Below are 42740 nucleotides of genomic sequence, written 5' to 3'. Positions count from 1 at the left end.
GGCGTCTTCGAGGGAGGCGATGAACTCGGCGAGGTGGCGGTCGGTGATGCGGCGAAGCTTGCCGATCTTGATGCTGCGGAGGCGGCCGGTACGGATCAGGAAGTAGACCTTGTCCCGTCCGATCTGGAGGATGTCGGCGACCTGTTCGACGGTGTATGCCTGCATGCTCACCTCCTTGTCCCGAGCGCTCTCGGGGGTCGTGTCGGGCGTGGCGATCACTCCTTTGGTGACGGTGGGTGATTGTCTACGTCTTCGTCTACGCCTCGTCTCCGTCCCTTACGTGCAGGCGCGCGTGGAGACGTAGACGTAGACAAGTCACGGAGCGTGTTCGGTGGCGGCGCGCCACCGGCCGCGCGAGACCTGGGTGACGCGGCGGTCGTCGGCGAGTTCGCGGAGCCGTTGGTAGATCCACGGGCGGCTCATGCCGGTGGCCTTGATCAGATGAGAGACGGGGATGCCCTCGTCGGGCGCGCCGCTCAGCATCTCCCACAGAACCGTTTCGGGCCCGTTCTCCGGCTCGCCGACGTCCGCGACGCTGGGCGGGTCGTCGGGGCCGTTGAGCGCGCGTAGGTGGACGCCCGCGTGCGCTTCCTCGATCGCCGTCTGGGACACCTCGTCCAGTGCGGGGCGGCGGGTGGCGTGCTGGTGGGCCGCGTCCGCTACGGCCTCGTCGGTGAGCAGGTAGGCGCGCGCACGGCGGGGCGTGTCGTGTTCGGGTGCGGAGAGCAGGAACTTGCCGGGTGCGTTGAGGGTGTGGGCGTGCCAGCCGGCGGCGAGCATGCCCTGACCAAGGATGAGGTCGACGTCCTTGCGTTCGCGGACGCGGAAGCTCACCCGGACGTCCATCTGGGAGCGGACGGCACCCTTGCCCATGGCCTTCTGTGTGGGTCGTTGGGTGGCGGCGATGAGCGTGACGGCGACGGCCCGTCCGCGTCGGGCGATCGAGTCGGTATCGCTGGTGGCGTCGGGCGCCTCGTCGGCGAGTTCGGCGTACTCATCGATGATGATGACCAGCGCGGGCAGTTCCGGCGTCGGCTCCCAGACGCGGCGGCCTCGTGCGGCGAGCCATGCCGCGCGTGCTTCCAACACGGCATCGGCGTCACGGAGGAGGGCACGCGCCTGTTCGGGTGTGGTGGCGAGGCGATCGATGCACGATGCCCACGGCTGCAGTTCCATGCCGCGTTTGAGGTCCACCGCCCAGATCACGACGTCACGGCACGCGGTCAGGTTGCCCATGAGGACGTTCAACCCGCCGCTCTTGCCCGAACCGGCGACACCTCCGAACAGGCCATGCCGACGCAGGAAGAGGACGCGTGCGCTGGTGGCGTCTTCGAACGGGCCGAGGTCGATCGGTTCGTTGATCGAGGTGACGGAGGGTCCCGGCCAGGGGATGGCGTCGGCGTGCGGGTCGGTGTCGAGCACGCGCAGCTCGAAGCGGTTGGCCTTGTCGTCGCGAGTGGGATGCACACGCACCGCGCCACGGAAGGTCCCGAGTGCCGATTCGATGGCGGGTACCTTCGCGATCACGTCTTGGATGGTCTGGCCGCGTGCGAGAGCGAAGCGGGCGCGCCATCCCCACACGTCCACCACGGCGGACTGCACGCGCGAACCTGAGAGCCCGACCGAGTGTGCGATCTCCGGCCACGCGGCGAGTTGACGCTCTACGCGGACTTTGGCGCGGCGTCGCCGGTGCACCCACCAGGGCACGGCCAGCACGAAGCCTCCGCCGACGAGGAGTTGAGGCAGAGGCGCGTACGTGAGGCCGAGACCGGTGGCGGCGGCGAGCCACATACCGCCCCCAAGGGCCACAGCGGCGGCATAGAACCGTTCGGCGCGCAGCGACAGGCCGACCCGTTCGCCGAACATCGCCAGCATCCACGCGGCAAGCGTCGCGACGACGAGGAGGTACGGCCACCACTGCGCGTGCGTCATGTGCAGGACCGCCCCGCCGATGGCGAGCGTGACGACGACGTAGACCGGAGCGAGTTCGGACCGGTACCGCCACAGGAACCGGCCGATGAGCACGGCGGCGATGTCGGGAAGCTGATCGTCCTTGTTGATGACGATCATCGGCTGGAGTCCCTGACGGCGCATCTTGCGGGCGTGCCGCCGCATCTTGGTCGCCTGGCTCATCGCCGCCCCCATGAGTCCGGCGGAAGGTGCCCCTGTGCGCTCAGCTCGTCGCGCAGGTAGTACAGCGGGTCGCGTTCGCCGTCCTGAGCCGCGGTGAGGGTGGCGCGTGCGGCGGCGAGGAGATTGGCGTGCGCACGTCGAACGGCGCTCAGTTCGGTGACGAGGTGGGGCGTGTCGTCGAGTGAGGCGTTGAGGCGAAGCCACAGCCTGCCGAGGTTGGGCATGGCCTGTGCCAGTGCGGCGATGATCTCGCGGGCGACGAGGTTGCGGGTTCGGACCTCCTGAGGATCGATGGCGGGACGCTGGGGAGTGTTGGGCACTATGCATCCCTCCCTTCGCAGAAGCGGCTACGGCTGAGAGCTGGTCAGGGCGTTGACGAGGACGGCCACCAGGCGGCGAATCTCGGGGGCGGCACTGGTGGCGGCGAGGAAGAACCCGCACAGCAGGCACAGGGCCGCGTGCCATACGCGCAGCCCCATGTACCGCCATGCGAGCCACACGGCGAGGCCGAGGATCGCCACCAGCGGAACCGAGACGGTCACGGACGCTTCACCTCCCCTCGTCGCGTCGGTCGCTCGCAGCGTGCGGGAACGGATCACAGCCACAGGTCGGGAACGCGAGAGCCTTGCTTGCGGCGCTTCCATCGAGCGCGGGCGCGGCACTTGCGGCACGCGCGGCCACCAGGGTCGACGCGCGCGCCGCAAGCGCAGGTGAACGCGGTGATGATGCGCGGCATCCGCACCGGCGTCACCGTCCCGCCTTGACGCGGACGGACGGGGCGGACGGGAGGTCGTCGCACGTCTGCGTGGACAGCAGCCGGCGGGACGCGGCACCGGTCACGGTCGGGCCGTTGCCGGGACGGCTGACGCGGCGTTCCTCGGCGTGGATGCCGAGGACCACCATGGCGAAGATGCCGCAGACGGCACCGGCCAGGAACACGGCGATGATCGAGGCCAGGACGAGAATCATGCGGATCACCCCTTTCCCGTGGGGCCCGTGTCCGGCGGGGGCGGCTCGGGCGGCGAACGCTTACGGGATCGAGAGTGCGCCTGACCAGCGGGACGAGATCACCACATGACTGGACCTGTTCATGACGTCCTCATAGGGTTGACCGCGTCCTAGGACGTCCCGGGATCCGGACGGGTGCATGCCGAACGAACGCCTACGTGCCGCTCTGCTCCAACAAGGCCTCACTGTGGCTGCTCTCGCCGAGCACATCGGCGTGGACCCCAAGACCGTTGAGCGATGGATCACCAAGGACCGCGTCCCCTACCGACGCCACCGTTACGCTGTGGCTTCGCGTCTCGGCGTGGACGAGACCTACCTGTGGCCGGACGCACTGACCAAGGAACAGGTCACCTCGGCGTCCGGTAGCGAGATCGTCACCATTTACCCGCACCGCTGGGCCGTCCCCAGGGACGCATGGGGACGACTCTTCGCCGACGCCACGTCCGAGATCGGCATCCTCGTCTACAGCGGCCTGTTCCTGGCCGAGGACGCAGGCGCGCAACGCGTCCTCGCCGACAAGGCACGCTCAGGCGTCCGCGTCCGCATCCTCCTCGGCAACCCGGACGCCCCACAGGTGGCCGAACGCGGCGCTGACGAGGGCATCGGCGAATCGATGGCGAGCAAGATCCGCAACGTGATCGTCCTCTACAAGCCGCTACGCGGCATCGACAACGTCGAGATCCGCCTGCACAGCACGGTTCTCTACAACTCGATCTACTTCGCCGACGACCAGGTACTCATCAACACGCACGTCTACGGCGTACCGGCGTCCAACGCGCCATGCTGGCACCTGCGCAAGGTCCCCGGCGGCGAGATCGTCAACACCTACCTTGAAAGCTTCGAACGCGTCTGGGACGGCGCCCGACCACTACAACCGGGAGAGTGAACCGATGGGCCGGCGGATCGACTACTACGACGACCCCAACGCCCCCAAGGCCAACAGCCTCGTCCCCTCCGTCAACGTCGTCGTCACCAACGACAACGGCGACATCCTCATGATCCGCCGCACCGACAACGACAACTGGGCACTCCCCGGCGGCGCCATCGACCTCGGCGAATCCGTCGCGCAAGCAGCAGTCCGCGAAACCAAGGAAGAGACGGGCGTGGACTGCGAGATCACCGGCCTCGTCGGCATCTACTCAGACCCCAAGCACGTCATCCACTACACCAGCAACGACGAGGTCCGCCAAGAGTTCTCCATCCTCCTCACGGCCCGCCCCACCGGCGGCACCCCACGCCCCAGCGACGAATCCCGCGAAGTCCTCTGGATCCCCGCCGACCAGGCCACCAACCGCCAGATGGACCGCTCAATGCGCCTCCGCATCGGCCACTACCTAGAGAACCGACAACGGCCAATCATCACCTGACCGGCGGTGATTGGCTGGTCCCCATGAGACTATTGGTCAGAACTCACAGCACTTGTCCCTCAGGACGGCGAGAGATGGGTCTCCGCAGCTCAGAGGGCACTTCGATCGCATGATTGACATTTGAACCACACCATTCTCCTCGATTGCATGGACTGTTAGTCGAATTTCATTCCTCCAGAGTGGAAGGACGATGGTTTCTTGCCTCATTGGATCTTTTGAACAATGCCCGACCAGCGGCCAGCATGGCATGAATCTCTCTGGCTGAAATAGGAATACAATCCTCGTCTCGACGTCGCACGATCGATATTACTCCGGCATCATATTTTCCCTTGAATATTCCGCCTTGGACTAGATAAGGCTTGCTCTCTTCATGCTGCGGCGGAATGTGAATGCACAGTATTTCACCGCCCGAGAATGGAACAGCTTCGATGCCAATAGACGAAATAGGTGGATGAATGTGTGCATCAAGAACTTGGCGGTAGGATTGGATTCGAGTATCCTTGGGCGGAATAGGCTTGATCTTTGTTATAGTGTCAACGCCCCCAATGCGCTTAGAGGTTGCGCCGATTACCAGCAGCCCACCGTCTTCCGAATTGGCAAATTTGGCAACATCTTGCGCTAGCTCAACTTTCCATATTTTCCCGTTGTTTTTCATATCATATGGGGCTGACTTGACTTCAAGGCAGTGAGATTCTGGCACGCCTATTAGATTGCCGACGAGGCCAGCGCGGATCATCTCTAGAACAAGCCGAGGCTCGTGGGTGGCGGTCCTGGGAAAGAATGCCGCATACGCAAGCTCACGTCGCATAATGAAGAGGTTGCCCAGTGAAGTGCTTGGTCCTACGGTAAGGTTCAGTTCCCAGGAGTTGGCAGGCGCTGAAGGTTCTCCGATACTTAGGATTGTCGCGGAGAATTTGGCTACGACGGGCGCGATCGTAGCCAGAAACTGATTAACGGAGATTTCGAACGGACAAGTGCAGGTGATTGCAAGTGATGATAGACCTTGACCAGCGACTCTAGCTATGATTAGTGCCGTAGGGTCCTCCCATGGCAAATGACCATCCGCCAGCCAAAGGTTGAGCGATGAGGTGATTGCATGACCGGTTGTTTCATCTAGATATGAAATTCTATTAGCTCTACCTTTGGCGAAAGAGTTCGCCGCATCACATATTGAACTAACGTCAACGTCGAATAGTTCACTTGCATCTACGTCGAGATCAAACTCGTTGAAACTAGTGGCACGGATTGTTCGATCTTCAAGGTGCAGAGACCACTCTTTGTCAGGCATGGACCTATCATGCACCCGAACGCTATCTAATGCCAGCGATTAAGGAAGACGCTGAGAAGATCAAAGGTCTGAGCTGGACGGTTCCGGACTTGCGTGAGGCGGGGCCTCGTAGCCTGGACCGGCGGGCGGGCTGGCGCTGCCGTCAGTCGCGCGCCGTCAATGCCTCTTGCACGCGATGTACGGCCCCGACTAGGTGCGGCGACGAGGTGGTTATCGCTCGGGTGACGAGGTGGCCGTCGCCGTAGCGGGAGAGGATCTCCGACAGCCGTTCCTCTACCGGCAGCTCGACGCCGTCGGGACTGGTGGTCATGTCGCAGTAGATCAGCGCTTCCGTCAGCTCCGGAGGCTCGCCACCGAACTCGCTCACCAACTCGTCGGCGAGTCCTCGTTCCCGTGCCTCCACCAACGCGCACGAGTGGTGCGCCACCAGGCGACAGAGGTGATCGTCGGCGTGGTGGACGTCCCGTAGGTAGCGAGCCCCATCCAGCGGGTGGAAGCCCGTCACGGCCAGGTCGGGCGCGTACCCGATGTCATGCAGCCACGCAGCGGCCTCAAGCAAGTCGGCATGCTCTCCTAGGATCGGAGCGAGACGGCGCGCCTGCCGTGCGACGCCTTGCGTGTGCTCCCACCGGCGCGGCAACGCGCTCTCCAGGTGCTGACGTGCGACTTCCTGTGCCCACATGGCCATGCTGCTCATGACTCCGACGCTATGTGCTAAGTCGCGGACGTCCATGGACCCCAATGGATCATCTAGGGACGTCTTGGCAGCACGACGCGTCCCCTGCCACGCACGCACTCCACCAAGCCTGCCGCTTCCAACTGCCGGAGAGCCTGCCGTGCGGTGAATCGAGACACCCCGTACCGCTCACAGATCCGCGCCTCACTCGGCAGAGCAGCACCCGGCACGAACGCGCCGCTCTCAATCTGGGCACGCAACTCGCCGGCGATGCGCTCATACTTCGGACGCGCGTCTTCCGACGCTGCCCCACGCACGAACCGGCCCACACCCGGCACGGCCACGATCAACCCCTCGTCTTCGAGCGTGCCCACCGCGCGCCGCACCGTGTTCCGCGTGACGCCGAACTCACGGCTTAACGCATGCTCACCCGGCAACCGCACCCCCGCCGGATACGTGCCGGTCTCCACACGTCTCCGCAGCACACCCGCGATGCTGCGGTAGGCGCCCCACAGCGACTCCCGCCGTGTCATCGCACGCCCCATCACGCACGCGCAGGGCCCAGAGCGGTTGCTCTGGGCCCCACGTCAGTTCTTCCGGGAGTCACCCGAAGTCCACGAACGCATTGAGGATGCGCCGTGCGAGCGACCGTCGATGCCTGCCGCCCCGCCCATGGACGACGAACGGCGCCGTGGGGAGGGGCGTGGCGGGGCGGCTCGGGTCGCCATAGGGGGAAGGGGCGTAGTCCCACCGCCCCGCCACGCCAGTCTGGGAGTGGTAACGGGGCCCCGACGACCGCGCGCGTGCCTGCCGACGTGTCCGGCGATGCCGACCAGTAGCCCGGCGCCCCATCAGCGAGGCACCTCCGCCTCGTCGCGCGGTGTGAGCCTGCCCTTGACCCACACGACCGCGTCCTCAAGGCGGTCGGCTTCGGCGATCGGCTCACGCGCCGCGTTGAAGAACCACAGGCGTCCGCCGTCCTTCGTACGCCGATGGCACTTGATCGTGTCGGACAGCACGGGGTTGTCGTCACAGCACCCCGGGGCGTTCGGGTTTCGCACGCGCAATCCCCTGTTGGTCAGCTTGACGTCGAAGCGGTGCGCGTCCAGGTGAGCGGCCAACGCGGCCAAGCGCGACTCTGATGCGCTCAAACCGAGGAAGGGAACGGGGCGGGTGTCGGACTCGCGCGGTTGGTCGATGGGCATGGCGCCTCCTCAACACGAGGTCACGATTGGGGGCTTGACGGCCGAAAGCCGCAGGGTGCGGCGTCTCTGGCCGTGTCCATGAGCCTCGTGCGGGGCGTGGGACCTCTCCACCGGCAACCAGGGACGTCTAGGGACGTCTTCTGTTAGCGTCGCTCGTACCTTGAATCTCCGGGAGGACGGGTGAACGACCTATTGCGACGTGCGCTCGAAGACGCCCAACTCACCGAGGACGACGTGGCCGCACGACTCGGCGTCGACCCCAAGACCGTCCGGCGCTGGCTCGCCGGCCGCGTCCCCTACCCCCGCCACCGAGCGAAGCTGTGCGGCCTTCTCAGCCGCGACGAGAGCGACCTATGGCCGCGACTCGCCGCGCCGCGTCCGCTGCCCGAACCACCCGGCGCCCAGATCCTCGCGACGTATCCGCACCGTTGGGCCGTCCCCCGCGCCGTCTGGCATCACCACTTCACCAGCGCCCGACGTGAGATCGGCATCCTCGCCTATGCGGGCCTCTTCCTCGCCGAGGACCAGGGCGTGATGCGCACGCTCGCCGACAAGTCACGCGACGGTGTCGCCGTCCGCATCCTCCTCGGCGCCCCGGACGGTCCGCGCATCTACCAACGTGGCACCGACGAGGGCGTGGGTGACTCTATCGCCGCCAAGATCCGCAACGCCCTCGTCCTCTACCAACCCCTACGCGAACTCGACAACGTCGAAGTCCGCCTGCACGACACGGTGCTCTACAACTCCATCTACCGCGCGGACGACGACCTACTGATCAACCCCCACGCCTACGGCATCCCCGCATCCCACGCCCCTGTTCTACACCTCCGCCATGTTGAGGACGGCGACATGGCCAACACCTACCTAAACAGCTTCAACCGCGTTTGGGAACGTACAGAATCGCTCCCGTAGATGACAGTTGATTCAAGTTCCAAAATGTCGACAATCATTACTCATTGGCACTCCGCTTCCTTATTGGGCGGATTCAGTCCCGTGTCAAGCTTCATGTCGATCATAGAGGGCGCCACCAACCTCGCCAGAATGTTTAGTCATGCACTGACATGAAAGCCGTTATTATGGTATTCATAATTGCCTCAATCCCCGTCCAGTCTCCCGATGGTGCACCACCGGACATGCGAGCTGATTTGATTTTTTCTTCGAAAGCCTTCTGCACTCGCTTCTTGTCGTGATCACTCAGCGCTCCATGATAACGACCAAGCTTGCTGTCATAATGCTGCCATTGTATGGGTGCAAGGTTTCCATCTATTGTTAGCACGTCTCGCCCCAAATATAGCTCCAGACTTCCGGCGCGGCCATTGACGTCAGCCAAAACTACTCCCTGGCCATATGGCCCTAGCGTGGGATACCGGGTAAGCAAATCTAGATAAGGATAGTGCAGGACTCTGCAAGTGTTCGGGAGAGTCTTGTCGCTTTTGACCTTGATCAAAGCGGAATGAGCCGCGGTGTCGTTGTCGGCGATAGCCAGAAACCTGTTAGCGACACCGGCGGCCGCAAAAGTGGCGACGGTCTTGGCGAGCGTGCTTACACTGCCCTCGGCTCGATGTGTCGTGAAGTCGATGAAGTTGACGAATTCCACTAGATGAGGATGGGTAATTTCCATAGCTGCTGACAGCAGTCGGGAGTCAGTTGGACCTTCCGTGAGTACGATCAGCGGTGCGTCTGCCGGGAGGCGCGCCAATTGCTCTGACCTTGCCTCTTGGACAATTGAACCCGAAGATTTGGCAAGGCGGTGGACTATATAGTTACTGACGTATAGTGAGACCAATGTGTCATCTGAGATCTGATCGAGGACAAATCGCAGATAAGACCGATTATTATTACGACTGATATATCTCTCACCCAGGTCGAGCGGGTGCAGACGCCGGAGAGGCGCTCCCGCATCATGCAACAGAGCTTCTATAGCAGATTCGATATCCTTCATATAAGTCTCGAACCGCTCGCGCCCCTCAACGACTGGAGTCCTGAGTCGTCGCGGATCTTTGGCGTATTCTTCCGCCTTTTCTCTAACATCGTTGTAAGCGCGAGCAGCTGTGAACCCATGAAGCTCAAGACGTTGCCTCATCCTGAGAGCAGTTGTTTGATAGGCCACCCATCCTTTGTTGGCTCTCACTGGGGCTGTCGTCGCACTCTCACACTCATCACAACGGTCGCCTTCTGTGAAGAGGGACGCCAACTCCCTGCTGTAGTCGAAGGCTTCCGTAAGAAGCGCAACATCGGCGATACACAAAGCACATAGAGGCGGACTCACAGAGAGATGATCTCAGCAGCACGGTGTGGGATGCCACACGATTCGACTTGTCGGTCTTGATTGCCTGTCCCAACCTGCGGAAGCGGGGCGACATGAGTGAGCCCGAGCCCGCACTGTGCGTCGGCTCGGGCTCACTTGGCCAGGAGGCTCAGGTGTGCGTCACAGTGGAGATGATCTGCCTCACCTTGCGGCGGTCGATGCCGCGTTTCTCAGCCAGGTACGCTGTGAGAGTGGCTTGCCTGGATCGTCGAGGCTCGCAGGGTAGTCGGCGAGAACAGCGTCTTCCGGGCTCTGCACCACGTCGGTACGGTTGCGCGCGTTGGGTTGTCGGAGTCGTCGTCTCCCGGTGCGTGCGCTGGTGACGTTGCGTTCCAGGTCAGCATCGTCAGCAGTTCGAACGCTCCGACGAGAGCCAGGGCAGGCCAAGCGCTGATGAGGGCGCCGAGCCCGGATGAGGCCGTCCACGGTGAACGGCACGAGGCGCGCCGTCAGGCCCGTCTCGCCGTGCGTGCGTACCAACTCGTACGCGTGGCGGTACGAGATCACCGCAGCGACGACGGCGACGATCCCCACGGCGAGTGCCGTTGTGATCCGGGTAAGGCGGTCAGCCATCGGCCAACTCCTCCCGCAGTGAGATCACGCACGGGTCGCTCTCGTCGGCTCCCGTCGCCACGAGTTCGGCGATCGTGAGGGCCGTGATGGCTTGGTTGTAGGTGAGTGGGGTTGGCCACGTGGTGGCGTGCCAGGTGCCGGCGGTGCGGGTGGCTTCGGCGATGACCTTGCCGTTGTGCTCGGCGGTCATGTGGGTGTCGGTGATCTTGATCACGGTGTGCCTCCCTCCTGCGGGAGGGGAGCCAGGGAGCCAATCCGGGGAGCCATCGCTTGTCGATCAAGATCGACGTGACTCGACTCACGCGGACGGTGCCCTGACTCCCTCCCCTGCGTTCGCGCAGGTGGGCGGCTCCTGGGGCGACTCCGCCGGACCGTGTCGAACGTGAGGCGGATCTACCGCTTGGAGACGACTCCTTAATCGACCTTTACCTGTCGGGGCGGCGTGGGGAGGGGTGGGCGCGGAAATCTGGTGGTCGACACCGGGGGAGGAAGCGCAGATGACGATGCCGGGCTACCAGACGTTCTCGCCGCCGACCGCGCCGTCCGGGCGTGGGGGCATGGCCGTCGCGTCGCTGGTGCTCGGGATCGCCGGGCTGCCCGCGCTGGTGCTGTGCGGGCTCGGGGTGCCGATGGCGCTGGTCGGGATGGTGCTCGGGATCATCGCGGCGGCCCGTGGGGGGCGGCGGGCGACGGCCGTGGCGGGCGTGGTGTGCTCGACGCTGACGCTGGCGATCGGCGGGGTGGCGGTCTTCTTCCTGCTGACCAAGGCCGCCGAGTGCGCCGACGAGGGCCGTTACCCCGACGACGTGGCCCGGCGGCAGTGCGTCGAGCGCGAGTTCCCGTTCGCCGAGCCGCGGCCCTGAGGGCTCATTCGGGGAGCGGGAGGAGACCGGAAAGGTCGGCGCGGGGGCCGCTGGCCCGGACGCGGCCGGAGTCGACGGCGGCCGTCCAGGTCAGGCTGCCGGTGGCCAGGGCGATCAAGGTGGGCGCGTCCATCTCGACCACATTTGGGGGGGTTCCCCGGGTATGGTGCGGCCCGGCGACGCACTGCACGGCGGCGTAGGGCGGGACCCGGACCTCGACGGAGCGTCCGGGGGCGAGCTCGGCGAGCCGGTCGAGCAGTGCCCGCACGGCGCCGCGCAGGACCGGCCGGGCCGGTTCGGCGCCCGCGGCGTGCGCGGCCAGCGCGGTGTCGAGCGCGGCGCGGCGCAGGTCGGCGGGGTCGTCGCCGCCGGTGTGGGGAGGCAGACCGAGGGCGGCGCGCTGCTCGTCGAGGACGTCCCGGGTGAGCTGTTGTCGCGGCATCGGGACCGACGCTACCGGGTCGCCGGCCGCGGCCGCGATGCCGACTTGGGCCCGCGGACGCCCGCAACCCGGTAAAAATGTGACGGTTTGTCGAGTGACGGTTGTCGATACGAGGCGGTACGGATCACGGCACGGCGGACGCGGGGGCGCGGACCGGGGCGGCGCCCCGGACGGCGGACGGAGCAGGAGACGGGGGGCATGCCGGGGCGAGGCCCGGCGCGACGACACGGAGGTTCGCAAGATGGCCGAGGCGCTGCCCCTGCAGCCCGGTGATCCGCGACGAATCGGCGGCCACGAGATCATCGGCCGGCTGGGCGTGGGCGAGCAGGGCACGGTGTTCCTCGGCCGGGACGCGGCCGGGCGCTCCGTCGCGGTGAAGCTGCTGCACCTGCGGCTGAGCGGGGAGCCGGCGGCCCGGTCGCGGTTCACCGGCGCGCTGGCGCCGGCGCGCCGGGTGACGGGCCCGTGCACCGCGGCGATCCTGGACGCCGACGTCGAGGGCGACCGCCCGTTCGTGGTCGGCGAGTTCGTGGACGGTCCGTCGCTGCAGCAGCTGGTCGAGGAGGAGGGGCCGCGCGCCGGCGCGGTGATGGAGCGGCTGGCCGCGGGCATCATGATCGCGGTCGCGGCGGCGCACCGGGCCGGGGCGGCGCACCACGACCTCAAGCCGCGCAACGTGCTGCTGGGCCGGGACGGCCCGATGGTGACGGACCTGGGCGTGACCCGCGCGCTGGAGGCGGTGTGCGCGACGCCGACCGGCCGGGTCAGCGACGATCCGGCGTACAAGGCGCCCGAGCAGCTCAGCGGCATCGGCATCGGACCGGCCGCGGACGTGTTCGCCTGGGCCGTCACGCTGCTGTTCGCGGCCTCGGGCGCGTCGCCGTTCGGGGAGGGCTCGCCGTCGGAGGTCATGCAGCGGGTCGTGTACGACGACCCGGACCTGTCGGCGCTGCCCGGATCGCTGCGGGACGTGGTCGCCGACGCGCTGGCCAAGGACCCGGAGAGCCGTCCCGCCGCCACGGAGATCCTCGATCGGCTGCTGGGCGAGAGCGGAACGTTGACGTCCCGGATGCCGCCCTCGCTGGTGTCCGAGGCGCGGGAGCTGCTGCGCGCGCCCCTGCCGTCCGTGGTCACCTCGCCTGAGGTGCTTCCCCTGCAGCTGCCGCCTCCCACGGAGGCCCCCGCGGCCGTGCAGCCGCCACCCCCTGCGGCCGTGCCACCACCGCCCCCTGCGGCCGTGCCACCACCGCCCCCTGCGGCCGTGCCACCACCGCCTCCCGCGGCCGTGCAGCCGCCGCCTCCCGCGGCCGTGCAGCCGCCGCCTCCCGCGGCCGTGCAGCCGCCGCCTCCTGTGGCGCCTGAGGCGGTGCCGGCGGGGTTCGGTGCCGTTGGGGGTGCCGCCGTGCACGTGCCGGTGCGGGACGACTTCGGCGGGGACGCGACGCAGGCGCTGCCGCCCCTGGCCGCCATCCCGGCGCCGTCGTCCGTCGAGGACACGGCGACGGACATGACCGCGCCCACGCCGCACTTGATCCCCGGCCTGGGGCCGCAGGACGACGACCAGCACGACGCGAAGCACAACCCAACGGCGATCCTGCGGCTGGAGCCCGAGCCGGAGCGTCCGTCACTGGCCTCGCGCCTGCCCAGGCTGCCGGGAGGGCGGTCGCTGCCGCGTCCGAGCAACCATGTGCTGGGCGTGGCGCTGTCGCTGGTCATCGGCGTGCTGGTGGGTATCGCGATCATCGCGCTGGTGCTGTGGCCGCAGTTCCGCGGCGACTCGGCCGAGGACCCGCAGCGGGCCGATCCGGCGGCCCGCGCCGCCGATGACCGTCCGGTCACCGCGATTCCGCCGGCGTTCGCGGGCGCCTGGCGGGGAACGGCGATCAACGCGTCGCGCGGAGCGCAGTTCCCGATCGAGGTGAACTTCGAGGCCGGGGCGACGTCCGCCCGCGCCTTCTACCCGCGGGAACGCTGCTCGGGGACGCTGACGCTGACGCAGGGCACCAACCGGACGCTGCGCATGGCGCTGACCATCGCCAAGCCGTGCACCAGCGGAAACGTGCAGATCACCCGGCAGCAGGACGGCACGTTGCAGTACGTGTGGACGAGCCCGAGCGGTAAGGCGACCTATCACGCCCGTCTCGCCCGGGGGTGAGAGCAGGAAAATCGCCGTGCGCACCGGCTGACCAGTTTCAGCCTAATTACCGGTTTTTTCGGTGAATTACAGGCCGTTCTCCAATAAAGTACCGGCTTGTCGACGCGCCCCGATCTTGGCCACGGGGGCCACGGGCGCGTCGCAGGCAAAGGAGACCCGGTGCGCCCTGTCCCCCCACGAAGATTTCTCGTCACCGGTGCGGTCACGGCCGGTCTGGTCGTCGTCGCCGCGCCGCTCTCCCTGGCCGCCGTCCCCGATCCCGTCCGGGTTCAGGTCACGGCCGCGCAGGGCACCCCCGTTCCGGGCAAGTACATCGTCACGCTCAAGGACGGCACCTCGGCGGCGACCGCCGCCGACCAGGTGAACGCGGGGTCGGTCCAGCGGTTCGGGGGCGCGCTCAACGGCTTCGCCGCCAAGCTCAGCACCGCGCAGCTGGACAAGCTGCGCCGCAACCGCAACGTCGTCGCGATCGAGCAGGACCAGATCTACCGGGCCAGCACCACGCAGAAGTCCCCCGCGTGGGGCCTGGACCGCATCGACCAGCGCAAGCTGCCGCTGTCGAAGTCCTATTACTACAAGAACACCGGCAGCGGCGTGAACGCCTACGTCATCGACACCGGGATCGCCTGGTCGCACCCGCAGTTCGAGGGCCGCGCCAAGTCGGTCTGGAAGGCCCCGGCCTTCTCCGACGGCTGGGACTGCAACGGGCACGGCACGCACGTGGCCGGCACGATCGGGTCCAAGACCTACGGGGTGGCCAAGAAGGTCAACCTGCGGTCGCTGCGCGTGCTGGACTGCGAGGGCTTCGGCGAGCTGTCCGACGTCATCGCCGCCGTCGACTGGACGCGGAAGAACGCCGTCAAGCCCGCGGTCGCCAACCTGTCCCTCGGCGGCCCCAAGTCCACCGCGCTCAACACGGCCATGACGAACCTGTCCAAGTCGGGCGTCTTCGTCGCCGTCGCGGCGGGCAACGAGAACCAGAACGCCTGCAACACCTCCCCGGCCAGCGCCGGCTGGGTGCAGGCGGTCGGCGCGACCACCATCTACGACAACCGCGCCACCTTCTCCAACTACGGGTCCTGCGTGGACATCTTCGCGCCCGGCTACGGCATCAAGTCGACGTGGCCCGGCGGCGGGACGGCGTCGCTGTCCGGCACGTCGATGGCGTCCCCGCACGTCGCCGGGGCGGCGGCGCTGTACCTGCAGTCGCACCGCGGCGCCACGTTCCCGACCGTGCAGAAGTGGCTGAACGACAACTCCACCAAGAGCCGCCTCAAGCGCATCCCGAGCGGCACGCCCAACCGGCTGCTCTACAAGGGCACCGCTTGACCGTCGCAGTACCGCGGCTTGGGACCCCTGCCCGCCGGGGCAGGGGTCCCGCTGCGCGTGCCGCCGACGCGCTACGCTGCGTGGCGGCGGTCCGTCTTGTCTCGCAGTCCCGGCCATCCCAGGTTTCCCTTGGGTCTAATCTTGGCCAAGAACCGACCGGTTCCTTACAGTAGCCTTCGCCCACTGGGGTGGGCATGATCGCAAACCGATCGGCAGGCTGGCCGAGCCAGCCGAATCCCGCGGCCGTACTACGGCACGGGAACCGGGGACCCAAACGCCGGGCGGCCAGCCAGGTCACGTCGGCACCGGGGTGAATTCGCGGCCCCGCCGCGATAGGGCGGACTCCCGGCCCGAACCCGTCAGCTAACCCGGTAGGCGTCACAGGAGAGGAGACGACGTGGAGAGCCCGAGCTCCACCCGCCCCCGTCATGCCGCGCGGACGCGGCGCCCCGCCTTGGCTCTCGCCGTCGCCGCGGTGGCCGTCTTGGTGACGTCGGCGGGCACGGCGCCCGCCCAGGCGGACCCGGGTGACACCGGCCGGATGAGCAAGCTGAACAAGCAGATCGCCCAGCTCGACAAGGCGTACGGCGGCGACCTGGCCAAGCTCAAGGACGCCCAGTACGGCATCCAGAAGGCCCAGCAGAAGCAGCGCCTGCTCCAGCGGGACCTCGACGGCGCGCGCACCCTGGTGGCGCAGATGGCCGCCTCCCAGTACATGACGGGCACCACCGACCCGGCCGTGGCGGTGCTGGCCAGCGACGACCCCGACAACGTGCTCAACAACGCCAGCCTGGCCAGCCACGTGGCGTCCAACCAGGCCGCCAAGGTGCGCCAGATCGAGCAGCTGGTGACCGAGCAGAAGAAGGCGCGCGAGGAGTACCAGAAGAAGGTCGACGAGCTGGAGAAGGACATCGCGGAACTGCGCTCGCAGAAGCGCAAGGTGCAGGCGATGATCAAGAAGTTCAAGCCCGAGTCCCCCAGCTCCGGGATGGGCGGGGTCACCCCCCGCATGCTGAAGGTCAAGAACACCATCGACATCGAGTTCGGCCCGTTCCCGATCATCGGCTGCGTGCGGATGACCGGCGACCCGCAGGACCACGCCACCGGGCGCGCCTGCGACTTCATGGTCAGCACCGGCGGCACGATGCCGTCGGCGAGCGGCAAGTCCCTCGGCGACCGCACGGCCGAGTACGCCGTCGCCAACGCCAACCGCCTGGGCATCAAGTACGTGATCTGGCGGCAGCGCATCTACGACATGCGCAGCCCCGGCTGGCGCACCATGGAGAACCGCGGCGGCGTCACCGCCAACCACTACGACCACGTCCACATCTCGGTCTTCTAGGGGAGCCCGGCCTGTCCGCTCACATGGGGTTCCACTGTTCGCACTGCGGACGGCACCACGACGAACTGCCGATGGCCTTCGCCGCACCGGCCCCGGACTACTGGGCCCCGGAGTTCGCGGCCGACCCCGCCAGCGAGCTGACCTCCGACATCTGTGTGATCAAAGGTCAGGCGTTCTTCGTCCACGGGCTGATCGAGATCCCCGTGGTCGACAGCGGCGAGATCTTCAGCTGGGGCGTCTGGGTGTCGCTCAGCCAGGACAACTTCACCCGCGCCCTCAAGCTCTGGGACACCCCGGGCAGGGAGGGCGAGCCCGCCTACTTCGGCTGGCTGTCCACGGAACTGACGCTCTACTCCACCACGACGATCAATCTCAGGACCAACCTGCACACCCGCCCGGTCGGCGAACGCCCATCCATCGAGCTGGAACCCACCGACCACCCGTTGGCGGTCGAGCAGCGCTCGGGGATCACGCGGGCCCGCGTTCAGCAGATCGCCGAGACCCTGCTCCACCCCGGAGCAAGGTAACCGCCCAACCCGCCAACGGGCGGCCCCGTATCGCGGCCCCCGCGACCGATCACGTCCGGCACGGCATCCGCCCCATAGGAAGCGGCGTTGGAGGCGCGGGCGGTGCCGTCAGTCGTCGTCTTCGTCGAACAGGTCGAGGATGTCCCGGCGGGCCAGGTCGGCTCGGACTATCAGGGCGCCGAGCATCTCCTCGTCGCTGATGCCCTTGGTCCTGCGGAACGCCCAGGACGGCTCTCCGTGCGAGTCGAGGCACTTCACCAGGACGATCGCGTCCAGGGCCGTCCATTTCTCGGGCAGCCCGTGAATCTCCAGGCCCGCCAGAGCCTGCCCGATCGGGATCGGGTCTTCGTCGTCGGCCATACCCGATGGTCTCAGAGCGGGGCAGGGCGGACGTCCCGGGCACAGGCGAATCCGGGACATCCGGAGGGACGGCGAAGGCCGCCGTCCGCTTCGCGGCGGGCCGGCGGCCTTCTCGGGTGGTGCGGTCAGTCGTTGGCGTAGCTGGGGACGATGTGCTCGTGCGTCTCGCGCAGTTCGGCGAGCGGGATGGAGAACAGCTCCTGCGGCTGCCCGTCGGCCCCCCGCGCGGAGATGTGGAGCGAATCGCCGCCCGTGACGCCGAGCTGGGTGACCGGGACCCCGGCGGCCTCGCACAGCGCCGCCAGGCGGCCCTCGGAGCCCGGACGGACGGCCACCACGGCGCGGGCCACCGACTCGCTGAACAGCGACACGAACGGGTCGCCGGGCAGCGTGATCTGGGCGCCCAGGCCGCCGCGCAGGCACGACTCCACCAGGGCCTGCGACAGGCCGCCGTCGGACAGGTCGTGCGCCGCCGACAGCAGGCCCTCGCGGGCCGCCGCGACCAGCACCGAGGCCAGCGCGACCTCGGCGGGCAGGTCGACCTTGGGCGGCAGACCGCCCAGGTGCCCGTAGACGACGTGCGCCCACTCCGAGCCGCCGAACTCCTCGCGGGTCTGGCCCAGCAGCGCCAGCGTGGCGCCCTCGCTGCTGAACGCGATGCCGACGCGGCGCCGCACGTCGTCGTGCACGCCCAGCACGCCCACGACCGGCGTCGGGTTGATCGGCGTGGTGCCGGTCTGGTTGTAGAAGCTGACGTTGCCGCCGGTGACCGGGGTGCCCAGGTAGCGGCAGGCGTCCGCCAGCCCCTCGACGGCGCGGGCGAACTGCCACATCACGCCCGGGTCCTCGGGGGAGCCGAAGTTCAGGCAGTTGGTGACCGCGAGCGGGCGGGCGCCGGTGGCGGCGACGTTGCGGTACGCCTCCGACAGGGCCAGCTGCGCGCCCGAGTACGGGTCGAGGCGGGTGTAGCGGCCGTTGCCGTCCAGCGACAGGGCGATGCCCAGGCCCGACTCGTCGTCCACCCGCAGCACGCCGGCGTCCTCGGGCATGGCCAGGACGGTGTTGCCCAGCACGTACCGGTCGTACTGCGAGGTCACCCACGTCTTGCTCGCCAGGTTCGGCGACCCGGCCAGCCACAGCACGGTGCGGCGCAGCTCGTCGGCGGTGGACGGGCGGGTCAGCCGTCCCGGGGTGTCGGACTGCAGCGCGGCCAGGTCCGCCGGGGGCTCGTACGGCCGCTGGTAGACCGGGCCCTCGTCGGCGGCGGTGCCCGGCGGAATGTCGACGATCTTCTCGCCGCGCCAGGTCATCACCAGCCGGCCGGTGTCGGTGACCGCGCCGATCACGGTGGCGGGGATCTCCCACTTGGCGCAGATCTCCAGGAACCGGTCGACCTTGGCGGGCTCGACCACCGCCATCATGCGCTCCTGCGACTCGCTCATGAGGATCTCCTCAGGGCGCAGGGTCGCGTCGCGCAGTGGGACGGAGTCCAGCTCGACGTGCATGCCGCCGGTGCCCGCGGCCGCCAGCTCGGTGGTGGCGCACGACACCCCGGCCGCGCCGAGGTCCTGGATGCCGACCACCAGGTCCTCGCGGAACAGCTCCTGGCAGCACTCGATCAGCAGCTTCTCCATGAACGGGTCGCCGACCTGCACGCTGGGCCGCTTGGTCTGCGACTCCTCGTCGAAGGTGGCCGAGGCCAGCACCGAGGCGCCGCCGATGCCGTCGGGCCCGGTGCCCGCGCCGAACAGGATCACCCGGTTGCCCGGGCCGGGCGCGACGGCCCGCTTGATGTCCTCGTGCTTCATCACGCCCACGCACAGGGCGTTGACGAGGGGGTTCTGCGCGTAGCAGGGGTCGAAGACGGTCTCGCCGCCGATGTTGGGCAGGCCGAGGGAGTTGCCGTAGCCGCCGATCCCGGCCACCACGCCGGGCAGCACCCGCTGGGTGTCGGGGGCGTCGGCGGGCCCGAACCGCAGCGAGTCCATGACCGCGACCGGCCGGGCGCCCATCGACATGATGTCGCGGACGATGCCGCCGACGCCGGTCGCCGCGCCCTGGTACGGCTCGACGTAGGACGGGTGGTTGTGCGACTCGACCTTGAACGTCACCGCCCAGCCGTGGCCGATGTCGACCACGCCCGCGTTCTCGCCCATGCCGACCAGCAGCGCGTCGCTCTCGGGCGCCTTCTCACCGAACTGGCGCAGGTGCACCTTGGAGCTCTTGTAGGAGCAGTGCTCGCTCCACATCACCGAGTAGATCGCCAGCTCGGCGGAGGTGGGACGGCGGCCGAGGATCTCGCGGACCCGCCGGTACTCCTCCTCCTTCATGCCCAGCTCGGCGAACGGCTGCGGCCGGTCGGGGGTGGCCGCGGCGATCTCGACGGTGTCGGTGACGGGCTCGTCCGGCGGGGTCATCTCGGTGGCCAGCTTGGGCCGCGTCGGGCCGGCGAGGCCGGGCTGCGGGCCGGTCGTCTCGGCGGTCTCGACCGTCGGGACGGCCTCGGCGTACTGGAAGGGCTCGTCCTGCTCGTACGGCCGCTGCTCGCCGGGGACGGCGCGGTCCGGCGCGGTCCGCTCGGGCGACGGCTGCTCGGCGGCCAGCGCCCTGGCGAACGCCGCGGCCGCGTCCTGCGTCACCGCGACCTGCGGCGGCCCGGCCGGCACGGCGGGCTGCGGCCCGGTCGGCACGGTGGGCTGCGGGCCGGTCGGCACGGTGGGCTGCGGGCCGGTCGGGAACTCGCCGCCGACCGCGGGCTGCGGCCCGGTCGAAGGGCCGTCCTGGACGACCGGCTGCGGACCCGTGCCGGGCCCCTCCGGCGCGACGACCGGCTGCGGCCCGCTGTCCACGGCGGGCAGCGGCCCCGTGGGCGGCCCCTGCGGCACCGGCGGCTGCGAGGCAACGCCCGGGCCGGGCTCCGCGCCCACGGCGGGCAGCGGCCCCGTGGGCGGCCCCNNNNCGGCCCCGTGGGCGGCCCCTGCGGCACCGGCGGCTGCGGGGCAACGCCCGGGGTGGGCTCGGCGCCCACGACCGGCTGCGGGCCGGTGGGCGGCCCCTGCGGGGCGACACCCGGGGCGGGCTCGGCGCCCACGGCGGGCAGCGGGCCCGTGCCGGGGCCGGGCTCGGCCGCCTCGTCGCGCGGCGCGTCCTCCTCCACGATCGCCTCGAACGCCGCCGTCACCGAGCCGCTGACGGGCTGCAGCTCGGGGTCGTCGGCGTCGGACTTCAGCCCGGCGAACCACTCGAACGTCGGCTCACCGGTGTCCTGCCGCGGGCCGGGGCCTCCGGCCGCGTCCTCGGGTCCGCCGCCCGGCGCCCGTTCGTCACGCTCGGTCATCCCGCTCCCCTCCGGGGCCCCCTGGTTCTCGTTCGTCCACCGCTCGTCGCTCATGTCCTGCCCCCGCTCGCGCGCGCCGCCGTCGTCACGCGTTGACCAGCCTCTTGACGATCGAGGTGAAGAAGCCGAGCCCGTCGGTGGACGGCCCGGTCAGCGACTCCACGGCGTGCTCGGGGTGCGGCATGAGGCCCACCACGTTGCCCGCCTCGTTGCAGATCCCGGCGATGTCGCCGAGCGAGCCGTTGGGGTTGAGGTCGAGGTAGCGGGCCACGACGCGGCCGGTGTCCTCCAGCTCGGCGAGGGTGCGCTCGTCGGCGGTGTAGCGGCCGTCGCGGTTCTTCACCGGGATGACGATCTCCTGGCCGACCCGGTACTCGGTGGTCCAGGCGGTGTCGGCGTTGTCGACGCGCAGCCGCTGGTCGCGGCACACGAAGTGCAGGCCGGCGTTGGGCAGCAGCGCGCCCGGCAGCAGGTGCGACTCGCACAGCACCTGGAAGCCGTTGCAGATGCCCAGGACCGGCAGCCCGCCCTTGGCGGCGTCGACGATCTCGGACATCAGCGGTGCGAACCGGGCGATGGCGCCCGCGCGCAGGTAGTCGCCGTAGGAGAAGCCACCGGGCAGCACGACCGCGTCCACCCCCCGCAGGTCGTGGTCGGCGTGCCAGAGCGCGACGGGTTCGGCCCCGGCCAGCCGTATGGCGCGTGCCGCGTCACGGTCGTCCAGGGAACCAGGGAAGGTGATGACCCCCACCCGGGCAGCGTCCATCTGTTCGTCTTCCTCCGCAATGAGGGCGGCCAAGGTACTCGGGGACCCGGGCGCCGTCGATGCCGCCCGGCTCGGGGGTCCGGGGGCCGAGGGTCACCCCCCGGGCGAACACCGCGGCGCTGACGAAGCCGTCCGCGGGTGACGAGCGGGTCGCCCGTCTCGGCGGTTCCGCCCCGCCGATCACCCGATGCACGTCGGTTCGGGGGTCGCCCCCCGGGTGGACATGACGGGCCTCCGGCGCAGCCGCCCCGAAGGGCGGCGAGCACGGGGAACCGCCTCGACGCACGCCCCTAATCTACCCGGCACTTCGTGCGAGCTGTCGTTCGAGGCGGCGGACCAGGGCTCCGTCCTGCCAGGTCAGCCGCTTGCGCAGGTGGACGACGGTGCCCCGGTCGGGGCCGGCGTCGATGCTGAGGTCGTCCACCAGCGCGCGCATGATCCTAATGCCGCGCCCCGATTCGGACAAATCACCCAGATCCTCTTGGGGTGCCGGGCGGCGCGGACCGTGTCCCCAGTCCTTGATCCGCAGCACGCAGGTGCCGTCGTCCACCCATCCCGCGACCTCGAACTCGGCCCCCGCGCGGGCGTGCTGGACCACGTTGGTGCACGCCTCGGAGGCGGCCACCAGGACGTCGGCGACACAGTCCTCGGCCACGCCCAGTCCGCGCAGTGCGTCCCCCACCACCCGGCGGATCACCGGGATGCTCAGTGCCTCCCGGGGCATCGCGAGCGAGAGCTTCATGTCCACCCGGTCACCTCGTGTCATCCCCAGGCCCCCCTGGTCGACCCCGGACCCGGACCGCGCTCGACGTACTCAATCGGACCTAAGACTTCCCCGGCGGAAACTTCCGTAATCGTTATACTGGCCGGACTTTTCATGAACTCCACGTGGCCGCGACGACCGATTCGCCCCCGCCGGCGCCGAGACGTCGGCCGAGCGTGGCGGCCCCGCGGGTGCCTCTCGGGCACCTCGGGAGCACCCTTTCCCACGCCACTTCGAATTGGAACGCGCCAGAATGCGGACGCGCCGCGACCGCGTCCCCCGTGGAATTCCCACTCACATTCCCCGCTGACCGAAGGCGGCCATACCGGGCCCCGAGATCCCCGCACAGGGCGCCCCGACCGTCACACAGCGTAACCGCTCGCGGGCGGTCGCGGGTGCCGGTCAGTCGTCCTGTCAGTCGTCCTGGAGGACGCGGACCTCGTAGGTCTCGATGACGGGGTTGGCGAGCAGGGTGTCGGCGATCTGGCGGACGCGCTCCACGGCGGCCTCGTCGGCGGGGCCGTCCAGCTCCACCTCGAAGCGCTTGCCCTGGCGGACGGCGGTCACGCCGTCGAACCCGAGCTGCGGCAGCTTGCGCGCGATCGCCTGGCCCTGGGGATCGAGGATTTCCGGCTTGAGCATGACGTCGACGACGACCCGCGCCACGAGTGCCCCCTCACTGATCTGGGCTTTCACTGTCGCGTTGAAGCGTACGGCACCATTACTCCCGACAGGTCACGCCCCCGAGCCAGCGCGGAGCCGTCCGATGAACGTCGAGGAGCTGTCACCCCCCGAACGCCGTCTGTGGAAGGCGTTCCCCCGCGGGGAGTCGGTCGATCTGTCCAGCGGCGATCCCGGCTACGACGACCCCGGGCAGGCCGAGCGGTGGGGCGGCGACCGGGTGATCCGGGCCGAGGTGCTGGTGGCGCTGCTGGTGGGCGCGGTCGATCCGGAGCCGGGGCAGGTGGCGGCGGTACGGCTGACCGGCGCGCGGATCGTCGGGCCGCTCAACCTGGGGCACGCCGAGGTGACGGTTCCGCTGGCGCTGACCCGCTGCGCGTTCGACGAGGCCCCGCACCTGTACTGGGCGAGCATGAACAGCGTCCACCTGATGGGCTGCCGCCTGCCCGGGCTGGTGGCGTCCGGCACCCGGGTGGACGGGCACCTGTGGCTGGAGGGCAGCCGGATCTCCGGCGGGCTGTGGCTGGACGGGGCGCACATCACCGGCATCCTCAACATGTCGGGCGTGCACCTGGCCAACCCGGGCGGGGACGCGCTGCTGGCCGACCGGCTCACGGTCGACGCCAACGTCTACTGCGACCAGGGGTTCGCCGCCAACGGCGAGGTGCGGCTGCCGGGCGCCCGGGTCGGCGGGCAGCTGATCTTCCGGACGGCGCGGCTGCACAACCCGTCGGGCGCCGCGCTGTACGCCAGCCGCCTGGACGTGGCCGCCAACGTGTTCTGCGACGGCGGGTTCGCCGCGCGCGGCGAGATCCGGCTGCGCGGGGCGCGGGTGGGCGGCTACCTGTCGTTCGTGGGCGCCGAGCTGTCGCATCCCGAGCGGACCGCGCTGAACGCCGACGACCTGCAGGTGGAGACCGACGTCTACTGTTCCGACGGCTTCTCGGCGACGGGCGCGGTGAGCTTCGCGGGGGCGCGGGTGTCGGGCCAGCTCAACCTGCGCGACGCCAGGCTGCGCAACGAGAACGGCACCGCGCTGAACCTGGAGCGCCTGCAGGCCGAGGAGGTGCTGCTGCGTCCGTCCGAGCAGGTCGAGGGCGTGGTGGATCTGGCGTACGCGCGCATCAACCTGCTGCGCGACGACCCGGCGACGTGGCCCGCGCGGCTGCAGCTGGACGGCCTGCAGTACGAGAACCTGGACCCGCCGCTGGACGCCCGGCAGCGCCTGGAGTGGCTGCGCCGCGACACCGACGGCTACCAGCCGCAGCCCTACGAGCGGCTCGCCCAGACCTACCGGGCGCTGGGCCTTGACGCCGACGGGCGCACGGTGCTGCTGGCCAAGGCCCGGGACCGCCGCAGGACCCAGGGCGTCCCCCGCAAGATCATCGGCTGGCTGCAGGACATCCTGGTCGGCTACGGCTACCGTCCGTTCCGGGCGATGAGCTGGCTGGCCGGGCTGCTGGCGTTCGGCACGATCGTGTTCTCGACCAACCATCCGCCGATCCTCAACGAGGACGACCACCCGCACTTCAACGCCTTCCTCTACACCCTGGACCTGCTGCTGCCGGTCGGCGACCTGGGGCAGGAACGGGTGTTCGCGCCCAAGGGCATCTACCAGTGGATCGCCAATCTGCTGGTCGCGGCGGGGTTCGTCCTCGGCCTGACGGTGGCCGCCGGAGCCACCCGCGCCCTGTCCCGCGAGTGAGTCCTTTTCGTTATCTATCGCGTGTTTTGTCACGCTTTGTAGGAGTGATCGTCACGCATAATCGCGACGGAGACGGGGAAGCGGCCGACGGGTAGAAAACAGCCGAACCAGGGCTTGCGCCCCCGGGAGTGATGTCTGCCACGATGGCTTTGCGGCATTCGTCCCTTACCTGGGGCGGCGTGCCACAGACGCCGGCCGGCGTGCGGCGACCCCGCGTTCCGGCCCCGATCGAGGAGTGACATCGATGGCGATCGACTCCGCGCGCGGCGCGCCCGACGTCAACGAGCTCGCCGAACCCGAGCTCATCCAGCTGCTCACCCCCGAGGGAGAGCGCGTCGAGCACCCCGACTACCCCCTGGACCTGACGCCCGAGCAGGTCCGCGGCATGTACCGCGACCTGGTGATCGTCCGGCGGATCGACCTGGAGGCGGTGGCGCTCACCCGCCAGGGCGAGCTGGGCATCTGGGCCTCGCTGCTCGGCCAGGAGGCCGCGCAGATCGGCTCCGGGCGGGCGCTCGGCGAGCACGACATGGTGTTCCCCACCTACCGCGAGCACGGCGTGGCCTGGTGCCGCGACGTCGACCCGCTCAAGCTGCTCGGGCTGTTCCGCGGCGTGAACAACGGCGGCTGGGACCCGGCGGAGCACAACTTCCACCTCTACACGATCGTGATCGGCAGCCAGACGCTGCACGCGACCGGCTACGCCATGGGCGTCCAGCGCGACGGGGTGCTGGGCACGCCCAACGCGGGCGCGACCATCGCCTACTTCGGCGACGGCGCCACCTCGCAGGGGGACGTGAACGAGTCGTTCGTGTTCGCCTCGGTGTTCAACGCGCCCATCGTGTTCTTCTGCCAGAACAACCAGTGGGCCATCTCCGAGCCCCTGGAGAAGCAGTCGCGCATCCCCCTGTTCCGGCGCGCGCAGGGCTACGGCTTCCCCGGCCTGCGGGTGGACGGCAACGACGTGTTCGCCTGCCTGGCCGTGACGCGCAAGGCGCTGGAGGCGGCCCGGACGGGCCAGGGCCCGACGCTGATCGAGGCGTACACCTACCGGATGGGCGCCCACACCACCACCGACGACCCCACGCGCTACCGCCTCAAGGCCGAGGAGGAGGCGTGGAAGCTCAAGGATCCGATCGAGCGGGTCAAGGCGTACCTGGTGCGCGGCGACCTGGCCGACGCCGCCTTCTTCGACGAGATCGACGCCGAGGCCAAGCAGGTCGCGGCGGACCTGCGCAGGGCGTGCCTGGCGCTGCCCGACCCCGGGCCGACGGAAATCTTCGCCAACGTCTACGCCGACACCCACCCGCTGATGACCGAGGAGCAGGAGCAGTTCGCCGCCTACCTGGCGTCCTTCGAGGAGGTGTCGTCGTGACGACCGAGACCGCCCGCACCGCCGCAACGCCGGCCACCGGGACGCTGACGCTGGCCAAGGCGCTGAACGAGGGCCTGCGCAAGGCCATGGAGAACGACCCCAAGGTCCTGGTGATGGGCGAGGACGTCGGCAAGCTCGGCGGCGTCTTCCGGGTCACCGACGGCCTGCAGAAGGACTTCGGCGAGGAGCGGGTGATCGACACGCCGCTGGCCGAGTCGGGCATCGTCGGCACCGCGATCGGGCTGGCGCTGCGCGGCTACCGGCCGGTCGTGGAGATCCAGTTCGACGGGTTCGTGTTCCCCGCCGCCGACCAGATCATCACCCAGCTGGCGAAGATGCGGATGCGGTCGCTGGGCGCGCTGAGCCTGCCGGTGGTCGTGCGGATCCCGTGCGGCGGCGGCATCGGCGCGGTGGAGCACCACAGCGAGTCGCCCGAGGTGTACTTCACGCACACCGCCGGGCTGCGGGTGGTGGCCTGCTCCAACCCGGCCGACGCGTACACGATGATCCAGCAGTCGATCGCCTCCCCCGACCCGGTGATCTTCTTCGAGCCCAAGCGCCGCTACTGGGACAAGGCCCCGGTCGACGTCGCCGCCGCCCCCGAGAGCTGGACGCCGCTGCACCGCGCCCGCGTCGTCCAGCCGGGCGAGGACGTCACGGTGCTGGCGTACGGGCCGATGGTGAAGACCTGCCTGGAGGCCGCGGCGGCGGTCGCCGAGGAGGGCCGGTCGCTGGAGGTCGTCGACCTGCGCTCGCTGAACCCGCTGGACATCGACGTGGTGGTCGCGTCGGTGGAGCGCACCGGCCGGTGCGTGGTGGTGCACGAGGCGCCGGTGTTCTCCGGGTACGGCGCCGAGCTGGCCGCGCGGATCACCGAGCGCTGCTTCTACCGGCTGGAGGCGCCGGTGCTGCGGGTGGGCGGGTTCTCCACCCCGTACCCGCCGTCCCGGCTGGAGGAGCACTACCTGCCCGACCTGGACCGGGTGCTGGACGCGGTCGACCGGACGTTCGCGTGGTAGGGGTCATGAGCAGCGAGGTCAAGCAGTTCAAGCTGCCCGACGTGGGCGAGGGCCTGACCGAGGCCGAGATCGTCAAGTGGCACGTGGCGCCGGGCGACCGGGTCGAGGTCAACCAGACGATCGTGGAGATCGAGACCGCCAAGGCGATCGTGGAGCTGCCCTGCCCGTTCGAGGGCGTGGTGACGGGCCTGCTGGTCACCGAGGGCGAGACGGTGGACGTCGGCACCCCGATCATCTCGGTGGACGTCTCCGGCGGCGACCCCGCGCCCGCCGCCGCGCCCGCCGCCGAGGCCGCTCCCGAGGCGGAGCAGCGTGCCGAGGCGTTGAAGGAAGACCTGGTGCCGACCCCGGACGAGCCGGGCATGGTGCAGCCGGACGAGCCCAAGCGCCAGCCGGTCCTCGTCGGGTACGGGGTGAAGCCGGGGGCGACCAAGCGCCGTCCGCGCAGGCACACCGCGCCTGCGGCGGCACCCCAGGCGCCCCAGGCGCCTCAGCGCAACGGTCGTCCACAGCCTGTGGACAAGCGCGTCCTGGCCAAGCCGCCCGTGCGGAAGATGGCCAAGGACCTGGGCGTGGACCTGGCGGCGGTCACGGGGACGGGCCCGGCCGGGTCGATCACCCGTGACGACGTCCAGGCCGCCGCCGCGTCCGCCGTCCAGCCGCGCGTTCCGGCCGTGCCGCAGGCGCCCGCGCCGGTCCTGCGGGGCGAGGAGGAGCGGATCCCGGTCCGGGGCGTGCGGCGCAGCACGGCGGCGGCGATGGTCGGTTCGGCGTTCACCGCGCCGCACGTCACCGAGTGGCTGCAGGTCGACATGACCGCCACCATGGACGCGGTGCGGCGGCTGCGGGACCTGCCCGAGTTCGCCGGGGTGAAGGTGTCGCCGCTGCTGCTGGTGGCCAAGGCGCTGCTGATCGCCGTCCGGCGGCACCCGATGGCCAACTCCTCCTGGGCCGGCGAGGGCGACACGGCCGAGATCGTCGTCAAGCCGTACGTGAACCTGGGGATCGCCGCGGCCACGCCGCGCGGCCTGCTGGTGCCCAACATCAAGGACGCGCACGCCAAGTCGCTGCCGGAGCTGGCGCGGGCGCTGAACGAGCTGGTCGACACGGCCCGCGCGGGCAAGGCGTCCCCGGCCGACCTGACCGGCGGCACGATCACCATCACCAACGTCGGCGTCTTCGGCGTCGACGCGGGCACCCCGATCCTGACGCCCGGCGAGGCGGCCATCCTCGCCGTCGGCCAGGTGCGGGACATGCCGTGGGTGCACCAGGGTGAGCTGGCGGTCCGCAAGGTCGCCACACTCGCGCTGTCGTTCGACCACCGCATCATCGACGGCGAGCTGGGCTCGAAGGTGCTGCGGGACGTCGGCGACATGCTGGAGGACCCGCTGCACATGCTCGCCTGGTCCTGACGCGTTCAACGGAGGCCGGGGCGTGGTGAACGCCCCGGCCTTCGCGCGTCAGTTCACGGGGACGTTGTCGACCTTGCCGAAGGGGCCCGCGTTGAAGGTGACCGTTCTGACGTTGCCGGGCGGCGCGGGCAGGTAGACGAAGCCGCGCGCCGGCTGCCCGACGCCCGTGCGGAACGTGGCGCGTCCCGGGTCGAGGTAGGAGGCGTAGGCGCCGGGCGCGGCGGCTCCGACGCGTACGGCGCGGTAGACGTCCTTGCCTCCGGGCGCGCTCACGGAGAACGCGGTGTAGGCGCCTCCCGGGTAGTCCTGGTGCGGGTACGAGGCGTCCGGCGGGGTGTTCCCAGGGCCCTCGTTGACGATCTCGAACACGGCCACCAGGTAGGCGCCGTCGCGGTAGAACGGCTTGACGTTCAGCCGCCGTTTGGCCTGCCCGAACTGCCCGGTACGGCTGGCGACGGTGGTTCCGTCCTGTGCCCGGAACGTCCCGGGAGTCGCCGAGGGCGACGGAGACACCGACGCCGACGCGCTGGGCGTCGTGGACGGGGTGGACGTCGTGGTGCCGCTGCCCGGCCCCTGCCGCACCTTGTAGGAGATCTCCACGCGGCGGTTGCGGGCACGGGCGGCGGCGTCGCCGGAGCCGCCCTCCTTGGCGACGGGATCGGCCTTGCCCTTGCCGGTGGCCGTGTACCTGAACGTCTCGCCGAGCCGGTTCTTCAGCTCCTTCTCCACGGCCTGGGCGCGGCGCCGCGACAGGTCGAGATTCTGCGACTCGTTTCCGGCACCGTCGGTGTGGCCGTCGATGGCGATGGCGCGGTCGGTGGCGCTGACGTTCCGCCGGATGTCGGCGGCCGCCTGGTCGAGCACCTGCTTGGCGCGGGCGGACGGCTTGTCGGAGCCGGAGTCGAACAGCACGTCCGCGCGCAGGCTCAGCGTCTCGTCGGCCGGGCCGGAGATCACGTCCCGGACCTCGCCCTCGGTGATGCCGTAGAGGTCGGTGGCGCCGCCGCCCGGCGACGCCGTGGCCGTGGTGGAGGGGGACGCCGTGCCCGTGGCGGACGGGGTCGGGGTCGTCCCGGTCGGAACGGTGCCGACGCCGACGCCGAAGCCCGTCCCGGCGCCGGTCCCGGTCCCGGTTCCTGTGCCGGTGCCGGCGGTGACCGGGACCCCGGCGAACTCCCCGGCCGTCCCGGGCGTGATCACCGTGACGCGCTGGACGTCCTGCGGCAGCGGCGGGTACTCGACGGTCATCTCCTGGGCGGCGCCCACGGCGAGCTGTGACGGCTGCCCGCCCGTCAGCGGCCGGTAGAGCCTGCGGCCCACCGGGTCGAGCAGCGAGACGGCGAACGACATGGTGGTGCCCGCCCCGCCCGGCGGGGACGCCGTACCGCCGGTGGCCCCGGCCGAGGGGGTGGCGGACGCCAGCGGCGTGAGGGTCAGGCGCAGCACCGACCGGGTCGCCTGCCGTTCGACGCCCTTGATCTCGACGCGGGCGTGCAGCCCGTCCGCCCCGCCGAACCAGCCCTCCTTGACCATTCCGCCGCCCGCCGGCGGCGGCGAGGTCGGCGGGCCGCCGCCCGGCGCGCGGGGCGGGTCCACCCTGGCGGCCGCGGGCCCGGAGTCGGAGCAGCCGGCGGTCATGATCAGCACAGCGGTCAACGGGACGGCCGATGAGAGGACGAATCTGCGCACCGTCATGGGGCCTTCCGCTTCCGACAGCGACTCAATCCCGGGACACCCTAGCGACGCCCACCCCCTCGGGCGACACCTCGGCACCGCCGGGTGAGGCCGCGCAGACTGACGGGGAACCGTTCCGGCGCCGCTCGGCAACAAGGGACGTACTGACCGGAAGCCGAGAGGCCCAGAATGAGCGAAAAGAGCCCGCCGGAGGCCGACGACGCCTCCGCGATCGAACGGTCCCGGAGCCATCCGGAGGCGTTCGCTGAGGTGTTCCGCCGCCACGCCCCCGACCTCAAGCGGTACGTCACCCGCAGGCTGGGACGCGACGCCGCCGAGGACGTGGTGGCCGAGACCTTCCTGAACGCGTTCCGGCAGCGCGACCGCTACGACCTGGCGCGGCGCGACGCGCGGCCGTGGCTGTACGGGATCGCCACCAACCTGGTCCGCCGGTACGTCCGCGAGGAGGTGCGCCACCTGCGCGCCGCCGAGCGCACCGGCGCCGACCCCGTCACGGCGCCGTTCACCGAACGCAGCGACGAGCGGGTCAGCGCGCAGGCGCAGGGGCCGCGCCTGGCCGGGGCGCTGGCGTCGCTGCCCAAGGGGCACCGCGACGCGCTGCTGCTGGTGGCCTGGGGCGGCCTGACCTACCCCGAGGCCGCGCAGGCGCTGGGCGTGCGGGTCGGCACGGTGCGCTCGCGCATCAACCGGGCCCGCAAGAGGCTGCGCCGCGAACTCGGCGAGACCAACCCCACGCTGATCGTCAGGGAGGAGAAGGTCCATGGATGAGATGACCGTGCTCGAGCGGTTCCGCTCGGAGGTTCCGCGTCCGGGGACGGACGGCCTGCGCGCCGAGGAGGCGCGGCTGATGGCCGCGATCTCCGGGGCGGAGCCCGCACCCGCCCGCCGCGCCCGTCGGGGCCGCGCCGACGGGCTGGGGCGCAGCCGTGGCCGTCTGGCGATCGGCCTGGCCGGGGGCCTGGCCGCCGCCGCGATCGCCGCCGGGGTCATGGCGGTGCCCGATGACGCCCCGGAGCCGGGCACCATCACGCACGTGATGCCCGTGGCCGCGTCCCAGGTGCTCACCCGGGCCGCCGACAACGCCACCAAGTTCCCCGAACTGCACCCCAGGCCCGGCCAGTACCTGGTGTTCGAGTCCCAGACGATGAATCCCGTCGAGTCGAACTCCGCCAAAGGCCACTCGCGTTACCTGGCCCGCGGCATTCGCAAGGTCTGGATGCCCGTGGAGGGCGACTCGACCCAGGGCGTCATCGAGGGCAGGACGCTGGCGCCCAAGCCCTACCCGGGGTGGCCGATCCCGCCGGAGGCGCACCAGTCCGAGTCGAGCAGCGGCCCGGAAAAGCTCGCGGACTTCGACCACAGGGCCGAGTACCTGCGCAACGACTACGCCTACGTCAGCCGCCTGCCCACCGAGCCGCAGAAGATGTACGAGCACCTCTACACCCGTCTCGGCACGGGCCCGCAGGCCGACACCGAAGCCTGGCAGCGGGTCGGCGGCCTGCTGACGGAGGCGTACATGCCCGCGGCGCAGCGGGCCGCGCTGTTCCGGGCCGCCGCCGCGATCCCCGGCGTCACCACGATCGACGAGGCGGTGGACGCGGCGGGCCGGAAGGGCATCGCCGCCGCCAAGACCATCGGCGGCCGCCGGCACGAGTACATCTTCGACCGGCGCACCTACCGGTACCTGGGCGAACGGGAGGTCGTCACCGACGCTGCCGAGGCCGAGGCTCCGGTCGGGAGTGTCCTGACGTCCACGGCCCAGCTGAGGGTCTCGGTCGCCGACCAGGCGCCCCGAGTGAACCCGTAGCGAACACGGGCGGGCCCCGTCACCGTCGCCGGTGACGGGGCCCGCACCACTCCAGCCGGGAGGCGGAGGCCGGTGTCAGAAGGCGTCCTCGGGGAGGTCCATGACGTCGAGCGTCGTGGCCTCGGCGGCGGCGCGCTCGCCGGCCAGGCGCGGCAGCACGTTGGCGCAGAAGAACTGCGCCGAGGCCACCTTGCCCTGGTAGAACGCCTTGTCGGCGTCGGACAGGTCACCGGCCAGCTTGGCCAGGGCGACCTCGGCCTGGCGGCACAGCAGCCAGGCCACCACCACGTCCCCGGCGGCCAGCAGCAGGCGGGTGGTGTTCAGGCCGACCTTGTACAGCTCGCGCGGGTTCTCCATGGAGGCCATCGCCCAGCCGATCATCGGCTGCAGGATGCCCTGGAAGTCCTCCAGGGCCCGGCCGAGGGCGGCGCGCTCGCTCTTGAGGCGGCCGTTGCCCGCCTCGCTGCCGGCGAACTCGCGGATCTGGTCGGCCAGCACGGTCAGCGCGGCGCCCTGGTCGCGCAGGATCTTGCGGAAGAAGAAGTCCTGGCCCTGGATCGCGGTGGTGCCCTCGTACAGGGTGTCGATCTTGGAGTCGCGGATGTACTGCTCGACCGGGTAGTCCTGCAGGAAGCCCGAGCCGCCGAAGGTCTGCAGCGAGTCCGAGCCGAGCAGCGCGTAGGCGCGCTCGGAGCCGAAGCCCTTGACGATCGGCAGCAGCAGGTCGTTGATCTTCTCGGCCTGCTCGTCCTTGCGGCCCTCGTGCTCGGCGATCTGCACCGCGTCCTGGTAGGTGGCGGTGTAGAGCACCAGCGCCCGCATGCCCTCGGCGTAGGACTTCTGCGTCATCAGGCTGCGCCGCACGTCGGGGTGGTGGGTGATGGTGACGCGCGGGGCGGTCTTGTCGGTCATCTGGGTCATGTCGGCGCCCTGGACGCGCTCCTTGGCGTACTCCAGCGCGTTGAGGTACCCGGTGGACAGGGTGGAGATGGCCTTGGTGCCGACCATCATCCGGGCGTGCTCGATGACCATGAACATCTGCCGGATGCCGTCGTGCACGCCGCCGACCAGGTAGCCGATGGCGGGGTGCTTCTCGCCGAAGGTCAGCTCGCAGGTCGTGGAGACCTTCAGGCCCATCTTCTTCTCGACGTTGGTGACGTACACGCCGTTGCGGTCGCCGAGCTCGCCGGTCTCCACGTCGACCAGGTACTTGGGCACCAGGAACATCGACAGGCCCTTGGTGCCCGGTCCGGCGCCCTCGGGACGGGCCAGGACCAGGTGGAAGATGTTCTCGGCCATGTCGTGCTCGGCCGAGGTGATGAAGCGCTTGACGCCCTCGATGTGCCAGGTGCCGTCGGGCTGCTCGACGGCCTTGGTGCGGCCCGCGCCGACGTCGGAGCCGGCGTCCGGCTCGGTCAGCACCATGGTGGAGCCCCACTGCCGCTCGATGGCCAGCTCGGCGAACCGCTTCTGCTCGGGCGTGCCGATGATGTGCAGCAGCCGGGCGAAGGCGGGGCCGCTGCCGAACATCCAGACGGCGGGGTTGGCGCCGAGCACCATCTCGGCGACCGACCAGATCAGTGAGCGGGGCGCGTTGGTGCCGCCGAGCTCCTCGGGCAGCTCCAGCCGCCACCACTCGGCGTCCATCCACGCCTTGAAGGACTTCTTGAAGCTCTCCGGCATGGTGACCGCGCCGGTGGCCGGGTCGAAGACCGGCGGGTTGCGGTCGGCGTCGGTGAAGGACTCGGCCAGCGGCCCGGAGGCCAGCCGCTCGACCTCTTCGAGGATGCTGCGGGCGGTGTCGGCGTCCACCTCGGCGAAGGGTCCGGTGCCGAGGACCTCGCCGCGTCCGAGGACCTCGAAGAGGTTGAACTCCAGGTCCCGGAGGTTGCTCTTGTAGTGCCCCATCGAAGCTCCTTGCCTTGGCCGGTGGTGGCGGCGGGCAACGACCCCGACCGACCTCCCGGGTGACGGTATGGCGTTCGTAACGTACTGGTCGGTAACACGTCTAATGCTACCCGCTGGTAACCAGTGCCAACCACACATTCCGAATGCGATTCCGGGGCACGGACCACAAGACACCGGGCAAGAACGTCGAAAAGTGATACAAATCACACGACGTGATCCGGTCGTCCGGAGAAGCGCCCATCGCGATCGCAAGGGGACGACCGGCGCCGGGCAAACCCTCCGCAGGCCCGGGGCCTCGCTCGTGGGCAAGCTTCCGACGAGGAGGTTCACGGCACCGCGCCGTCCGCCCGCCCGTTTCCCCGCCGGAGGCGGAACGCGCGGCGGCGCAACCGGTGGCCGGACGCCGAACCGTCCGGGCGGGGGTTCGAACGCCGGGCCGTGCTAAGGCAGGATCGGCTACCCGGCCGTCGTTTCCGTCGGTGACCCGGCGCCCGCAGCCGCACCCCGTACCCGACAAGGAGAACGCCAATGAACCCGACGGAGTCCCCGAGGCTCACCGTCATCGGCACCGGCTACCTCGGCGCCACCCACGCGATCTGCATGGCCGTCCTGGGCTTCGAGGTCCTGGGCATCGACGTGGACGAGCGCAAGATCGCCAAACTGGCCGCCGGCGAGGTGCCGTTCTTCGAACCCGGCCTGCCCGAACTGCTCACCAAGGCGCTGGAGTCGGGCCGGCTGCGCTTCTCCACCTCCTTCGCCGAGGCCGGGGAGTTCGGCGACGTGCACTTCGTGTGCGTGGGCACCCCGCAGCAGCCCGGCTCGGACGCCTGCGACCTGTCGTACGTCAACGCCGCGATCGACTCCCTCGCCCCCCACCTGACCCGCCGGGCCCTGGTCGTGGGCAAGTCGACCGTCCCGGTCGGCACCGCCGCGCAGCTCACCGAGCGGCTGCGGCGGCTGGCGCCCGCGGGCGCGGACGTGGAACTGGCGTGGAACCCCGAGTTCCTGCGCGAGGGCTACGCCGTCGACGACACCATGCACCCCGACCGGCTGGTCTTCGGGGTCGCCTCCGACTGGGCCGACGAGCGGCTGCGGGCGGCGTTCCGGCCCGTCCTGGAGCAGGGCACCCCGGTGATCCGCACCGACCTGGCCACGGCCGAGCTGGTCAAGGTGGCCGCCAACTCCTTCCTGGCCACCAAGATCTCCTACATCAACGCGATGGCCGAGGTGTGCGAGGCGGTCGGCGCCGACGTCAAGGACCTGGCCGACTCCCTGGCCCTGGACGACCGGATCGGCGGCAAGTTCCTCAAGCCCGGCCTCGGCTTCGGCGGCGGCTGCCTGCCCAAGGACATCCGCGCGTTCGCGCACCGCGCCGAGGAGATCGGCGTCGGCCAGGCGGTGTCGTTCCTGCGCGAGGTGGACGCCATCAACCGGCGGCGCCGCGCCCGCACCGTCGACCTGGTGCGCGAGCTGCTCGGCGGGCAGATCTCCGGGCACCGCATCGCCTGCTGGGGCGCGGCGTTCAAGCCCAACTCCGACGACATCCGCGACGCGCCCGCGCTGGACGTGGCGCGCACCATGCACGGCCTGGGCGGGCACGTACGGGTGTACGACCCGGCCGCCCTCGACAACGCCCGCCGCGCCTTCCCCGAGCTGCGCTACGGCGAGAACGCCCTCGACGTGGCCAGGGACGCCGACGTGGTGGTGCTGCTGACCGAGTGGTCGGAGTTCCGGGAGATCGACCCCGACGCGCTGGCCGAGGTCGTCGCGCACCGGCGCATCGTGGACGGACGGCACGCCCTGGACGCGACCCGGTGGCGCGAGGCGGGCTGGGAGTACCGCGCCCTCGGCCGCTCCTGAGCCCCCCAGGAAGCCCCGAGCCCCGGGAAGCCCTGATCTCCTGTTCTGGTTGAATCGAGGAGAGGGCGTGCCCGCATGCCCTTCCGGACGAGGAGCGCGCCGTACCCGGTCAGGACAAGACGACGCGTGGCATCGATCGACTCGTCTCGTCCGGAGGGGTGGAAACATGGCCTGGATCCTCGTCATCGTCGCCGGCCTGTTCGAAGTGGCCATGGCACTGTCGCTGAAGGCCAGCCGCGGCTTCACGCAGGTGCTGCCGTCGGTGGGGTTCGGGGTGTTCGCCGTCATCAGCTTCGGCCTGCTCAGCCTGGCGCTGACCAGGCTGGACGTCGGCACCGCGTACGCGGTGTGGGTGGGCGTCGGCGCCGTCGGCACCGCCGCGCTCGGCATGCTGTTCATGGGCGACCAGGTCTCGGTCGCCAGGATCGTGGCGCTGGCGTTGATCGTCGCCGGGGTCGTCGGGCTCAACCTGGCCGGCGGCGGCGCCCACTGACCGCGTCCCCATAGTCCCCGTCGTTCCCATAGTTCCCGTCGTCCCCGTCGCGGCCGTCCGCGGCCGCGCGGGGAACGCACGCCCCCGTGATCGCGTCTACTTGGCGAGGGCGCCTTCGCGCCCCGTTCCTTCGGGAGGGGAGAACGACGTGGTCTTCAAGAAGCTGATGCAGGCGATGGGGGTCGGCGGCCCGCAGGTCGAGACCGTCCTGCACAACCCGAACACCACGCCCGGCGGGGTGGTGACGGGCGAGGTGACGATCATCGGCGGCCAGCACGACTCCGAGATCAAGGGCGTCAACCTGGCTCTGAAGACCCGCGTCGAGGTCGAGTCCGGCGACAGCGAGTACCACACCGACCTGGAGTACGCCAAGCTGCAGGTCGCGGGGGCGTTCCGGCTGGACGACGGCGCGCGGCACACCATCCCGTTCCAGCTCTCCGTCCCGTGGGAGGCGCCGCTGACGCACTTCTACGGGCAGCCGCTGCGCGGCACCACCGTCGGCGTCGCCACCGAGCTGGAGGTCGCGCGGGCCGTCGACGCCACCGACCTGGACCCGATCGCGGTGCACCCGCTGCCCGCGCAGGAGCGGATCCTCACCGCCTTCGCCAACCTCGGCTTCCAGTTCCGCAACGCCGACTGCGAGAAGGGCCGCATCTGGGGCGTCCACCAGGAGCTGCCGTTCTACCAGGAGATCGAGTACTACCCGCCGGCGCAGTACGCCCGCGGCATCAAGCAGCTCGAAGTGACCTTCGTGTCGTACCCGCAGTCGATGGAGGTCGTCCTGGAGCTGGACAAGCGCGGCGGGGTGTTCACCGAGGGCCACGACGCGTTCGGCCGCTTCACCGTCGACTACGCCACCGTCGGCAACACCAACTGGGAGCAGCAGCTCGACTCCTACCTGCAGCAGGCGGGACGGCGCCGCGGCATCTTCTGATCGTCGGGGGGGTTGGCACCACCAGGAGGAAAGAGGCTTCGTGACAGAACCCCCCGGACTCAGTGAAACCGAACGGCGGCTCTGGACGGCGTTCCCGACGGGCGCCCGCGTGGTCCTCGGGGACGACCGTCCGGCCGGTCCGGAACCCGGGCGCATCGTCCGCGCCGAGGTGATCAGGCAGCTGCTGCTCGGCGGGTGCGAGCCGCGCGAGGGGTTCGTGCCGGCCGTCCGGCTCGTCGGCGCGTACATCATCGGGCGGCTGGACGTGTCGGGCGGCACCGTCGAGCACGAGCTGCGGCTTGAGCACTGCCGGCTGGTCGAGCAGCCCGACTTCTCCAACGCCCGCGCCCGGCAGCTGCGCCTGTCGGACTGCCGGATGCCCGGGTTCGACGGCGGCGGCCTGCAGGCAGACGGCTACCTCAGCCTGTCCCGCTCGGTGATCGACGGGGAGCTGCGCCTGCCGCGCGCGCAGCTGCTGGGCGGGCTGCGGATGAACGGCACCGAGATCACCGTGACCGACCCGGCCAAGTGGGCGGTGTTCAGCGGCGGGCTGGTGGTGGAGGTCGGCACGTTCATCCGGGACGCGCGGATCACCGGCGGGATGCGGCTGGTCGGGGCGCGGATGAACGGCGGGCTGTTCATGGAGGGCACCGCCCTGCGCAACCCCGGCCGGCTCGCCCTCGACGCGCAGAACATGATCGTCGAGGACGCCGCCGAGTTCAGCAGGGGCTTCACCGCGCTCGGCACGGTGCGGCTGCGCAGCGCCCGGATCAACGGCATCCTGTCGTTCTCCCGGGCCGTCCTGGACTCCGGCGACCCGGGACGGATGGCGCTGCACGCCAGCCACATCTACGCCGACGAGCTGATCCTGATGCCCGAACGCAAGATCGAGGGGCGGGTGTCGCTGTCGTACTCCCGGATCAACCTGATCATGGATCTGCCCGCCACCTGGCCGGACGAGCTGTACCTGAACGGGCTGTCCTACGAGATCCTGCGCGGCGGCACGTTCCGGGACCGGCTGAACTGGGTGAGCCGCGACAAGATGTTCCACCTGCAGCCGTACGAGCAGCTCGCCGCCTGGTACCACGGCATGGGCCACGACGACCTGGCGCGCAAGGTGCAGCTGGCCAAGCTGCGCACCCGCCGCCGCCATCTCGCCAACCCGATCGGCAAGGCGTGGGGGCACCTGCTGGACTGGACGGTCGGGTACGGGTACCGGCCGTGGCTGGCGTTCGGGTGGTTCGCCGTCCTGGTGTCCGTCGGGACGGCCGTGTTCTCGGCGAACAGGCCGCAGCCCCTCAAGCCGCCGGACGAACGGCCCGACTACCACGCCCTCGTCTACACCCTGGACCTGCTGATCCCGATCGACACGTTCGGGCAGCAGCAGGCGTTCGACCCGTCCGGCTGGTCCCGCTGGGTCGCGTACGCGCTGGTCGCCACGGGGTGGATCCTGGCCACCGCGCTGATCGCCGGGGTGACCCGCGTGCTGCGTCCCAACTAGACCGGCCGATCCCCGCGCGGCGGGGCATATCGACCACGACGGCGGGGGCGTCTCCGCCGCGAGCATCTTCCAGAATGGGACGTCATGGGGACATATCTGATCACGGGGGCGACCGGGGGCATCGGCACCGCGGTCGCCGAGCTGCTGCGCGACCGCGGGCACGACCTGATCCTGACCGGCCGGTCGGCGGACCGGCTGGACGCGCTGGCCGCGTCGCTGCGCGGCGGGGCGCACGCGCAGACGCAGATCATCGTCCGCGACCGCAACGGGGAGCCGGGGGCCGCCGCGCGCGCCGCCACCGCCACGGGCGCGGAGATCCGCACGCTCCCGCTCGACCTGGCCGAGCCGCGCCGGCTGGAGGCGGCGCTGGCCGAGACGGGGCTGCCCGAGCGGCTGGACGGCCTGGTGCACTGCGCGGGCGTCGTCCACCTGGGCCCGGTGGCCGAGCTGGACGCCGACGAGTGGCTGGAGCACCTGAACGTCAACCTGGTGTCGGCGGCGGAGCTGACGCGGCTGCTGCTGCCCGCGCTGCGCGCCGCGCAGGGGCAGGTGGTGTTCGTCAATTCCACGTCCGGGCTGCGGGCCAACCCGAACTGGTCGGCCTACGCGGCGAGCAAGTGGGGGATGCGGGCGCTGGCGGACTCGCTGCGCGCCGAGGAGCCGGAGCTGCGGGTGACGACGGTCTTCCCCGGCCGCACCTCGACCGAGATGCAGCGGCGCGTCCGCGCGCAGGAGGGACGCGCGTACGACGCCGACGACTTCGCCGCGCCGGCCACGGTGGCGCGTGTGCTGGTGTCCGCGCTGGAGACGCCGCGCGACGCGGTCGTCGCCGAGGTGACGGTGCGTCCCCGCTGAGGGCTCAGTAGCCCTCGGCGGCGGGCTCGGGCTGACGGCGGCGGCGCAGCAGCCAGGAGGCGAGCACGCCGCCGATCATCCCGAACAGGTGGCCCTGCCAGGAGATCCCCGGGTCGCTGGGCAGCACCCCGAAGATCAGCCCGCCGTACAGCAGCACCACCGCGGCGGCGATCGCCAGGTCCAGCAGGTGCCGTTCGAACAGGCCGCGGCCGAGCAGGTAGCCGAAGAAACCGAAGATCAGGATGCTGGAGCCCAGGGTGTTGGCCGAGCTGGTGAACCACACCCCGAGGCCGCCCACCACGATGATCACCAGGCTGGCGGCCAGGAACTTGGCGATCCCGCGCGCCGCCGCCAGGAAGCCCAGGATCACGAACGGCACGGTGTTGCCGATCAGGTGGCCGAAGCCGCCGTGCATGAACGGCGCGGTGAAGATGTCCGGCAGGTCGTTGACGTCGTGCGGTTGGATGCCGAACGCGTCCAGCCGCCCGCCGACGACATAGTCGGCGATCTCCAGCACCCACATGACGGCGGTGACCACGCCGATCAGTGCGACCGCGCCGAGGGCCCGCGCGCCGTGCGTCGCGAGCCCTTCGGAACGGTGCCGTTCCTGCGGCTGGGGGGAATAGCTCATGTGCGCCACCGTAGGTGTGAAAAACGCTCCCGTCACGAAGCCCAACGAACCAGAGGTTCCCGGTGTGCCATCCCCGCTATGGCGAACGTCATTCGGTTTCCGTCATAGTTGGCGCATGCGCGCGGTGGTGTGTGAGGCGTTCGGGTCGGTCGTCGTACGCGAGCAGGCCCCGCCCGAGCCCGGTCCCGGCCAGGTGCTCGTGGACGTGGCGGCGGCCGGGGTCAACTACGTGGACGCGCTGCTCGTCCACGGCCGCTACCAGATCAAGCCGCCGCTGCCCTACGTCCCCGGCACCGAGGTCGCCGGAACGGTCGCGGCGCTCGGCCCGGATGCCGACGGCCCTCCCGTGGGCACGCGCGTGCTCGTCAACTGCTTCGGAGGCGGCTTCGCCTCCCAGGTGGCCGTCCCCGCGGCCACGCTGGTGCCGATCCCCGACCATCTGGACGCCCCGCGCGCGGCGACGTTCACCCAGAGCCACTGCACGGCCTTGTTCGCGCTGCGCGACCGGGGCGGCCTGGCGCCCGGCGAGACGGTGATGGTGCTGGGCGCGGGCGGCGGCGTCGGCCTCGCCACGATCAAGGTGGCGACGTCGCTGGGCGCCCGCGTCCTGGCCGTCGCGTCGACCCCCGCCAAAAGGGAGCTGGCGCTGGCCGCCGGGGCCGAGACGGCGGTCGGCCCCGCAGACGTCAAGACGTCCGCGCGGGAATGGTCGCGGGGCGGCGTCGACCTGGTGGTCGACCCGGTCGGCGGGGCCCTGGCCGACCCGTCCCTGCGCGCCCTGCGGGAGGGCGGCCGCTACCTGGTGATCGGATTCGCCTCCGGCGAGATCCCGTCACTCCGCCTCAACCAGGTGCTGCTGCGCAACCGCACGGTCGTCGGCGTCGACTGGGGCGCGTGGTCGCTGACGCATCAGGCCGAGCAGCGCGCCCTGCTGGACGAGCTGCTCGGTATGGTCACCGACCCGGTGGCGCCGCGGACGCACCCGCTGGACGCGGCTCCCGCCGTCCTGGACGACCTCCTCCATCGCCGGACCACCGGCAAGATCGCCCTGATTCCCTAGCCGGTCAGGCGGCCTGGTCGGCGCGGTGCTCCTCGACGTCGCCGCGTACGGAGATCACCGGCAGCCGGCGCCGGGCCGGGGCGTTCGCCTCGCGGCGCAGGTAGCGGCGCTCGTCCGGGGTCGTGCCGCCCCAGATCCCGTCGGGCTCGCCCACGCGCAGCGCCCAGGACAGGCAGTCGGCGGTGACCGGACAGTTGCCACAGATCGCCTTGGCCGCCGCGATCTGTTCCTGGAGAACGGGCGCACCGTAGCCGACCGGGAAGAACAGGTCGGGGTCGGCGCCGCGGCAGATGGCGTGGTCGGTCCAGTGCTCGTCGTTGTCGCTGTTGAACATGGTCTCTCCCGCCGGTGTCCGGAGGACCGGCACCGGAGGCTCTGGGGTGGGGAAAGTTTGTCGAACCCAACGTAGTACTACAAGCCGTAGTACTACAAGTCATGGTGACCGATCGGCCGGATGGACCCGCCGCTAGCCTGGGACGGTGCACCCGACCCCGACCTTCCGCGAGGCCACCCGCGACGACCTGCCGCAGATCGTCGGCCTGCTGGCCGACGACGCCCTCGGCGCCGCCCGCGAGTCTCCCGGCGAGGTGCTCCCCGAGTACTACCTGCGCGCCTTCGAGGCCATCGCCGACGACCCCCGCAACACCGTCATCGTCGCCGAACTCGACGGCGTCGTCGTCGGCACACTGCAACTCACCTACATCCCGAGCCTCACCCACCGCGGTGGCGAACGCGCCCAGATCGAGGGCGTCCGCGTCGCCGCCGACCAGCGCGGCCACGGCATCGGCCAGGCCATGATCACCTGGGCCGTCGAGCAGGCCCGTGTTCGCGGCTGCCGAATGATCCAGCTCACCACGGACCGCCGCCGTCCCGAGGCGATCCGTTTCTACCAGAAACTCGGCTTCCGCCCGTCCCATACGGGCATGAAGTACCACCTGAACGAGCCCTAAACGCCGCCACAGCCCCTTTTTGACCAACGATCTACCGCAACCCCACCCCAGCCGCCCGCGAAACCAGCCGGACGCTCCCCCAGCCGCCCCCTCAGTCCTGGGAGAACGGACCTTCCTGTTCGAGGGTTCACCGACTCGCTCGACGCGCCCGCCCTCGAATCCTTTCGGGCAGACGGCTGGATCAACCCGTGTAGCGGCGGCTCGTAGGTGATGCGGCCGGACAGCGCTGGCCGGATCGCCACCACGACATGACCCGGCCCGCACTCGCACAACGGACGCGTCGGACACGTGATCGGCCTAGGGCCTGTTCTTAGTTCAGATCATGGGAGGGCTGGCAGGCTGCGGAGCCAGATGATGCATCCGCGCAGATGGAGTCCGGCCAGGTAGCTGTCGGGTGTCTTGTCGTAGCGGG

43 protein-coding genes and 2 riboswitches are annotated in these 42740 nt (G+C 70.2%); of the genes, 21 read left to right on the top strand and 22 right to left on the bottom strand.

Features of this window, described 5'->3' with window-relative positions; genetic code table 11:
• The 5 genes from ABD811_RS43925 to ABD811_RS09805 form a co-directional block, all read right to left on the bottom strand.
• The coding region (locus ABD811_RS43925; RefSeq protein ID WP_425549388.1) for a helix-turn-helix domain-containing protein at window positions 1-165 on the bottom strand (165 nt) is incomplete at its 3' end.
• Between the two features lie 150 nt (window positions 166-315).
• Window positions 316-2070: a cell division protein FtsK gene (locus tag ABD811_RS09820; RefSeq protein ID WP_344944189.1), complete on the bottom strand. Its 1755-nt coding sequence runs from the start codon at window positions 2068-2070 to the stop codon at window positions 316-318.
• A 59-nt stretch (window positions 2071-2129) separates the two neighbouring features.
• Window positions 2130-2453 carry a hypothetical protein gene (locus ABD811_RS09815; RefSeq protein ID WP_344944186.1) on the bottom strand — a complete coding sequence of 108 codons (324 nt, stop codon included), beginning with the start codon at window positions 2451-2453 and terminating at the stop codon, window positions 2130-2132.
• Between the two features lie 27 nt (window positions 2454-2480).
• Entirely contained in the window at window positions 2481-2675 is a 195-nt protein-coding gene (locus ABD811_RS09810) for a hypothetical protein (protein WP_344944183.1), read from the bottom strand.
• A gap of 205 nt (window positions 2676-2880) precedes the next feature.
• Window positions 2881-3102 (bottom strand): hypothetical protein, encoded by a 222-nt coding sequence (locus tag ABD811_RS09805; RefSeq protein WP_344944181.1) that lies wholly within the window; start codon window positions 3100-3102, stop codon window positions 2881-2883.
• Between the two features lie 178 nt (window positions 3103-3280).
• Here ABD811_RS09805 and ABD811_RS09800 point away from each other — a divergent pair, with 178 nt between their 5' ends.
• Both ABD811_RS09800 and ABD811_RS09795 read left to right on the top strand, forming a co-directional pair.
• The gene (locus ABD811_RS09800; RefSeq protein WP_344944179.1) at window positions 3281-4027 is read left to right on the top strand and encodes a helix-turn-helix domain-containing protein; all 747 of its coding nucleotides are present in this window, start codon (window positions 3281-3283) and stop codon (window positions 4025-4027) included.
• 4 nt (window positions 4028-4031) lie between these two features.
• The gene (locus tag ABD811_RS09795; RefSeq protein ID WP_344944176.1) at window positions 4032-4508 is read left to right on the top strand and encodes an NUDIX domain-containing protein; all 477 of its coding nucleotides are present in this window, start codon (window positions 4032-4034) and stop codon (window positions 4506-4508) included.
• 166 nt (window positions 4509-4674) lie between these two features.
• On the opposite strand, the gene ABD811_RS09790 is transcribed toward ABD811_RS09795, so the two are convergent.
• The 4 genes from ABD811_RS09790 to ABD811_RS09775 form a co-directional block, all read right to left on the bottom strand.
• Window positions 4675-5796, bottom strand: coding sequence for an AlbA family DNA-binding domain-containing protein (locus tag ABD811_RS09790; RefSeq protein WP_344944173.1), 1122 nt, complete (start codon window positions 5794-5796; stop codon window positions 4675-4677).
• A 142-nt stretch (window positions 5797-5938) separates the two neighbouring features.
• Window positions 5939-6493: an HD domain-containing protein gene (locus ABD811_RS09785; RefSeq protein WP_344944170.1), complete on the bottom strand. Its 555-nt coding sequence runs from the start codon at window positions 6491-6493 to the stop codon at window positions 5939-5941.
• A 53-nt stretch (window positions 6494-6546) separates the two neighbouring features.
• Window positions 6547-7005 (bottom strand): GntR family transcriptional regulator, encoded by a 459-nt coding sequence (locus ABD811_RS09780; RefSeq protein WP_344944167.1) that lies wholly within the window; start codon window positions 7003-7005, stop codon window positions 6547-6549.
• Between the two features lie 318 nt (window positions 7006-7323).
• The gene (locus ABD811_RS09775) at window positions 7324-7677 is read right to left on the bottom strand and encodes a hypothetical protein (RefSeq protein WP_344944164.1); all 354 of its coding nucleotides are present in this window, start codon (window positions 7675-7677) and stop codon (window positions 7324-7326) included.
• 180 nt (window positions 7678-7857) lie between these two features.
• Here ABD811_RS09775 and ABD811_RS09770 point away from each other — a divergent pair, with 180 nt between their 5' ends.
• Entirely contained in the window at window positions 7858-8589 is a 732-nt protein-coding gene (locus ABD811_RS09770) for a helix-turn-helix domain-containing protein (protein ID WP_344944161.1), read from the top strand.
• 133 nt (window positions 8590-8722) lie between these two features.
• On the opposite strand, the gene ABD811_RS09765 is transcribed toward ABD811_RS09770, so the two are convergent.
• The 3 genes from ABD811_RS09765 to ABD811_RS09755 all read right to left on the bottom strand — a co-directional run bounded on the left by ABD811_RS09765 (window position 8723) and on the right by ABD811_RS09755 (window position 10772).
• Complete coding sequence (locus ABD811_RS09765; protein ID WP_425549387.1) at window positions 8723-9808, bottom strand: hypothetical protein; 1086 nt, start codon at window positions 9806-9808, stop codon at window positions 8723-8725.
• Window positions 9809-10126: 318 nt separating this feature from the next.
• Window positions 10127-10558 carry a DUF2637 domain-containing protein gene (locus tag ABD811_RS09760; RefSeq protein WP_344944156.1) on the bottom strand — a complete coding sequence of 144 codons (432 nt, stop codon included), beginning with the start codon at window positions 10556-10558 and terminating at the stop codon, window positions 10127-10129.
• Entirely contained in the window at window positions 10551-10772 is a 222-nt protein-coding gene (locus ABD811_RS09755; RefSeq protein ID WP_344944153.1) for a hypothetical protein, read from the bottom strand. Before ABD811_RS09755 ends, ABD811_RS09760 begins: the two co-directional genes overlap by 8 nt.
• Window positions 10773-11055: 283 nt before the next feature.
• On the opposite strand from ABD811_RS09755, the gene ABD811_RS09750 reads away from it, so the two are divergent.
• Window positions 11056-11421 (top strand): DUF4190 domain-containing protein, encoded by a 366-nt coding sequence (locus ABD811_RS09750; RefSeq protein WP_344944150.1) that lies wholly within the window; start codon window positions 11056-11058, stop codon window positions 11419-11421.
• Between the two features lie 4 nt (window positions 11422-11425).
• Here ABD811_RS09750 and ABD811_RS09745 read toward each other — a convergent pair whose 3' ends face one another.
• Window positions 11426-11863 carry a sterol carrier family protein gene (locus tag ABD811_RS09745; RefSeq protein ID WP_344944148.1) on the bottom strand — a complete coding sequence of 146 codons (438 nt, stop codon included), beginning with the start codon at window positions 11861-11863 and terminating at the stop codon, window positions 11426-11428.
• Window positions 11864-12104: 241 nt separating this feature from the next.
• Here ABD811_RS09745 and ABD811_RS09740 point away from each other — a divergent pair, with 241 nt between their 5' ends.
• From ABD811_RS09740 to ABD811_RS09725, 4 genes are all read left to right on the top strand, one after another.
• Window positions 12105-14018 (top strand): serine/threonine-protein kinase, encoded by a 1914-nt coding sequence (locus ABD811_RS09740; RefSeq protein ID WP_344944145.1) that lies wholly within the window; start codon window positions 12105-12107, stop codon window positions 14016-14018.
• A gap of 159 nt (window positions 14019-14177) precedes the next feature.
• Window positions 14178-15347 carry a S8 family peptidase gene (locus ABD811_RS09735; protein WP_344944142.1) on the top strand — a complete coding sequence of 390 codons (1170 nt, stop codon included), beginning with the start codon at window positions 14178-14180 and terminating at the stop codon, window positions 15345-15347.
• 218 nt (window positions 15348-15565) lie between these two features.
• Window positions 15566-15741, top strand: a riboswitch (cyclic di-AMP (ydaO/yuaA leader).
• A 3-nt stretch (window positions 15742-15744) separates the two neighbouring features.
• Complete coding sequence (locus ABD811_RS09730) at window positions 15745-16689, top strand: coiled-coil domain-containing protein (protein WP_344944139.1); 945 nt, start codon at window positions 15745-15747, stop codon at window positions 16687-16689.
• A 23-nt stretch (window positions 16690-16712) separates the two neighbouring features.
• Entirely contained in the window at window positions 16713-17216 is a 504-nt protein-coding gene (locus ABD811_RS09725; RefSeq protein ID WP_344944137.1) for a DUF2199 domain-containing protein, read from the top strand.
• A 108-nt stretch (window positions 17217-17324) separates the two neighbouring features.
• Here the strand turns inward: ABD811_RS09725 and ABD811_RS09720 are convergent, their stop codons facing one another.
• The 5 genes from ABD811_RS09720 to purS form a co-directional block, all read right to left on the bottom strand.
• Window positions 17325-17576, bottom strand: a complete 252-nt coding sequence (locus tag ABD811_RS09720) for a hypothetical protein (RefSeq protein ID WP_344944134.1) — start codon at window positions 17574-17576, stop codon at window positions 17325-17327.
• A 125-nt stretch (window positions 17577-17701) separates the two neighbouring features.
• Window positions 17702-19993, bottom strand: coding sequence for a phosphoribosylformylglycinamidine synthase subunit PurL (gene purL / locus ABD811_RS09715; RefSeq protein ID WP_344944214.1), 2292 nt, complete (start codon window positions 19991-19993; stop codon window positions 17702-17704).
• Between the two features lie 1005 nt (window positions 19994-20998).
• Window positions 20999-21679, bottom strand: coding sequence for a phosphoribosylformylglycinamidine synthase subunit PurQ (gene purQ / locus ABD811_RS09710; RefSeq protein ID WP_344944132.1), 681 nt, complete (start codon window positions 21677-21679; stop codon window positions 20999-21001).
• A gap of 295 nt (window positions 21680-21974) precedes the next feature.
• Complete coding sequence (locus tag ABD811_RS09705; protein ID WP_344944130.1) at window positions 21975-22421, bottom strand: ATP-binding protein; 447 nt, start codon at window positions 22419-22421, stop codon at window positions 21975-21977.
• A 435-nt stretch (window positions 22422-22856) separates the two neighbouring features.
• Window positions 22857-23108 (bottom strand): phosphoribosylformylglycinamidine synthase subunit PurS, encoded by a 252-nt coding sequence (purS, locus tag ABD811_RS09700; RefSeq protein WP_344944127.1) that lies wholly within the window; start codon window positions 23106-23108, stop codon window positions 22857-22859.
• Window positions 23109-23208: 100 nt separating this feature from the next.
• Between purS and ABD811_RS09695 the strand changes: the two genes are divergently transcribed.
• The 4 genes from ABD811_RS09695 (at window position 23209) to ABD811_RS09680 (ending at window position 28634) form a co-directional block, all read left to right on the top strand.
• Window positions 23209-24828: a hypothetical protein gene (locus ABD811_RS09695; RefSeq protein ID WP_344944125.1), complete on the top strand. Its 1620-nt coding sequence runs from the start codon at window positions 23209-23211 to the stop codon at window positions 24826-24828.
• Window positions 24829-25072: 244 nt separating this feature from the next.
• A complete protein-coding gene (pdhA, locus tag ABD811_RS09690; protein WP_344944122.1) occupies window positions 25073-26203 on the top strand; it encodes a pyruvate dehydrogenase (acetyl-transferring) E1 component subunit alpha in 1131 nt (376 codons plus the stop codon).
• A complete protein-coding gene (locus tag ABD811_RS09685) occupies window positions 26200-27222 on the top strand; it encodes an alpha-ketoacid dehydrogenase subunit beta (RefSeq protein WP_344944121.1) in 1023 nt (340 codons plus the stop codon). The genes pdhA and ABD811_RS09685 overlap by 4 nt, the downstream gene beginning before the upstream one ends.
• 5 nt (window positions 27223-27227) lie before the next feature.
• Window positions 27228-28634, top strand: coding sequence for a dihydrolipoamide acetyltransferase family protein (locus ABD811_RS09680; protein ID WP_344944118.1), 1407 nt, complete (start codon window positions 27228-27230; stop codon window positions 28632-28634).
• A 48-nt stretch (window positions 28635-28682) separates the two neighbouring features.
• On the opposite strand, the gene ABD811_RS09675 is transcribed toward ABD811_RS09680, so the two are convergent.
• Complete coding sequence (locus tag ABD811_RS09675; protein WP_344944116.1) at window positions 28683-30329, bottom strand: OmpA family protein; 1647 nt, start codon at window positions 30327-30329, stop codon at window positions 28683-28685.
• A 168-nt stretch (window positions 30330-30497) separates the two neighbouring features.
• On the opposite strand from ABD811_RS09675, the gene ABD811_RS09670 reads away from it, so the two are divergent.
• Together ABD811_RS09670 and ABD811_RS09665 are read left to right on the top strand one after the other, a co-directional pair.
• Window positions 30498-31097: an RNA polymerase sigma factor gene (locus ABD811_RS09670; protein WP_344944113.1), complete on the top strand. Its 600-nt coding sequence runs from the start codon at window positions 30498-30500 to the stop codon at window positions 31095-31097.
• Window positions 31090-32136 carry a CU044_5270 family protein gene (locus tag ABD811_RS09665; RefSeq protein WP_344944111.1) on the top strand — a complete coding sequence of 349 codons (1047 nt, stop codon included), beginning with the start codon at window positions 31090-31092 and terminating at the stop codon, window positions 32134-32136. Before ABD811_RS09670 ends, ABD811_RS09665 begins: the two co-directional genes overlap by 8 nt.
• Window positions 32137-32211: 75 nt before the next feature.
• Here ABD811_RS09665 and ABD811_RS09660 read toward each other — a convergent pair whose 3' ends face one another.
• Window positions 32212-34044: an acyl-CoA dehydrogenase gene (locus tag ABD811_RS09660; protein WP_344944108.1), complete on the bottom strand. Its 1833-nt coding sequence runs from the start codon at window positions 34042-34044 to the stop codon at window positions 32212-32214.
• Window positions 34045-34572: 528 nt separating this feature from the next.
• On the opposite strand from ABD811_RS09660, the gene ABD811_RS09655 reads away from it, so the two are divergent.
• The 5 genes from ABD811_RS09655 to ABD811_RS09635 all read left to right on the top strand — a co-directional run bounded on the left by ABD811_RS09655 (window position 34573) and on the right by ABD811_RS09635 (window position 39687).
• Window positions 34573-35904, top strand: coding sequence for a UDP-glucose dehydrogenase family protein (locus ABD811_RS09655; protein WP_344944106.1), 1332 nt, complete (start codon window positions 34573-34575; stop codon window positions 35902-35904).
• Between the two features lie 59 nt (window positions 35905-35963).
• A riboswitch (guanidine-III (ykkC-III) riboswitch) is annotated at window positions 35964-36033 on the top strand.
• A gap of 37 nt (window positions 36034-36070) precedes the next feature.
• Entirely contained in the window at window positions 36071-36397 is a 327-nt protein-coding gene (locus tag ABD811_RS09650) for a DMT family transporter (protein ID WP_344944103.1), read from the top strand.
• Between the two features lie 148 nt (window positions 36398-36545).
• Entirely contained in the window at window positions 36546-37331 is a 786-nt protein-coding gene (locus ABD811_RS09645; RefSeq protein WP_344944101.1) for a sporulation protein, read from the top strand.
• A 40-nt stretch (window positions 37332-37371) separates the two neighbouring features.
• Window positions 37372-38832, top strand: coding sequence for a hypothetical protein (locus tag ABD811_RS09640; protein ID WP_344944098.1), 1461 nt, complete (start codon window positions 37372-37374; stop codon window positions 38830-38832).
• An 84-nt stretch (window positions 38833-38916) separates the two neighbouring features.
• Window positions 38917-39687, top strand: a complete 771-nt coding sequence (locus ABD811_RS09635) for an SDR family oxidoreductase (RefSeq protein ID WP_344944095.1) — start codon at window positions 38917-38919, stop codon at window positions 39685-39687.
• 4 nt (window positions 39688-39691) lie between these two features.
• Here the strand turns inward: ABD811_RS09635 and ABD811_RS09630 are convergent, their stop codons facing one another.
• The gene (locus tag ABD811_RS09630) at window positions 39692-40318 is read right to left on the bottom strand and encodes a rhomboid family intramembrane serine protease (protein WP_344944092.1); all 627 of its coding nucleotides are present in this window, start codon (window positions 40316-40318) and stop codon (window positions 39692-39694) included.
• Between the two features lie 115 nt (window positions 40319-40433).
• Here ABD811_RS09630 and ABD811_RS09625 point away from each other — a divergent pair, with 115 nt between their 5' ends.
• Window positions 40434-41378 carry an NADPH:quinone oxidoreductase family protein gene (locus ABD811_RS09625; RefSeq protein WP_344944089.1) on the top strand — a complete coding sequence of 315 codons (945 nt, stop codon included), beginning with the start codon at window positions 40434-40436 and terminating at the stop codon, window positions 41376-41378.
• Window positions 41379-41382: 4 nt separating this feature from the next.
• Here ABD811_RS09625 and ABD811_RS09620 read toward each other — a convergent pair whose 3' ends face one another.
• The gene (locus tag ABD811_RS09620) at window positions 41383-41712 is read right to left on the bottom strand and encodes a WhiB family transcriptional regulator (protein WP_344944086.1); all 330 of its coding nucleotides are present in this window, start codon (window positions 41710-41712) and stop codon (window positions 41383-41385) included.
• A gap of 145 nt (window positions 41713-41857) precedes the next feature.
• On the opposite strand from ABD811_RS09620, the gene ABD811_RS09615 reads away from it, so the two are divergent.
• Entirely contained in the window at window positions 41858-42328 is a 471-nt protein-coding gene (locus tag ABD811_RS09615; RefSeq protein ID WP_344944083.1) for a GNAT family N-acetyltransferase, read from the top strand.
• Window positions 42329-42740 lie beyond the last annotated feature (412 nt).

Origin of the sequence: Actinomadura miaoliensis (genome assembly GCF_039536785.1) — a bacterium.
Classification (GTDB): domain Bacteria; phylum Actinomycetota; class Actinomycetes; order Streptosporangiales; family Streptosporangiaceae; genus Spirillospora; species Spirillospora miaoliensis.
This window is presented reverse-complemented; position numbering and strand designations above follow the sequence as displayed.

What these genes read in the sequence shown, in the direction of transcription:
- ABD811_RS09820 (WP_344944189.1), bottom strand. Translation starts at nt 2,070, where the DNA reads ATGATCGTCATCAACAAGGACGATCAGCTTCCCGACATCGCCGCCGTG.
- ABD811_RS09805 (WP_344944181.1), bottom strand. Translation starts at nt 3,102, where the DNA reads ATGATTCTCGTCCTGGCCTCGATCATCGCCGTGTTCCTGGCCGGTGCC.
- ABD811_RS09800 (WP_344944179.1), top strand. Translation starts at nt 3,281, where the DNA reads ATGCCGAACGAACGCCTACGTGCCGCTCTGCTCCAACAAGGCCTCACT.
- ABD811_RS09795 (WP_344944176.1), top strand. Translation starts at nt 4,032, where the DNA reads ATGGGCCGGCGGATCGACTACTACGACGACCCCAACGCCCCCAAGGCC.
- ABD811_RS09790 (WP_344944173.1), bottom strand. Translation starts at nt 5,796, where the DNA reads ATGCCTGACAAAGAGTGGTCTCTGCACCTTGAAGATCGAACAATCCGT.
- ABD811_RS09785 (WP_344944170.1), bottom strand. Translation starts at nt 6,493, where the DNA reads ATGAGCAGCATGGCCATGTGGGCACAGGAAGTCGCACGTCAGCACCTG.
- ABD811_RS09780 (WP_344944167.1), bottom strand. Translation starts at nt 7,005, where the DNA reads ATGACACGGCGGGAGTCGCTGTGGGGCGCCTACCGCAGCATCGCGGGT.
- ABD811_RS09775 (WP_344944164.1), bottom strand. Translation starts at nt 7,677, where the DNA reads ATGCCCATCGACCAACCGCGCGAGTCCGACACCCGCCCCGTTCCCTTC.
- ABD811_RS09760 (WP_344944156.1), bottom strand. Translation starts at nt 10,558, where the DNA reads ATGGCTGACCGCCTTACCCGGATCACAACGGCACTCGCCGTGGGGATC.
- ABD811_RS09750 (WP_344944150.1), top strand. Translation starts at nt 11,056, where the DNA reads ATGACGATGCCGGGCTACCAGACGTTCTCGCCGCCGACCGCGCCGTCC.
- ABD811_RS09745 (WP_344944148.1), bottom strand. Translation starts at nt 11,863, where the DNA reads ATGCCGCGACAACAGCTCACCCGGGACGTCCTCGACGAGCAGCGCGCC.
- ABD811_RS09740 (WP_344944145.1), top strand. Translation starts at nt 12,105, where the DNA reads ATGGCCGAGGCGCTGCCCCTGCAGCCCGGTGATCCGCGACGAATCGGC.
- ABD811_RS09725 (WP_344944137.1), top strand. Translation starts at nt 16,713, where the DNA reads ATGGGGTTCCACTGTTCGCACTGCGGACGGCACCACGACGAACTGCCG.
- ABD811_RS09720 (WP_344944134.1), bottom strand. Translation starts at nt 17,576, where the DNA reads ATGGCCGACGACGAAGACCCGATCCCGATCGGGCAGGCTCTGGCGGGC.
- purL (WP_344944214.1), bottom strand. Translation starts at nt 19,993, where the DNA reads ATGACCCCGCCGGACGAGCCCGTCACCGACACCGTCGAGATCGCCGCG.
- purQ (WP_344944132.1), bottom strand. Translation starts at nt 21,679, where the DNA reads ATGGACGCTGCCCGGGTGGGGGTCATCACCTTCCCTGGTTCCCTGGAC.
- ABD811_RS09705 (WP_344944130.1), bottom strand. Translation starts at nt 22,421, where the DNA reads ATGAAGCTCTCGCTCGCGATGCCCCGGGAGGCACTGAGCATCCCGGTG.
- ABD811_RS09695 (WP_344944125.1), top strand. Translation starts at nt 23,209, where the DNA reads ATGAACGTCGAGGAGCTGTCACCCCCCGAACGCCGTCTGTGGAAGGCG.
- pdhA (WP_344944122.1), top strand. Translation starts at nt 25,073, where the DNA reads ATGGCGATCGACTCCGCGCGCGGCGCGCCCGACGTCAACGAGCTCGCC.
- ABD811_RS09680 (WP_344944118.1), top strand. Translation starts at nt 27,228, where the DNA reads ATGAGCAGCGAGGTCAAGCAGTTCAAGCTGCCCGACGTGGGCGAGGGC.
- ABD811_RS09675 (WP_344944116.1), bottom strand. Translation starts at nt 30,329, where the DNA reads ATGACGGTGCGCAGATTCGTCCTCTCATCGGCCGTCCCGTTGACCGCT.
- ABD811_RS09670 (WP_344944113.1), top strand. Translation starts at nt 30,498, where the DNA reads ATGAGCGAAAAGAGCCCGCCGGAGGCCGACGACGCCTCCGCGATCGAA.
- ABD811_RS09665 (WP_344944111.1), top strand. Translation starts at nt 31,090, where the DNA reads ATGGATGAGATGACCGTGCTCGAGCGGTTCCGCTCGGAGGTTCCGCGT.
- ABD811_RS09660 (WP_344944108.1), bottom strand. Translation starts at nt 34,044, where the DNA reads ATGGGGCACTACAAGAGCAACCTCCGGGACCTGGAGTTCAACCTCTTC.
- ABD811_RS09655 (WP_344944106.1), top strand. Translation starts at nt 34,573, where the DNA reads ATGAACCCGACGGAGTCCCCGAGGCTCACCGTCATCGGCACCGGCTAC.
- ABD811_RS09650 (WP_344944103.1), top strand. Translation starts at nt 36,071, where the DNA reads ATGGCCTGGATCCTCGTCATCGTCGCCGGCCTGTTCGAAGTGGCCATG.
- ABD811_RS09635 (WP_344944095.1), top strand. Translation starts at nt 38,917, where the DNA reads ATGGGGACATATCTGATCACGGGGGCGACCGGGGGCATCGGCACCGCG.
- ABD811_RS09630 (WP_344944092.1), bottom strand. Translation starts at nt 40,318, where the DNA reads ATGAGCTATTCCCCCCAGCCGCAGGAACGGCACCGTTCCGAAGGGCTC.
- ABD811_RS09625 (WP_344944089.1), top strand. Translation starts at nt 40,434, where the DNA reads ATGCGCGCGGTGGTGTGTGAGGCGTTCGGGTCGGTCGTCGTACGCGAG.
- ABD811_RS09620 (WP_344944086.1), bottom strand. Translation starts at nt 41,712, where the DNA reads ATGTTCAACAGCGACAACGACGAGCACTGGACCGACCACGCCATCTGC.